This window comes from Vibrio tetraodonis (assembly GCF_003350295.1).
GTDB classification, from domain to species: Bacteria; Pseudomonadota; Gammaproteobacteria; order Enterobacterales; family Vibrionaceae; genus Vibrio; species Vibrio tetraodonis.
In genome coordinates, this window is the sequence record NZ_QLYY01000008.1 from 173,015 (window position 1) to 216,475 (window position 43,461).

Consider the following 43,461-nt stretch of genomic DNA (forward strand, 5'->3'; position numbering starts at 1 on the left):
GAGTTGAGCTAATGGCCCTAGAGCAATAAAAGAATCCACGCCATCGTAGTGCTCTTCAGGGATGTATACTAATAATTTATCAGATGTGCTCGCATGATTGCAGAACAACCCAAACTCAACCAAGGAGCCTGCGCTTTCAAGGCAGATAACAATCAGTGATGCAACATTTGCAATATCTTCTTCAAATTGTAGTAAGTTCGAATATTGACCTTTTTGAAAATAATCAGCAAAAGACTCAGCAACGACAGTATTCCTCTCAATTTCATCATGATGCTCATCGAGGTAAAGTAAAATTCTCTCTCTAAGGCTAGCTGGATATACAGAGGAACTAGATTCTATTGGGCCACCACAGATGAAAGTTATTCGAGGGGTAAAATGGACTGTAAATTTCCTAAAATCAAGATTCGTAAAGATACTAGAAAGTGCTAGCAAATAAGAATCTTGATTGGAAGGAGTAGAAGGCAACTGGCTGTCCTTTCTCAGTTGTTGTTATTGGACGTAAATTGTTAGTAATCGGAAATAACACAAGGCGAACGAGTCGCCTTGTGTTGCCTTTACCTAAAGGAAGCGCAAGCATCGCTTTGTGCGCTCCTGAGGAACGAAGGATCGTGCAAAGCGATGCTTGCGCAGCCCTAAATATCCTCAATAAACATTTGTCTGGCTGAGCGCCCGACAAGATTGAACAACGAATTCTCGTTTTTCAAATCCACGCGTAAAGGTGTAAGTACTATAACGGATATATGATTCCCCATCAAAGCTCTTTGTTTTAAATGAGCTAGATAATCGCAAAATTTTACTACTAAAAGAGTCCGTCATATCCCCCCCAGAGCAAGGCTCTCTTGCACTGCTCCGTATTGAGGTTTGTACTGCAAGCTAAAGACTAAACATATCCCATGTAGGTTTTCTGTTGCTTAAACACGTTTTGGGGCACTTCTGTGTTACGAAGTGCCAACTGTGAAGGTTCTAGACAAAAAGTGTTCCAGTTACTTCACTAGTTTAGCTTTTAACGGATAATTTTTTGTACGGCAAATTCGCTGAACAGATACTCTCGGACGATTTACTGAATATAAGAAAATGCAGTTTGATCAAGGCCTAGATAAAGCATGCTCTGAACGAAGCTTATCCTTGATTGCAACTAGCGCTACTTGAAGTATGCGAATGTTGATATCAACAGTACCACAGCTAAACAAAGAAATGCGTTCGACAAACCATTGTGCCGCCATGCATTTACCCACTTATGTATTTCTTTGTCGTGAGTTCTGTAATGAGCATTCTTCCAAGCAATACTGAAACTAAGAAAGGCCGCAATAACCAATAGCCAGCCTAATGTTCCTCCAGGAAGAACTACTGAGCGGATCAATGCTCCCAAAATAGCTAGAAATGATATTCCAAAAATGACCAATACCAAGTCTGGAAGTTGCTTTAACTGAAAGTTCTTAAATGGATTCATCACTAATCTTCCCTCTAGCTCATTCGACTAGCAAGTTCATCCAGAAATTTGCTTTGTCCGAAATACCTTCTGTCACCTCTACTAGTTAAAAAGAATTCAGACTTGTAAAAATGAACGTCATATTTAGCTCGTGTTAATGCAACGAAAAAAAGTCGCCTCCTTTCTTGCATCTCTCTATCATCTGGGTAGCACCACTGGTAAGTACTTTGATCCCACTTCAATTTAGGAAAAACACCATTATCTAGGCCTATAGCAATAACAATATCGTATTCACAACCTTTGCATGAATGATAAGTGATCAAATTTAACTTGTTCGACTTCTCTCTGTTATTACCCAACACTGGAAGGCTTACATTCCGCAATATACCTTCACTTGATAGTGCCTGAGTCATTTTTCCTACTTCTTTAAAATCATCTGACATGTGGGAGGGATGGACTGAAAAAGGAAAGCAAATACTGACTAGCTCGGTAACAAACTTATAAGCAGGGCTTTCTTCCACATTGCCTCTTACTGCCCATAGATAGGATACAAAGCCTTGAACTAATGCATCTATGTCATCAATGTCGCTTTTCACGAAACTAATCAATGTCGAGATTAACTCTGATAACAAGATTTTATTTGATGTTACTCTCCAGTCGTAGCTAACCCATGAGGCACAGTCTTCAATAAAGTTTGTAAGTGGGTTCTTTCTGTAAGGAGCATTGTTGTCTGTACGGTTATAAACAATACCTAGCCGTGAGGCTTGAGCTGCAACAAGATCTCCTGTTTTTGCATCGGGGTACAAAATCGCTATGTCACTAAGTGCTCTAGATGACGTTTCAGAAGCTATAGTCAAGGCCTGCGTTAAAGCTTGCTCAATTTGTTGCTCAAGACCATCTGGGCATAGATGACAAGTAATGCTTGCAACTCTATCTCGGTGATGGGCTATTACTCCCTTTGCTTGGCTGACAAACCCATCCGATAAGCTAACGATGTTTTGAGCCGATCTATAGTTAAGTTTCATCTCAACTTTTTCGAAATCATCACGTTCACTTAAATGTTCAAGGAGTTCTGGGTGAGCTCCTGTAAATCCATATATAGACTGGTCTATATCTCCAACAGCGATAATTCGTATGCCATGCTCGGCAAGAGCGATAACCATGTCATGTAAAGGCTTACCTAGATCCTGATACTCATCAATAACGATAACGGGGAATTTGGCTTTTATAATATCTCGAATCCAGCTGTGTTCAAGAATAAGGCATCTACTAATGAGTATTAAGTCATCAAAATCTACTAGACATCTCTCTCTCAAAAGCCCTTCATAGGCCTCTATCAAATTTGCGCAATTGGAATCAGTCGTGCTAAATGTTGGCCTTCTTTCTAGGTGCGTCATTCGATAGCTTGCCATAAAACTTTGGCTGTAATATCGAACTCTTTCTCCAACCAATTCTTTAGCTAAGTTAAAGGCTTCGTTTCTCTGATCTTCGGTAGCTACATTATAAGATGGAGGCAATGTTGAGTCAGTCAAGTGAGCTAATGGAGCAACTATTTGACTCAGACAAAAACTGTGTACGGTACCAATATACAAATTCTCACTAGAAGATAATCCGATTTTTTTAAAACGGTTGTGAAGCTCTTTGCAACACTGTCGACTATAAGTAATACAAGAAACTCTCTCATAATTTGAGATATCTTCATCTATGATTTTGGCAACCTTTAAGACAAGTGTTTTCGTCTTTCCACTACCTGGACCAGCTATAACTGCGCAATTTGCAGTCGAATCGAACACACCTCTTTGACCCAATGTGTTCAGTTCTTCTGCCTCTTCTTTGTATTTACTGGGGATATTATGTGCGTTCATAAATGTACTCGAAAGCAGCAGCTATGTATTCTGGACATTGCCCTTCAGGCAGTCGGTTACTCAAGCGCTTAGCGAATCTTCCTTTACCTATTTCACTGATGTATCGAAGCATAGCGTCCATATCTACAGATGAAGTGTTTTGCCTCCACGAAGTGATTATTGGGCCTACCTGCGGACGAGATCCATGATCCTCCAGTAAAACATCACAAACTATATTTTTCATGTTTTGTGAGCTTACCAATTCAGTTTCCAACGTTTGAGTATTGGTAAAGATTCCATTAACTCGCCCTTGAGCCAAGATTGTTGCTTCAGCACCGTTCAGTGTGTGATTTTGTAAGATGATATCCAGTAGCTTATCTATCCTAGTGACGCCTAATGGCACCTCTAGATCTAGTGGATCGCGATCGGTTATGACTACGAAAGGTGTGCCGATACTCAACAGGAACTTTACGTACGGATCAAAGTTTGTTCCTGCCACTGAGCATATAGATATTCCTTTTTTGTCCAACTCATACCCTAACTTTCTTGCTAGCTCAGGGAACAAAAATTCCTCAGCATCTCCTTCAACTAAAATTACACCACGCGCGAATAGAACCTCCCCCCGTGTGACGGTTAAGTATCTACTCATGTCCTCTATATCTTCAGGGGATAGTGCAGAGTTGACCAAAGAATGTCCTTTTGTTGAGAGCATAACCCCGTCCATTGACTCTTTTAGGAGTATCAGAGAATTAATTGGAGCTGAGCTTGCGATGTGTGGTGAGTGTGTTGTAACGAGTGTGTTTAAATTTGCCTCTGAGTTGTAGAAATACTCAAACAGTAATCTTTGAACATGGGGGTGAAGGTGGGCTTCAGGTTCTTCAATTGCTAAGAAAGTAAACTCTTGTTCACCAATATTCATTGAGTGCTGAAGCTCGAGTAGCTTTAACGTCAAAAATAGTATGTTGGAGCTACCAGTACTAGATTGATTGATTGCCCGAGTTCCTGCATCAACCAATAATTGGAGAGACTTAATTAGTTTATTGATGTCTTGAGGAGCTAGTTTCAACTGAACAGGAGATACGTGTCTGGTTCCAACCATTGTTTGGAGCATAGAGTTGATACTCTGTTCTATTTGTCCTAGGTCTGGAACACCAGAAAGTGCCATTTGCGTTTGTTCAAATCCAGCTAGGATTGAAGCCTTTTGTGTTTCAGTAAGGCTATCACCTACATGTTCTAAAAATGTTCTTAAAGGCGTTCTCTTACTGTTACTCAACTCCCTTTCACAATCGCGAAGTGCATGAAATAGTTCCATTTGTATGCAGCGCCGCAGGGAACGACTTATAGGAATATCTTCAGTATTCCCAAGGTATATATTGTACTCGTAATCATTAAGAGAGCTTATCATCACCCCGCTTTTAGGTTGATAAACATAGGTAATTTTCGCTGTATGGGTTGTTATGTCAATTAAGCCATCAGCCAAAGCGGCTAAGGTCGTTGGTGACTGGTCAATTCCGCTAATTTCTAAGGATATCTTTATGGTACTTCCTAACTTGTCTGCTCCTAACCCATCCCAAAAGTCATCTAAACTTAGGTATCGGTCTAGGTCAGATAAAGAGGGATCTAAAACAAGTCTGAGTGAGAAAAGGAAATTACTCTTGCCAACTTTATTTTCTCCTACAATCACCATGTTTCTATCTGTTTTGATTTCCAATTCACGGAAATTGCGGAAATTTTCAATTCTAACTTTTGAAATATGCACTTTGGGTATCCTAAGCATCCGGGCTGCTAGATCGCCATAGGCTTATTGGATAAAAGTAAATAAACACCATATCCCTAGACTTAGGGCAACCCAGCAATTAGTCAACTAAGCACATAATGATTCATTATAAAAACTGGGGCAAGTACGCTCTTCTGAAGGTGTGATTAGCATTAGCTCTAAATGATTTTGGGGCAAAACCTTGTTAGAACAAAAGCATTGAAAAGTTCTTTAATGTTTACACTAAAAACAAAAGTGGCGACATTTATACTGTCGCCACTTTATCGCCATTCGAACATAAAACGTTACTCTTAACTATTGAAAAATAACGATTTATTTTATACTTCAGACTTATTTAGTATAAGACTGGGCAATGTTGTCGATGCGCTCGTTAGCACGTTCAGCTTCTTCACGAGCTGACATTGACTCAGATTTAAGAGCCTGTACATCCTGGCTTAGCTGGCTAACCTGATTGCTTAGCTCGTCAATTTTAGCTGAAGATGCATCGCTTGGGCCTGAAGCACAACCTGCGAGAAAAAGCACAGAAGAGGCCGCAGCTGCGATCAACATTTTGTTCATAGAAGAACTCCTTGCATGTAAAGTATCAAAAATACGTCCTATACTTTTACTCTCATATAGTGACGGTTACAAAAGTGTAGACTCTATTTTGCCTCTCAAAAAGCAGGAAAAAGTCAAAAAAACCCAAGAATTTAAGCAATTATCGAATTAATTGATACATGTCTCACGGCTAGTGAGTGTAAATGTCAATGTGCTAACTATATTGAGCGTCAAAACCAGAATCACAGGGATAATTTTCTGTGATCTCTATCCACTCCGGCGCTTTCAGGGTATCATGTCGCGTTTTTTAAAATTTCCGTGTTTGGTTTGAGAATAGAACAAGGCGCAGACACACTTATAACTTGGAGAATACTTTGCACTTTAAAGAGTTAGGGCTAGACAACCGCTTATTAAAAAATCTTAAGCACTTTGACTTTAAGCAGGCGACAGACATTCAGCAGCAGGCGATTCCGGTATCGATTGCTGGCAAAGACTTACTGGCTTCCTCGAAAACGGGGTCAGGGAAGACGCTTGCTTTTGTGTTGCCTATGTTGCATAAATCTCTAAAGAACAAAGCATTTTCAGCCAAAGATCCTCGTGGAGTTATCTTAGCTCCGACCCGAGAATTGGCCAAACAAGTCTACGGCGAGCTACGCTCTATGCTGGGTGGTCTGTCTTATGAAGCTACCCTTATCGTTGGTGGTGAGAACTTCAACGATCAGGTGAAAGCCTTGCGTCGCTACCCTAAGTTTATTGTCGCGACACCGGGACGCTTAGCTGACCATCTTGAGCACCGTTCCTTGTACCTTGATGGGCTGGAAACTTTGGTGTTGGATGAAGCTGACCGCATGTTGGATTTGGGCTTTGCACCTGAGCTGCGCCGTATTCACAATGCTGCCAAGCATCGCCGTCGTCAAACGTTGATGTTCTCTGCAACACTCGATCACGCTGAAGTCAATGAAATCGCATTTGAAATGTTGAATGCACCAAAACGAATAGCGATTGGTGTATCGAATGAGCAGCATAAGGATATCACCCAAACATTCTACCTCTGTGATCACCTTGATCATAAAGAAGCGATTTTAGAGCGTATTCTTGATGATGCCCAATATAAGCAGCTGATTATATTCACGGCAACTCGAGTGGATACAGAGCGTCTAACTGAAAAGCTTAATGCGAAAAAACTCAAAGCCATCGCTTTAAGTGGCAACCTAAATCAGACTCAACGCAACACCATTATGAGTCAGTTTGAACGGGCGGTGTTTAAAATTCTAGTAACGACCGATGTTGCTTCTCGTGGTCTCGATATTGCCAATGTAACCCACGTGGTCAATTTTGACATGCCAAAGCATACTGAGGAATACGTACACCGTGTTGGCCGTACAGGTAGAGCTGGTAATAAAGGCGATGCCTTATCTTTAGTTGGCCCTAAGGATTGGGATAGCTTCAAGCGTGTTGAGGCTTATTTGCAACAAGACATTACTTTTTCTGAGTTAGAAGGTTTAAAAGGTAAGTTTAAAGGTATAAAACCAAAGAAAGCGGATTATCGCGGTAAGAAAAAAGTGGTCAAGAAGTCTAAGCCGGCAGCGAAAAAAGCCAACAAGAAGCCAGCACAACGTGATAAAGGTTTCTACCAAAATGTTGCTGTGGGTGATTCAGTGTTTATCCCCAAAAAGAAAGTAGCGCCTAAAGACGATGACTAACTTAGCGCATACTTTATAGCCAGCCCCTTCAATATAAACTTCTAAAAGCCATCGTTTCGGTGGCTTTTGTAGTATTTACAGTTCAAACAATCTTTTTGAAAATCAACAATATAAATGATAAATATTTCTATATTTATCATTAGCTTAGCGTGACTAAAAACTCTCATTTTATGGAAAATTACCCGCTTTTTTATTGGGTGATTTTCATACTACTGTTTGGATAATAACGAGTATTTTTATTGTTAACTCAAACTGCCTAATTATTCCTAGTCTTATAGATTTTTTTGATAGAAATAATGATTTCAAATATTGGTATCAATGTTTTAAACAAGTTCAAACTTTATGAATTTTATGCACTAAAAAGCGCTTTGTTATCACGTTTTATCGTTAAGTGTGTGAATTATTTTTCTTAATTTATTTATAACAAATATGAAACATTATTGGTTTAAATTTTAACCAGAAATTCAAATTGAGGAAGATAACATGAGTTTTAAGCTGTGGAATATTTTGCTCGCTTCGCTTGTCGTTATGCCAGTGATGGCCGATACCGATGTGTATCTAACTAATAACTCTGCCCAGCCATTAACTGTACAAGTCAGCCATGATGGCTCAGATTTACTTGAATACGGTGATGAATGGCAGCAGCACACCGAAACCATAGGCCCTTGGGAAACGAAAGCAGTGCTAAGCTTTAATCGTTGGGAGGGAGTGAAGTCAGGTCAAACATACAGATTTAACACAGTCATCTCGAACCCTTTGGGGGAAAGTGTCGAGCTAAACCAAGTGATGACTGGGCATTGGTATAATTCCTCAATCCAATATGGTTTATCTTCATCTGACGTAGATCTTTTCCTGCAAGATGATAGGGAGCTGCACCGCTTCACTACCACTGCATTCGGTCAGCGCTCCACTGAGCTGAGCTTTAAATCAGCCAATACCGCTCGATATGACGACCTTTATTATACGATTACTCCAGCGAAAGTAGGCGAGACAGTTGAACCGGATGAGAATATTCTCAAGGTCATGACCTATAACATATGGGCACTGCCTGTGATGGCCTCTCATATTGGTGACCGCTACGATATAATCCCCGAGCATGTGTCAGGCTATGATGTTTTGGCTTTGCAGGAAGTGTTTGCTAATGGCCGAGGTGCTTTTCTGCGCGAACTAGCAAAGGAATATCCTTATCACACAGAAATGTTAAATAAAAAAGGGGCCAACATACATGACGGTGGGGTGATTATTGTTAGTCGATATCCGATTGTGAATCAGGCGCAATATGTATTTCCTGACTGTGCTGGAACCGACTGTTTTGCCGATAAAGGTGTTAACTATGCCGAGATCATAAAAGGCGGTAAAGCTTATCATGTGTTTGCGACACACACGGCTTCTTCTGATACGGATAAAGCCAGAGATTATAGACAGCGCCAGTTTAAGCAGATGCGAGCATTGGCTCAGTCACTGGACATACCCAGTCATGAAACTGTGGTGTACAGCGGTGACTTTAATGTCAACAAATTGAAATTCCCAGATGACTACCAGAGCATGATGACCAACCTCAGTGTGCAAGAGCCAGATTACTCTGGATACACAGAATCAACCTTTGATCCGCGTATCAACGACTTTTCTGGTAAAGCACTCTCAGGCGGCGAGCATGTGGAATACTTGGATTATGTCATGGTCAGCGATGAGTACGGACAGAGCAGGCGTAATAACAATCGTGTTGACATCCCTCGTACCACAGACGAAAGGCTTTGGAAGCACTACAACCTTTCCGACCACTTTCCTGTGAGCGCAGTGATTGAGTAATGAACTACCGTGCTATTTTATTTGTGCTCGCTGTCGTGGCGAGCATCTACCTTTGGCCAGAGGAAGAAAGGTTGGTTGACTCTGCCAGTGAAAAACCGTCGCAAGAGGTTGGTAAAGCCCCTCAACGCCTAGTTAAGCCCATAGCAAGTCAAGAGTCTAACATAGAGGGCGCCCCAGTAAAGAACGCGGAAATTGATCGCTCAATAACGCAACTTAACCAAAGCCAAGGACGAGAACTGGTCAATGCGATAGAGCAATTTTGGGCAGATTGTCTCGGTAAAGGAGATTGCTTGTCTCAACTTGCCGCTCTCAAGTCGACACTATCGGTTTCTCGGTATCAATTGCTGGTCAACTATAACCATTTTAACCGTGAGTGGCAGAGTGTTTGGCAAGAGTCTGAGTTGAACCATTTTACGCTGCTTTCAGACAAAGTGACAGACTTTAAGCGGCTAGCGACCTTGGTTTGGGGAGAGCACGCCACATTAATCTTTGCCGATGAATTTGCCCTATACGATTTTAGCCTTGAACAAGATAGCCTATCAGAGTCTTTAGCAGCAGACTTTCTAAACGACTACCAAACTTTATTGATAAAATGGCGAGAAAAAGAGGCGGTGTTAACTCTAGAGGCCGATAGCGAAAAATACGAACAAGGTGTCAGCCTGATCCCCAGTTCCTATCCACCAGATAAAGTGCGAGAGATAAAACATCAGCTCGCGAGGCAATATTTAACTGAGAAAGAGATTGCTTCGATCGCATCGAGAGAGCAGCAAGTCGCCCAGCAAAATGCCCATATTGGTCAATACCAAGATGAGCTTGTCGCTCTAAACCAAATCTTAGAAGCTCAAAGGCAGTCTACCAGTTTGTCAGACAGTGAATGGCAAACTTATGTTGAGCAACAAGTCAGTCAATTTCGTAGAGATTATTTTTCATATCAATAGATTAAAATAAATTTACTACTGTTAAACACCTATTTCATTATGAATACTCATCCATACTTATGAACTTTTGTAAAGTTAGAGTATTTAATCTTCATTCATATCACTAGGAAAAGTCGCTGTAAAGCATGTAATAGGTGCTTTACATTCCGGTGATCTGAGTCACTAAGTTATTCTTTTAATTGATATTACTATCTCTTGCATATTGATTGACTTATTAATTTTAGAATTCCAAGCACTTTAAGGCTGAATTTTGAACAATTTGTTCATTAAGTGATCTTTATCGGAAAAATAGAACAAAAATCGATCGTTTTTGTTCCACTTATTGATGAAGCTGATAGGTTGGACCAGGTAGGGCAACGCTCTATTAGGGATAAAAATTCAAATAAGGATCATTTTTATGAGACCAAGCCTACCTATCAGCTTGATGCTTGCGACAACCATAGTTGGCTTTCCGTTGAACGCACAAACTGTAAACACAACAGATGCACAATCAATCTCAGAAGAAATAGCACAGCAAAAAAAAGCGCTTGCGATGCAAATCAGCGCTCGCTACTTTGATTTAGAAAAATCAATCAAGTCACAAATTACAGAGGAGAATCTGGCCACGGATTTGGACTCTGTGGAAAGCATTCAGCCATACTCAGCGTTTAAACAGCGTATGCAGCAGGCCGATTACCAATACCGTCAAACAAAAGGCATTGCTCAATATACTGATTCAGTGATGGAGCTTAGGATTGCGGATGCATCAATGGTCAAAGACTGGCAGGAAGGAGAAAGTCCACTGTTTGCATTTGAGCCTTCAGGTGATGACTCAAACTGGCAGTATGTAGAAGCTTATGATGTTTACGGCCAAGTGCATGAATTAGATGTTTACCAAATGCCAGATGTTCCAGTCCTCGTTGTTGACAGCAATAGCGCTAAAGAACTTCGTGCTGGTCTAATGGCAATGCGAACCGAGATGAATCGCTTGGGCCAAGATTCTAATTTGATCACCAATGACAGTCCTAAACTACCTTCAAAAACCAAGCAAGGTATTAAGCGTTCGGCACAGCTTAGTGATGTAGAGCCACTTAATACCACTCAGTTAACGAAAATTCGTCTTAGCGACGACGAAGAGCCATGGATTTCAGGTAAGGCGGAAGTCTACGCCATCATTACTGGTGTTGACCCAAGTCGTGTAGAACCTGAAATTGACCTTGTCGATATGCCTTATTTAGATTATGACGGCAAAGATTACTACCCAAGCCAAACCATGATTTTCTGGCCACGGTATCGTTGGGGTGCTGTCGATATGATTCTGATGGAGCAAGACGATGGAACGGACTACAAAGAGCTAGCGAAAATTTTGGTGAAAGCGGCGGAAGATATTTTGAAAATGATTCCAGATCCAGAAATTCAAGGTTATGCCATCATAGCTCAAATCACCAATAGAATTATCGATGTGATTCCAGATGGTGTGCTAACTAACGACGACGATTATCTCGACTCTTATTATACCATTATGCAAAATACCCCTTATGTCGAGCGTCCAGGAGCAGGAGGCAATGTTGTGGCAACCTTCAAACCAGTGACAATCTCTCCGACCGAATAACAGCAATAATCAAAAAAACAGCACATAGGATAATATGTGCTGCTTTTTTATTTTATGCAGCCGTATTACATTCGTATCGAGCAGAATCAGAAGCACATAGCTCTTTTAGCATGACCATCCATTAAGACTTCCTCTCTCTATAACCCTCTAAGCGCAATAATATGAAAAGTAGATTAAATCTTTAGGGTTATGATTAAAGTATTATTGATTGTTTGCATTTTAAATGGCGTTTAATACCCGAGATATCCCGTTAACTAAAAATTAGCGAACGTATTTAAAACCCGATCTGTGTCTAATTTTTAAAATAAATGACTCAAATATTTCTCTATCAGGAAAATGTCAAAATCAAATTCACTACCCATATGGTGAATTTGATCGGTCAATACTTCTTTTTTTAGAATAACAGCTGAAATATCACTGCTCAGTATTGCTCTTATATGGTTATTTTACCTTGTTGTCATTATTCAAACTGAAAATATAATTTTTGAACTTTTGGTCAACGTCAAGTCGGTATGATGCTGAGTTTTAACCCTTTTAAAAAGTCTCTTTTCATAATACTTACTCTACTCCTAATAAGTTCATGTGGCGGTGGCGGTGGTGGTGATTCTGCCCCTCGTTCCAGAACTCAAGGCACGATTACTGGTGTGGTTTTTGATGCACCTGTACTGGGCGCATCAGTAGAAGTCTATGAGTACAAAAATGGCTCTTTGGGGCGCAAGTTAGGTAGTGCGGTAACACCAGCATCTGGCCATTATTCGATTGATATTGAATCAGCCTCTATGCCGCTGTACATAGCTGCAAAAGGCGGAAGTTACAAAGACCCCGTGTCTGAACAAGTTGTGTCTGAAAACATCTATATGGCCAGTGTGACTAATTACACCGAAGGCAGCACCCAGAAGGTTATGGTGACACCATTAACTTATTTGGCTGCAGGATTGACTGAATATAGAATCAAGCAAGGCCAATCTGCAGCTAATGCCGTTTCGAGCGCACTACAAGACATAAAGGCGATATACAGCTTTGATGTCAATACGACACAGCCAATAGATATAACAAAGAAGTCGGTATCGAGTGGTACAAATGGGGATAAGTATGGTGCGATACTGACGGCGTATTCCTCTTTCGCCTATGACCTTTTAAAGCCAGATCCTGATGGTGGGAAAGACACCTATACCTCCATACACCTTGCAGAACTTAGTTATCAAGATATTGTTATTGATGGAAAGCTTGATGGGCAAAAGCAGACAGAGGGCGGTCAAAAAGGCGATTTTTTATTTGGTTCTGTAAAGATTGATTCAGACTTCTACACCCATTCGATTGCCGAGCATATAATGACAGTGGCCAGTGACCCTGATATTAATCGATCATCTGGTTATGACGATTTTGCAGAGTATTTTGCTTCTGGCAATTCTAGCTTCTCTGTATACAAAACGCTGGCCCAAGCTCTAAATATGTCGGGAACTCCGTCGGGAACTATGCCGGACACAGGCCCGATTCCTAAACGAAACCTTGTGAGCTTAGATGATACTCCGCCAACGGTTACTTATGCAAAACCGGAAGTTCTATCTGGCCAAGACACCATTAAATTGGATGTTGAAGACAATATCGGGGTAGCTTCGATCGAAGTGAAGCTTGAATATACAGAAAATAAGCAACTTTTCTCGTTGTCAACACTTGCATGTCCTTTTGGCGAAGGGGATGAAGATACAGTGTGTTGGGTTGATGATAGCAGCTTTACTGTGGGGGCTCGCAAGTCAAGTTTCACCGTGCACCTAAATACTGACGTGCTAGGAGGAGGCAATATCAATGGTGAGTCTGAAGCCAGACTCGTGGTTTATGCAGCCGATACCATTATGTATTCAGCCTCTCCACCTGAGAATCACGAGGTAAGTATTGACTTTGACTGGGACAATACCGCTCCCGTCATTATTTTTGATTCTCCATCTGCAGTACAGGGATGTACAGATGAAGAGAGAGATTGTGTATTTAAGTATACGTTAACCGGGTATGTTAAAGAAAAACCGGAATTATTGGATGGGAAGGGTGTCAAGATTTCCATTTCAAACTCTGAGGTTGATGCCGGATGTAAACCTGACTACGGGACACAGACATGGTGTTATTTTGAGCGAAATTATGACAACCTCATTGTTGGCCAAAGCATTGAATTCACCGTTAAAGCGACAGATTCAAATAAAAATCAGACGGAAGAAAAATATAGGGTATACACGGATAGTGGTCGGCCTGAAATAAAATTGGACTTTCCATCAGATCTTGATAATGGGATTGTTTATGAGTCCAAAAAAAGTGATGGAGAAATAAACGTTAATTTTATTTACAATTCAAATACTTATACAGTAAAGAATATCGAAACAGCAGATGAGTTTCTAATTATTCCCTTTGAATTTGCCAATCAAGGATTGATGGAGGTAAACGAAAATCGAGGAGAAAATGATAAGTTTGACCTTGATGCACTCAAAGTGGATAACCTCAAAGTCCTAGGTGTACCTTTTATCAGTGTTAACCTGTCTGATCCTCAAAAAGATTATAACGGTGAATCTACTTATGGTTTTTCTGCTAAAGACTTAGAGCTAAAGGTAGAGTACTACACAAAGAGGTTAGGTGAGGATAGCTTTGGTGATCCTGTAAAAACAATTATTAGTAATAAGCAATTCATACCCAAGGCTGACACAGATGATGATGCTGATTACATCTCTAGCATGACTTATTATCTCCCTTTTTCATCTGATCTATTCGGAACAGGGCTTCAAAGTATTGGGTCTGATACGATTCAAAAGTTGATTATTACTGCCAAAGATCCGGCGAAAAATACAAGTGGTGTGACAGAGGTTTATTTTAGAACCGCATTTAAAGTACCTGAAATTACCATTGTTTCGCCATTTATTGATGCGAAAGTACAGCTTGAAAGATTGAATGAAAAGGGAAAGTTTAGTGCCGTCAGTAATGCTTTTTGTATTACTAAGCTGGATGATAGTGAGGAGCTAGATTATGCGACATGCCGTCTTTTTGATGAAAAGCCATCTACGAGTTTTTATCATGTATACATGAAAAGTCTCAAGAATGATGATGGCGATGATAGCACTCATTACTACCAATGGAGTGATGACAAAGACAAAGAGAAGTATATATCGCTCGCTGAGAAAGATGGTATTGGTGCTTATTTTAACTCAGAAGCCAAAGTCACTTTATATCTGACAGAACTTTCAAGTTATCACACGGGCTTATTTGAGAGCCAATGGGAAAAACAACAAGACAGAACAGCAAGTAACGCTAAAAGAATACTATCGGATGTCACCAGTGCTTTGGAGAGTCAGGACAAAGCTATGCTTGGTTTTGACCCAGTCGGAACCTCATACGCGACCAACAAAGATTTAGCGCAGGGTATTCCAAACCGGGTGACCAAGAAATATATTCACCGCTTTCTTTTAGAAGGGCTAACCGATATAGCAACCGAACAAGGGACTACCAGTATAGAGTTTGCTAAAGCCTTCCACAAGGATCTCAGCTCCGATGGTAAAGCTGATGGTAAGGGTGCTGAAGGCCCCATCACAATAGGTGAAAGCGAATTCCCCTTAAGCTCGGATACTTACCGCAAAGACTTAGCTGCTGCCTACTATAAGGCCGCCACTGATAATGGTGTTGATTCTGGCTTAGCGCAATCTCAAGCAGAGAAGTTTGCGCACGCCAATCCTAAACTCGGAGAGGACAACATTTTTGATACTGAGGGGGAAAAGTTTGACACCGAGCCGCCTAGTATCAAATTGTATAACCAAGAAGGGTCGGTAGTTTGTGAAACTGGTGATTCTCGCGCTATAGAAAAGGGTCGTAGTGTCGAGGGGGAGTGCATATTTTCAGGTGAGATAGAACTTGAGCTCATCGTGCAAGATGACTTAACTCCTGTTGAGGTGACGGAAAAAAAAGTATCTTGGATAGACGGTCAAAATAAAGAACATGATGCAGAAATCAATTTTTTCCCAACTTCTGGTAACTCAGAGCAAATCAAGTCTTTTGAGCTGAAGATTAATTCCAAATTGGCAGATTACGATGGCGTAAAGAGTTTTAAAATAAAGGTAGCCGCTCAGGATATATACCAGACCTCCAAAGAGAAAACCTTTATCTATCATGTTGATAATCAAAAGCCTGAATTCGATAATGTAGATGCCGCACCTGAGTACCTCGTTGATGGGGAGAGTGCCAATCTCACCCTCACATTTTCAGAGCCAGTCAATAACATTCAAGCGAGACTTGGTGACATCAGCCTCAACTTCAATCGGTCAGAGAAATATCAAAACGAGTGGAAAATAAATGACGTTGGACCTATTGAGCTGCTAGCGCTGAAAGACAGCATCAGTTTAGTAATTGAGAGCTATTCAGATAATGTTAATAACCAGGGTAAAAAAGCAACGGTGTCAATTCCCGTTAAGCCTGTGATTACCATCGATACTGTGACTGAGGATAATTTCGTACATGGGGATGATGTAAGCAAGGTCTACATTACGGGCACAACCAAAGGTTTCAAACAGGCAGCGAATTTAACCGTTGACCTTGTCTCACTTAAGGAAGGTCGTGAAGGTACTGATAAAGTGTCTGGTTTGAAGGTAAATCTTGATGATAAGGGGCAATGGGACACCAAATCGATCAATATGTCTACATGGGAGTATTCTGAATTTACCGTCACTGTCAGCGGAAAGTACGCCGAAGGCGAGCGTAGTGTTGTAGCAACCAAAAAAGCTCTATATGACGACAAGATCAAACCCAAAGTGAGCAGTACCCTAATCTCATATGACGGAGAAGAATTTAAAAATGTCTTGGTTGATGAGAAAAGCGCAAAGGTTACGCTGACATTCAATGAACGCGTGACGATACCTACGGCATCTTTGAATGGGCAGGCTATTTCATTTGAAGAGACCGGTTTTTCTAAAGTGTGGGTAGGTACAACACAGCCGCTAATGCTGCCAAGTGGTAGTGCTACAGCCCCTCTCATAGTTGTTGAAAGAACTTACCAAGATACCCGCCCACAAGGCAATTTTGGTGAAGGATATACTACAGATATCCCATTAAAGCCTGTGATTACTCTCAACGACATGGGTGGTAGCATCAACGCTTCTGATGCGAAGGAGTTTATCGTCTCAGGTACTTCTAAAGGGTTTCAGACCGGAGCAGAGCTGACCGTAACGGTCAAAAATAAACCAACCTCAGACTCAGTAGACCAAAGCAACCTACCTCAATATAGTAAAAAAATCCCAGTCGGCGAGAATGGCCATTGGCAAACTGAAACACACGATATCTCGGATTGGCATCAAGGCACTATCATCATTACGGTGACGGGTGAAAATAGTGCAGGCCAGTCGGCAGAGCCTTTGGAGCAAACGGTGTCTTTTAGGGACAATATTGCTCCTACGGTTGCCAACATCGAAGTGAATGAAGGCAAACCAATTGTGCACAATCAGGAGGGGGTGCTCGTCAAGGTGAGTTTTAGTGAGCGGGTCGAAGAGGTTAGCGCGTTACTGGACGATGGAGGCTATCAAGTGACATCTTTCGATTCAACGGATGGGGGTGTGACTTGGTCAGGTGAGATTCGAGGTCCAGTGGCGCTTGCTCATGGTGAGCTAGCGAAGACGYTTACCGTGACGGCTTACAAAGATTTGTCCGATAACCCTGCTGAGCAACCGAACGCGAACGATACAGCGACAGTGAGTGTGAAGCCATTACTGCAGGTAGACACGGTGATGGTAGATAACGAGATTGATTCAACGGAAGTGAGGAGTGTGTCGGTAAGTGGGAGTAGTCTTGGTTTTACGACAACAGACGAAGACCATATTCAGGTGAAGTTAACCTCTGTGGTTGATAACAGGTTCAGTTGGCAATCCGATGTCGGTATTGGTGTGAATGGCCGTTGGTTCACGACGTCTCACAATATGTCTGATTGGCCTTTGGGTCAGGTTAAGTTGGAAGTRACAGGAAACAATGCCAAGCAGATTTCTGCGTCATCAGTGATTTTGACTGAGATAAAGATTATTGATACTCAAGCGCCTGAGGTTGTCAATATTGAAGTGAATGAGGGCAAGCCAATCGAGCACAATCATGAGGGGGTGCTCGTCAAGGTGAGCTTTAGTGAGCCAGTCAAAGAGGTTAGCGCGTTACTTGAAGGGGTCGATGACCGTTATACTATTGACTTTTCTGGTTCAGAGAGTGATGGCGCGGTATGGAATGGTGTGATTAATGGTCCCATTGTGCTTGCTCATGGTGAGCTAGCGAAGACGTTTACCGTGACGGCTTACAAAGATTTGTCCGATAACCCTGCTGAGCAACCGAACGCGAACGATACAGCGACAGTGAGTGTGAAGCCGTTTCTAACGCTAGATCAAGAGATAGTCGACAATCCTATTGATTCAAATGCGGTCGTCATTCACGGTAGTGCCCTTGGGGTTGCGTCGGGGGCGCTTTTGAAGCTTGAAGTGACACGAGATGAGATCTCAGAATATTCTCTAGATGTACAAGTGGATGACAAAGGTATTTGGACTACAGAGACCCTAGATTGGGGAGATTGGTTGCTAGGTACCTATACCGTTATCGTCTCAGGTCCTAATAATTCTGACTTACCTAGTGAGGTTAAAAACACCATCACCATTGAATAATTAGCAATGAATAAGGCTTGATGGACATGCAAAGTATGTCCATCAAGCCCTAATCCCCATTCTTTGTGACCTTACTTCTCGTTTTAGCACTTTGTAACTATGGAAGTGTAAAACACAACCTCTGTCACGGTTTTTAAATTTTTATTTTATAAACTCCACACCTGGTATTGAGATAGATAAGATCCTTAGGACTTTGTATGAACAAAACATTGATTTCGCTGTTACTCACTGGTGCATTGGCATTCGGTGCGTCAGCACCTGCAATCGCAGATTTAGAGCACGCTGTACAGGCTTCTGCCCAATACACGGATCTGGTCACAAAACGTGAGGTCGTCGATAAGCTGTTAAATGATGCGGTAAGTGCATTTAAGTCACCTGCGCGAGTCTCTCATGCTGGTTTTACGGCAAAAATGCCAAGTAATATGGAAATTGTGACTGACCGTCTTTTGCAAGCACATCAACTTGAACCTTATCGAACGGATCTGTTGATTTCGGCTGCGAATGCGCAGATTTATAACAAGAACGTTGATCGAGCTATCGAATTGTTTGAACAAGCTTTATCTGTCGCACCTGATGATATTGATTTGCACGCCTATCTCGCCGTGTGGCAAAAATTTAACGGTAACCAAGCAGAGTCTCAAAAGCATAGGCAGGCTCTGGCTCAACTCAATGCTGGAAAAGCGCAAGATTTAACCCGCATATTCCAAACCATTGATCGCGTGGTTGCTACTCCGCTAAAAGAGAAAGCAGATAAGGGCGCTCTTGGTGAAAATGGCGCGATTGTCACTCTGGGTTATGCGCTTAACCCTGATGGTTCTATGCACTCTATTTTAATCGAGCGGCTTGAGACAACGTTAAAGCTTGCGCAAGCGAACCCGAAAGCACTGATCGTACTGACAGGAGGCGTGCCGCAAAACCACAAAACGGAAGGCAAACTGATGGCCGATTGGTTAGTAGCCAAAGGAGTGAGCGCGGATCGCATTATTGAAGAGAACTACGCCACGAGTACGGTCGGTAATGCGTTGTTTAGTAGTTATGCTCTTGCAAGACACAAGGTACAACACGCGACAATCATCAGTTCTGCCAGCCATGTTCGTCGTGGGCAGGTACTGTTTGAAATCGCCAGTTGGCAAACGGGTCCTAGCGGCATTACTTTTGATACGCTAGCGTACCCAGACAAACCACTTAAGGAGTTAAAACAAATCAGCAAGGGTGAGCTGCTGGGTGTTTATCGTGATGCGCTGCGTACCTATGGTATGTGGAGCTATCGGTCTTACCCGCTTGAGTCAAGATAAACACTATAGGTGAGCGTAATTAATGACTCACCCTTGTCCGAAGAGACTTGGTTTGAGAACGAGCATTTTTGGACTTTAATCGCTTTTCATTTGCCGCCCTGCTTGGTTTTGTTGGGCGGCGTTTTTTCTGCACTTGGACTGCGCTACGTATTATCTGTGCCAGCCGCTCAAGAGCGTCCTCTTTGTTTTGTTCCTGAGTTCGAAATTGCTGCGCTTTTATTGTGAGAATGCCATGTTTCGAAATTCGAGAATCACTGAGCGCCATCAACCCCTGTTTGTAAATGTCTGGGAGTGACGAGTGAATGATGTCGAACTGCAGATGTATTGCTGAGGAAACCTTGTTCACGTTTTGCCCGCCAGCTCCCTGCGATCGTATTGCGGTGAGCGTAATTTCCCATGCCTGAAGTGTAACTGTATTTGAAATCTTAAGCATAATAGATAGGTGTGTCAGGTTTGCAACCAGAGTGTAAGTCAGAAGTCACTTAGATTCTATCAGTTTTGGTTGCTTGATCGTATTTATTAAAAATCTTGTTTCTTAACACTCGGCAAAAACTGTGCTATCTCACTACACTTTAACGAGCTGAGTTTAGAGAGAAATAAGTATGGTAAAGAAACACATAGATGCATTAACTGGTATCAGAGGCATCGCCGCATTATGGGTTTTATTACATCACTTGGTAACTCAATATCCACTTGAGGGAAAGCTGCCCCACTGGTTGACCAATATTGCTGAGAAGGGTTGGCTTGGTGTCGATTTATTCTTTCTTCTGAGTGGTTTTGTGATTGCTTATGTTCATCATAATGATTTTAGCGATCGGCTATCGTTTTCTTCTTGGCGTCGTTTTATGTGGCTGCGTATTGCGCGCATTTACCCGGTTCACCTTGTCACCACGCTTGCACTGGTGCCAATTTTTTTTATCGCCAGTACTCAATTTAATTATCACTCCCCAGCCGATGCCTTCTCACTACCTAAACTTTTGTTTAGTATGAGCTTAACAAATGGATTTGGTGTTGATAATTCAGTCGGCTGGAATGCTCCTTCATGGTCTGTAAGTAGTGAGTTTTTTGCCTATTTGTGTTTTCCATTTTTGGCGGCATTACTTTTTAGAGCCTCTCTATCTGTGTTGCAATGCTTTGCAATCATGGCAGCTGTATTTATTTTAACGATAAGCTTGGGCTGGGGATTAACCGATAGGCAAAGTTATTTTGCGGGTTGGCAGTTTGTTCTGCTACGAGTATTGAGTGAATTTCTGGTCGGCATGTTGATTTTTAGGCTTTACCAAATTACCAAAGTCCCGACTTTGCTACCAATGGCCGTCGTGGCACTGTTTATCATTGCGTTCATGGCTTTATTTAACACCCATAGCCGTTGGGATTGGGTAATGATTATGGCGTTTGGTTTGCTTTTATTTTCTTTAACCGATAACAGTCATTTTGCTAGTCGTTGGCTATCTGGCTCGGTAGCGGTTTACTTAGGCAAGATTTCATACTCGGTTTATTTATGTCATGGCGTCGTATTTATGGTGCTCAACAGTGCGTTTGGTCGACTTTTGCCTGATTGGTCAGGTGCCGCACTGTCCGTTCCTATTGCGGCGTATATTGGTGTATCGATACTCGCTGCTCATATCACCTACACATTCATTGAGGTGCCCGCACAAGCTTGGCTCAAACAGAGAATTAAAAGAGAATATCGAGCCGATGTAAAAACATAATAACTTAGAAATATTATTTATTTTAATGTGACTATTTGTATGTTTTATTTATTACATTAAATCTTATATTGCTCTATTTGTCTTTAATAATTGATTCTTAATAGATAATAATCACATAAAACTATTCTCACATTTATATATACTAATTAATTCTTGAAACTAATAATATAATAATTGATATTGCTGCTTGAAAAAGGAGCAATCAATGAATAAAAATAACCTACTAGCAATATTATTTCTTTCTGCGCCGTCTGTTGCTGATACACTCTCTATTGTGCCAGATATAAAAAGCGGCTTACCTGCTGTGATGAATGAGCCTGTTTTATACCAAGCGCCTCAGTTTGATTATTTCAATTTGGCGGATGGCTATCTTGAGCAGCGAGCCGAAGCTATTGCTAAGTTGCCAATGGCTTTGTCGGATATCGAGCGGGTCTGTATCCAAACTTCATACAGTGGTATCGATCCTTCTTCTTCAGATCAATCTGGTATTTTGGTTTATACCTATGCCGAAGATAACAGTAGAAATAAGATTCACAATACCACTATTGGTGATAGAGTTAATTTAGAAACAGTTTCAAAGCACTGTATCGATGAATCTAATTGGGTTTATGACAATTGGTTGACCGATAAAAGCATGACGTTTACTCCATATAGCTCATCATCGGCGCTAATAACCGATGTGCGCGTTATTATTGATGGGTCATTATCTTTATCTCAGGTGCCTGCAGAGTTTACTGAGCAATATTATGATTTTATAACCAAAGTAGGCTTTGACCAATCTGCGAATTTTTATCATCCTGATGATATCAGTGGCTTAAAAGATGTTCTGGTATCAGGTCTTGAACATAATGATTCAAGTATCAAGTTTATCAAAAATATGGCATTTGGTAACACTGTGTCCAAGGAAGATATTGTGTTAATGTCAGACCTTGATTTTATGAATCAGTTTCTTTCTATTTTAGGCCAGGTATCAGGTAGTAACAAGGCTAACTTAGAATCTTTTAAAGTCATTAATGTGTTTGATTATAATGATAAGAAATACGTTAATGTTGAAAAACAGGAAAGGCTATTTGGCAAGCTGATTACCAGAAATGAAGTCGTTGTCTTGAAAAAGTATGGTGATTGTTGGCTTCTAGAGCTACCGGAAAATTTAAAAGAAATTTTAGATAACTAATTTTTTAATAAGGTGATGAAGTAAGATTTCATCATCTTTAATTTATTTAAATAAATTGTTAATGTATTTATTTGTATTTGATGTATGTCTTAAGTTATTTTTTGAACTCACCTCTTTTCCTTTATTCTGACTTTGCTTATTAGTTTGATTGTTTTTTGAATATTTGATATTTGTATTGCTTTGCTTGCATTTATTCACAATAATTATATGAAAAAAACAATTATATCGACGCTAGTTTCGTCATTATTTTTCACGTCTTATTTGGCCCATCCAACTAATAGTAATGATATTAACTCATTAGATTCTGACTATTTATTAAGCTTGCCTATAGATCAAACTCAATACCAGAAAGGGTTTGATGAATTTCTTGGTACCATGCGCAAAACTAGAGACAACATTATCGCTAGCTCAACAAACCAACAGCTTATACAAAATATAAAGCAGGGCTTAGCCAGAGATGGCCACTGGACGATAAATACTCGGCAAAACTATATCTTGCTTAAAGAAAGAGTTCTTCGAAGCTTTTACTATGCCTACTCATCAGATAAACCAAAGGTATTACAGCCACTGACACAAGAGGAAAGCGAAAATGTATATCGTGTACTCAGCGATATAAATCGCTCTGCAGATAATTTTAGAATTAATGTCCAAGGTTTTAACGAGAGTTCAATCGCTAACGTAAACCAAAATGATTTTATACGTTACGCTACATCTGCCCGCTTCATCCCAGAGACTTTTTATACTGAGCCTGAAGTTGATACCTTGTTTACTTCAAGGTTAACGCTTAACTTTTCTAAGCAATACTTACCTCAAATCATCGATGCTTTCTCAAAACTATACTCTGGTGACGTTGCTGATGTAGTAAGACAAGCAAAAATTCTCGCACCTGCGAAATTTGGTTCATTAACAGACCAAGCGGTACTTTATCTCAATGGTGCGAGCATCGATAATGCTCAGAGAGTGGTTGCTTTTTTGGCACAACATGTTCCTCAGCAAGCATGGGTCGAGCATACTCCTCTTGGCATGGTGGCTTTGGCTAAAGGTCAAAATTACGCTGAGAGCTCGCGCATCGCTTTCCCAAGTCATGGTGGCTCAAGAGCAGTCGTTGCAACTGACGCTATTCTTGAAAATATTTTCAGCGGCGAATCATTGGGCGTTCTCTTACCTGAAACTCTAAGTAAACATGGCTATGATTCTGCTCGTATCCCTTTACTTGATCCTTCTTTCGAGTACAAATCAAAGCAGGCAGAGTTATCCGAAGCAATTCTTGATTTTACGCGTGATCCGCAGAGCTTTCTTAAAAGCTTTACCTTAGATGCGACGTCATTGATGTCACAACATGCGGCTTTGCAAGGCGAACCCATTATGCATATCGGAACCGATGGGTATCAGTTGAATATTAGTAAAGATGATGGCCTAGCTAGCAACAGGCTTCGAGTGCTTAGTGAACCTTTATTGGATAATATGCCGTCTTTTATTGATGTAAAGAAAACAGCCAAATATGGTGAGATAGTTGTTGCAGCAGCAAATAATGGAGGCACAGCGGTCGTCGTTGACCATGATCCGAGTCACTACAGAATTTACTTCGACAAACGGCCGCATGCTTATGCCTTGTATGACAATGTTGTGGCTCTTCGTGACCTCAGTTCTGGCTATCGTGTTGGAGAAAATATCAAGTTCGATAAAGGCTTAGATGTTACATTCTTTGTTTACAATGATAAAGGTTGGCAAAGCCTGGTACAAAAACAGTCTTTTAATAGCTTTAGCGATCTTGAAGTAAGACGCATTGGGTCGACAACGGCTGTTCCTTTTGCACCTGTTGGCGATAATTTGGAGCAAGCCTTTGTTGAAAATCGCACAGCGATTCAAGCACAATTAATTAGCTTAGCTGATCGCCTCGGCATCTCGACGGCCAATGTTACCGATTTGCCATACAACCCGGCCGAAATAAAGCAAGTAGACACACATTCGAGCCTTAAAATGTGGAATGATTTGAGAACTGCACTGAGCCGAAAAGTATCAGCGCAGCGACAATCTCTGGCGAGAAACCGAATACTTGAGTTGGCCAAATTGAAAATCCCCGGATACCCCAATAAGGCTTCAGTCAAACAAAAGCTCTCTTTATTGCGTGCTAGCCTGCTTGAATTAGATACCAATACGCAAGGCTTAATTGACCTTTCTCGGGATGCAGACCAGATGTGGCTTAATGTTAAGCAAAAACAAGAGCAAGGTACGGCTGGTCTTATTGTTGCTGACGAGAATTTGCGTGCAGGTAACTTTGATAAAACTCAGATTCATCATCAATTTTTAGTCAAAGAAAGGGCCATCCGAAATCTAACAGGTAGCAAGCGAACTGCTTTTGATGACGGTTACGAGAATTACCGTTCGATCGAGCTCCCTGACTTTGATGAGTCAATGTCTTTGAGCCAACGACAACTGCTACTTCTCGGTTCCACTGAAATGGATGCTCGTCAGCAAGGCGCTTTAATACGTTGGATCAATGAGCAAATGAATAAAGAACAGCTCTCTCAAGCGCTTGGACTAACGGCTAAATTTAACGAACAGATGAAGCGCTTAGGTGGAACCGTGGTGACCAGTATTCCTCAAGACTTTGTTTTAACCTTAATGGGCGACGGTAGCGGTCGTTGCTATCCACTCGTTAGGGCAATGTCGGTTGCTATGACCAAAGGGACCGAGTCGGTTCGCCATCTTTCCAACAAGCTTTTTATAGGTGCTGCAGATCCGAGCGCGGTAGAAAGTCAGTTCCTTCTCGATGCGCTTCACAATCTACACGCTAGTCATGAAGCGCGGCAAAGCAGTCAAACTGTGGGGAGTATGGATATTAATGGTATTGCGGCACTCTTAGATAGAAGCCTATCTTCAAAAGGGAGAGCCTCTTTTGCGGTCAATACTAGCGTTCATTCTGTTGGTCTCTCTGCCGTAAATGACATGGGCACCAAACGCTTTTATTTCTATGATCCTAACTTCTCAGTTGTTGAATTTAATTCGCTAAAGTCTCTAAGGAAAGGCCTTGAAGCGCACTTCATAATGAATGGCTGGGCGGATTACTACATGGCTGCAGGAACTCAAGCAAAACCCGAGTTTAATGTGATCAATATAGATACCGATAAAATGGCTCGGGTGAGAGTATTACCAGGCCGGCAAGTTATTGACTTAACAATAGAGTATCCCCTAAGTCCGGTAGGTGATGGTGACTCAATTGTGACTATTAGTGATGATGAGTCTATCGTGACAATTGATGACGATGAATCGAGCGTGTCTACGTCTGAATCTATCATGACCATTGATGACGATGAGTCAATCATGGTATTGGAAAGTTCTGAACAGCAGATAGAGCAAGATTTATCATTGCGCATGAGCTTAACAAAGGTAGCCGCATATGATCACGCGCGAAAGTTATCTAGCGCAATCAGTAAAGCACGCACTTTGTATAGTATCCCTGATGACTGGTTACCGGTTATTGGCAGTATTACCCAGCCAAAGGAAGGTTTTTCTGCCATCACTTTTATGTCACCCGATCAAACTGAAGAAAGTCGAGTTCAGCTACGAGGATTGGAATTAATTAAGGTAAGCGAGTATCTGCGCGAGCAGTTCTCAAAGATCAATACGCGTTTCGATCTTAGAACAGGTAGACCTGTCCAGTCTCTTGGATTTGAAGATGTGCAAGGGTTTGACGGCTTAAACGCAGGTTTTGCCGTACAGTCGGTCATCACTTGGTTTCAAAATGAACAGCGAAATCAGGTGGCTGATCAAAGCAGAGATTCCTTGCAGCGAGCGTTACAAATCCATAGTTATGTGATGGCAGGACAGATAGCTCATGGTTTACTCAACGATGCCAGTCATATGGTTGAGCTATTTCGAGTGGCAGCTGCCACCGATACTGAGCTGGTTAATGTGACCATGAATAGTATTTCAGGGATCGCCAATCAAGGCATCGGCCTTGCTTTTGGCGTGGTTAACGTCGGCTTAAGCTCTTATGAGCTTGCTCATGCTAAAAATGCTCAGCAAAAAGCAATTTTTGGTACTCAACTAGGATTTAATGCAGTCGGAACCGCTCTGGGAGGGGCGGCATTAGGTGCTGGTATTGCTGGCTCATCCACTGCGGCTATAGTACTTGGAGAAGCCGGAGCGATTGTCGGTGGACTTGCAGTCGGCTTTACCGCTTTGGCTGAAGCATTTGGTAATATTGCTCAAGATGCCCAGCAGGTCGGACACTATTTCTATCAAGTAGACCAAGCTTATCAAAATGGTGGATATCGCTACGATGCCGACAATGACATTCTTGTTCCTTTGCCGGGTGCCGTAGTAGACCGAATAGATTTATCTCGTGGGGAGATAGAACTGGGTAGCCAAGCGCTTTATTCCTCCAAACATGGTAAAACGGGTTCTGGTTGGTTGAACTATTTCTTCTGGGCTGGTGATTTACCTAAAGCGTTAAGAGATAAGAGTAAGGCTTTACCTATCAGAGAACGTTTGGGCTACGCGGCTAACTACCCTATCAACTCAAACAGTTCAAAGATTTTGTTACCAGCTACAGGTTTTTCATACATTGATTATGATTATGAAATTCTTCCAGGTTCCACAACCAGACATGATCAAGGCTTTGATGTATTGAGATCGTTAGAAACTCAACTTGATTTTGACTTCGACTTTTATGTCTTTCCGTCTGAATATGTTATTCGACACATGAAAGAGGAGTTTGTTGACCATACAGTCGAGGTCAACCTTGGTTCTGATGATCGAATTGTATTTGCTCCCAAATTAGCAAAATTTGGCCATCGTAAATTGCATTATCGCCTCAGTGCACAGGGAGGAAACCAAGAGCTAGTAGTTCAGCCGCAGGGACGTTATACATTGGTCGAAGAGCCCGGAGAAAGAGTCGATTGGATAATCGATGCTCGAGAGATAAAAGGTGCGGATATTCGACTCGAGGCTAACAAGCTTGTGATTGGCTCAGTGAGTTTTGACCTTGTCGCGCTACAGAACTCTACCTTGACTATTTATATTGATAATGGCGAAGTGTGGCAAGTCATAGACGATAGTTTGTCTTTGTTGCAGCTTGATGTAGATAAAGAAAATACCGCGGATGGGGTCCGTCATCATTTAGAGCAAATGGCTGCGCAGCATCAATTGCTCGGCGATTATGTCGTGGTTGAGAATTATCAAGAAGATCAGCAGTTATTCGGGCGAGCATATTATGATGTCAAACAAGACCGAATGATAGCGACTAAGAATGTATCGGCCGAGCTTTCGTATTCTGCTCAGCTCTTGACTGATTCTGGGGAAAGCGCTCTAGTTTTCAACGCTCACTATGGTCAGCTTTGGAAGACGGATATTGCTACTGGCAAGATGACCGAGTTTTACTCACTCCATCAGCCTAGTGAACAAGCGATATCGGCGGAATTTAACGCTTGGACTGAAGCAGAATCGGTATTGGTAGCAGCGACTTATCATATGCCAGACCAGTCTAAAATTAAGTATCTGTACCGTTTAACTTCATCAGGGCTGAAGTTAAACGATATCCATGGAGATGGTCAGCTATACCAATCATTAAGGGATTCGCTAAGTCAAGGTCATCGGCAGTTAATAGACTCATCTATGCGCTCTATGCCGCCACTGTTTATCGGCTTAGATCAAGGTAAACAAGTGCCTGCAGAACTATCAGACATTGTTGAGGTAGGTAAAGTGTCTCAAACACCTGTTTGGAGCATTTTATCGAAAGAACAAATTGTTAATGTTGGTTTAAGCCGCGCTGCGGAAGACTTAAAACTCTTGTTGGTCAATAAAGACACCTACTATTTCTACACTCAAGGCCAGCAAAGTATAGTAATACTCAATGAAACTGGGCTTACCAAGCTTTCTCTTTCTCAGGAAGATAAAGTGAGTGCTCATGATGGCGTCTATGTTGTCAAACCAAATGGAGAAATACATGTTGTCACCGACAAAGGCACGTTGAATATCGTTGCGTTTAATCGCCAATGGTTGGAAGAACATAGTCAAACCTGGCAAGATAAACTTGGCGCTAGGCTTAAAGGTATAGCGCACCAAGTCATGATTTTTGGTTTAACCGATTATGATAGTAAGCCTTTGAAAGCATGGTATTTGCCTTCGACAGAGCAGTTTATTCTTCTGTCAAAGCAGTGGCAGGATACCGCGTTAAAACTCGTTGGTGCAAGAGACAAGGAATCGGTTTGGCTGTTTGACCCTGCTACTGGCAAAGCTTATACACAGCAGACACTGAATAAGGAGCAGATGTATAACTTTACACCAGATTTTCGTTTTATCACTGATGGCTTGATCACTACGCCTGAAGAGATGGAGTTGACGCGGGAAGCTCTTGCAAACTTCTATGTCAGTCATGATGGTTACCGTGTTACAACCCTCTCTGGTTTAGAGTTTGAGATTAGCGCAAATACTTCTGTGAATCTTACTAAGATAACACAGAAATGGTTATATAATGGTCAAAATGATCTTGAGTCAATCTTAGATACCTACCCAACTAGGCCTTTGATTCAATTAGGTGATGAGGGACGATGGCTAGTTGCTCAAACAGGCCAGCAGATTCAATTGGCTCACCAAGGTGAGGCGATTTGGATAGGTTCCACTGACGATGTTGAGCCGAAACAGGTATTTTTTATCCCTGAAAATGGCGAGTTGGTTCGCTCCGATAGAGAGAGTGGAAGCGTTTCTCTAGGATTTTATGACGATGTGTTTAGGAATCAACATGTTTGGACTTTGGTACTTAAACCTACCCAATCAGGGATGACACAGGTTGTTAAATTGGCTGACGTCGATACCTTAGTACTGGCAACATCTGGACGCAGCAATAGCTATGCATTAAGCGATACTGTGGGTCAGTATAAGACGGTCATTATTCAAGATTCTGGTTACTTAACAGCGATTGATTTGTCTGATTTTGCTTATAGCCAAGTTGTGGCTCAACATGAGCAAGATAGGCTTAAGCTGGTTATTGATGGCAAAACACTGATTATGATGGATAGTGTGCTTAACTCATCAAAAAATAAGCTCTCCTTGAGGTTTTCAGGCGATAGCCAGCCAAGGAGAATTCTCTCAGTTCTTAATAAGCTTGATGCCTATTGTCTAGATGGTGTGAATAAGTTAAGTGATTTGCTGAACTAATATTTATTGCCAATGGCCCCTTTGATTAGGGGCTATTAGGATCTAGTGTACTAAATCCTGTTGAATATATTTATGATTTCACATATTTAGAAGTTTCCGTTTGTTAGTAATTGTATTTGATCAACTAACAAGGCATTAAAACATTGATATTGTTGATGTAAGGGAATACATATGCCGCTGTCTTATGATGATACTCAAAGACTTAGAGATTTATACAAAGTCTGTGTGGAGAGCCAGCATCAAATGCTTGGTTATCCTGTTGCGACAGATTACGACTATCGGGATTTATGGTCTTTTTTTCAGTTTTCCATAAATAACGTAGGTGACTGGGCAGAGCCTTCTAATTACCCGATGAATACCTTTGAGTTCGAGCAAGATGTGGTCGAATATTTTTGTCGCTTGTACCACACCACTTTGGATGAGGCGTGGGGTTACGTGACCAATGGTGGTACCGAAGGGAATATGTACGGTTGTTATCTTGCCAGAGAGAGATTTCCATCGGGAATGGTGTATTTTTCACAGGAAACTCATTACTCAGTGATGAAGATCGTTCGTTTTTTGAATATTGACTATCGGGTCGTGGCGTCAGACTCTCGGGGCGAAATGGATTACGATGCGCTGGAGTGTTTACTTAAAGAAAATATTGATAAATCACCAATCATATTTGCCAACATAGGCACCACTATGTTGGGTGCCATTGATGACTTACAGCAAATTCAGCGTCGTTTGGAAAAAGTGGGCTTTGACCGCGAACAATACTACATCCATGCGGATGCTGCATGTCATGGCATGATAGTTCCGTACGTTGATAACCCTCCTATGTTTTCATTTAAACATGGCATTGATTCTATCTCAGTGTCAGGTCATAAAATGTTGGGCTCACCTGTTCCTTGCGGTATGGTCTTAGCGTTAAAGAAACATACTGATAAAGTGAGTCACCAGATAGAATATATTGCTGCGCCAGATAAAACCTTATCAGGCTCAAGAAGTGGTTTAACGCCTTTGTTTCTATGGAAGTTTATTCGTAGCACTAGTGAGCAGAGCAAAAAACAGCGAGTAGCGGATTGTTTGCAGCTGGCTCAAGAGGTGGTTATCAAGTTGAATCAACATGGGATTTCAGCGTGGCGCCATGACAACTCACCAATTGTAGTGTTCCCTAAACCCTCGGAGGAGTTGTGGCGCAAGCACCATTTAGCGGTGGCCAAAAATACAGCGCATATCATCATTGCAGGTCAAGCCACAGCCAACCCTAATCGATTACATCAAGTGTTGGATGAACTGATCAAAGAGCATAGATCTTTAATGACAGAGAAGTGCGTTGGAGAACCGGTCATGGCCTAGAGACTATACGGTGAGTTGGTTTGGTAGAAAAACTTACTCCCAAGAGTAAGTTTTTCTTTTGTTGGGCTTACGCTTTTTTTCCATGTGGGTGATGCAAAGGTAATCTTCTCGAAAGCTACTGTCTTCTCGCATGAGTTTGGGGATAAATAAGCGAACTTTAGTTCCGGCAACAACAATGGTTTTAGTCCCCATCACCGCAATATCTCCACGATACAATTTCACACCTTTTACCGTTTTGTTCGAGTCGGTTGAGCTTATAGGGTAACCAAATATCGTAAAGGCTTTATCATTTAAGGTGACGGTTTCGTTGAAGGTAATTTCAACATACTCTTCTTCAGATTGAATAATATTTTCTAGCTCTCGTACTTTTTTCTCTACAGAGGTTGAAAACACCCACTGATTGAGAATCGGTTCCCACTTGCCGCCTAGTTTGAGACACTTTTTGTAGATGAAATGATTTTTTCGCCCACTACTTAGCATGCAAATATCGATGTTATCTTGCTCGCCTACGGGTAAGGTAAGTTTGAAAATCGCTTCGTTTGAATAGTATTTATACTTATTCGAGACCTCTTCGACATGCAGTGTTATTTCTCCAAGCGGTAGCTCACGGCTATAGTCATCGATAATGATTTTACAATGAGACTTGCCTATCGAGGCGAGAAAAAAATCTTTTTCTTTCTTTAAAATATTAAACGTTCTCATTGCCGCCGTTGGTTTCCCTTAGAATTTGCTCCATTAAAGCTTGCTGTTCGCGATCAATCTTATTTTTGTTGATAGCCTGTAGTGGTTGGTTACTTTCTTGATTTGTATTCCAACTCTGTTCGGTTTGAGAGGACTCACCATGGCGAAGTTTATCTATGCGCGAGAGAATATGACCCACATTCCCAGTCGGTTTGAGGCCTTGAGTCATTCGACGTTGTATTTCAAGGTCGGTTTGTGTGGGTTCAACTTTTAGAACATTTTGTTCTACATTTTTTTCCTTTTGATCCAATGTAAGATCAAGATTATTCTGCACTTCTTGATAAGCGTTTATGTAGAGTAGCTTAAATTCTTCAGCGAGATTTTTTTCAGATAGCGACCTTAGATAGCTCGTTTTACGGTTAAAAATGTACTTTTCTACTCGTGTAACAGGCTCTCTTTTGATCAAGATTCTATGTCTCGCCTCTAAAACCTCAGTATTGAGTGGTAAGTCTTTTAGCATGGAAAGTAAGGCAAGAGCAGGGGGCCACTCTTTACCAGCAAGTAATCGCTCACGTAAATGATGAACGATTCTCTCTACATCTTCTGTAGACAGTTGTGAAGCAAAGGCAGCAAATTCATCATCAGGCTCAGAGCCATACATATGAGTAAACTGGGTGGAGAAGTTTTCCTGCATTTTGCCGAAAAACGCCATAATATGTTTGCGCTGTTCTACCGTATACGGGCGCAGAACATCCTTAAGGCCTTGATTAAACTCTCCGGTTACCTGTGTCGACAATGAGCTGACAGGAGTTGCAGGGCTCGAAGGGAGCTTGGTTGAGCTGGTTTTTTTGATGGTAGTGTTATAAGCCTTAGCGGGCTTATTATGACCTTGTTTCTGCCAATCAGAAGCGATTTCATTGATGTTTTTCATTGCTTACCTAATCGTCAAAGTCGAAGTTGAAATTTGCCATCTTTTTCTTGAAGGCCTGATTGGGAGACATTTTGCTTGTATTGGGTTTGCTTTTGAACCCTTTATTTTGCCCATAGCTTTTTTCTGAGTGTAAATGAGCATGCAGGCGGCTGTTAATATCGTCTTGGTTCATTAACGGTTGGCCTAAAGCCTTAAGTTTATCAACGAAACTTGCCCATACGCTAGTTTGATTAGCAAAACCAGACCTAAACATGATCACTTCTGCCCAAGCTTCAATAACCTTGGGCGACAGATCCATTATGTTAATGGTTTTTGTGCCAGAATCTGAACCTTGTAATGGTTTAACTTGTGTTTTGTGGAATTGAGGGACTTTGGCAATCGGCTCTGATGTCGCGTATACGGGAATCGAATGTTGGCTACCGACATTGATTTTGCATTTGATGCTACCTTGTTTGCGAGTCTGGGCTTTGCTGAGTGAGATAATGGCTTGTTCAAGCGCTAATTTTCCAAGTACGTGATCAATACTGGATTCCGATCCATTCGTCATGGCTTGCAGTTCATCCATGGTAGTAATGACGGCACCACTGCGATCAGATAGCTCTGCTAGGGCGAGCAGAACAAGCTTTTCCTCCATGGTAACGCAGGAATGAGACCAAGCTCGTTCGATAAACTTTGAAGACATATGCACAATCCAGATACTACAGGCTAATAACCAAATTATACGATTTGCTATGGCGAACACCAACATTTGATTGCGATATTGATGATTATCTGCAGAGCAAGGTGAACCTTTGGCTAACTGGTACTCACTGTTTGAGCGTTGATTAGTTATTATAACTTCACATTTTTTGAACAAGTAGGTAGACAATGCAAGGTTAACTTTCTTACTAGTGGATATAAACTCTAGTAATTACAAAGGAGGGACTTTGTTATGAATTATCGAAGAGAGATTGTGAAAGTTATCGGCTCACGGCCAACTTCAGATGGAGATGGAGTAAAAATCAGTCGTGTTACTGGATTTGATAACCCACACTTTTCCCCATTCTTAATGCTAGATGAGCTTAAATCTGATAACCGTAATGACTATATTGGTGGTTTTCCACCTCACCCCCATCGTGGAATTGAAACCTTAACTTATATGATTAAAGGTCACTTCCAGCATAAAGATCATATGGGCAACACAGGTGAGCTGCGTGCTGGGGGAGCCCAGTGGATGGCATCTGGCAAAGGAGTGATTCATAGTGAAATGCCCATTATGGAAGAAGGCGATCTTCATGGTTTTCAAATTTGGATCAATCAACCAGCGGCAGATAAGGTAAAACCAGCACAATATAGAGATTTTCAGTCCAACACGATTACAGAATATGCTAGTAACGAACTGGGGCTTGTTCGAGTGCTCGCTGGTCAAGTCTCGGTAAACGATATTGCACTCAGTGGACCTCTGAACGAGACGGGTGTGCCTTTGTCTGTTACTGACTGGCAATCGAAGCCAAATCAAAGCTTAAAGATGACGACAACAGATACGTCCAATTTCGTTTTGTATGTTTATCGAGGTCAGATAAATGTGCATAATCAAGCCGTTCAGCAGGGTGAATTAGCGATATTGTCCCAAGGTCAGCTCATAGAATTATCTGCACAAACTGCGAGTGGCGTGCTAGTACTTCAAGGCGAGCCCATTGATGAACCCATAGTTCATTATGGTCCCTTTGTTATGAACAGTATGCAAGAAATCGAACAAGCCATCTCGGATTACAACAGTGGCGAGTTTGAAACCTATTGAGTGGCCTAGCTAAGTGGGTCGGTTTGACCTAGTCTTTGTATATTGGCACTGCTGTTTGGTGCTTAAAACGCAAAAAGAGAATAATCCACTGTCATTCACTTTTTGTTTTGCCATGTGTGAAGACACATGGTTTTTTTTGCTTGGTTACTCAGTCTTAGCTAGATACTTTACTCAGAGGTCACTTTGTGTTGGGCTGCTCAGCCTTGGCCTGTGATTGGCGTTTGGCGAGAAAGCGCTTGGCTGTACTCTCAAGTCGTTCAAGATGGTGTGCTTGGGAAGCATGAATATAGTGATAAACATTTTCTCTAGACACGATTGGGCTAGATATTTCTATTTCTGGGTAGGAGTTTTTGATTAACTGATAGCTAGGTAGCGGTGCAAGCCATAGATCCGCTCTTCCTTTTGTTAACATCAGTGCTGCCTGTTCCTCTGAATGAATCAGATGCAGTTTCTTATACTGTTTTAAAGCATCAACATAGCGAGCCCCGTGAAGAGCGACGACCGTTTCATCTTTAGCATCCTTTAAATTACTAATGTATCTATCACCTCTAGAAAGAAAGTAAACATCAAATGAACCTAGCGGGACATCGATTTTTATAATATTGGGATTTTTATCAAGCCCAGAAACTCTTAGGCCTAGTGCGTCGTATTGTCCCGAAACAACAGATTGAATAGCGCGCTCGTTGGGGAGATAGACGAATTTGAAATCGATATTAGCTTCCTTATAAATTCCGGAAATGGGCACTTCAACACCAAGCTTATAGTTTGGATTTCTAGCCAACGCTTTGTGGCCTTCACCAATCGCTATTTTAATAATATCTCCGCTTCCACTGGCAATATCAACCCACACTATTGGTATAAGCGCGCACAGTGCTTTAGACAAGAGTGGCGTTAATTTATGTACTGTCATTAAACAAACCTTCATCGGGTAGCTCGTTACAGTGTAGTTTTGATTTTGGCTGCTATTTGACCAAATTCATAAGTTTTCAGCATAATTTCAGCTTATGTCAGAGCGTGTTTTTTTATGTGCTCTCCTCTCTAAGAACATGAAAATAAGAAAGAAAAAACAAATTTTTTTATTTCACAATGATTCATTGGCTCTGTATTGAAACGCTACATAGCATATGTGCAAGGTTTAACTACTACCTGTTAAAAGGTTGTTTGAGAGGAAATACAATGCCGGATCTAATGATTGAGCAGATTCAACCGTCTGTATTGGAAGATACCTTCAATAATATTGGTGAAGGTTTTCAGGAGATTCTGGATAATCTTGACAAAATTAATGCTAATCAAGACGCGATTACTGTGCAAGATACGTTTGCATTGCAACAGTCAGTATTTCATTACAGTCTCTATCAGGAAACCGTAACAAAGATTGCATCTAAGTCAGCGAATGCAATAAATGAAGTGATGAAGGCTCAGTGATGAAGAAGTTTTACTTATTTCTATTGCTTGTTTTAGTGGGATGCGGTGATCAAGGTGCTAGCCAGGTTGCCAGTTTTGAATCGGCTGATGTTGCCAACAAAGTAATAGTTTTATTAGCGCAGCATCAAGTACCCGCTACTTTATCCACTGAAAAAGAAAATTATCATATTCACGTAGAAAAGTCTGATGAGGCAAAAGCGAGGGAGTTATTGACTCAGTTTAACTTCTACTTTCAACGTGAAGATCTGAACGATTTATTGGAATCTAAGTTTGCCAGTTTAAGCAAACTAGAAACGGTAAAAAGCAACTTGCTCGAAAGTCGAGAAATTTATAACAAACTCAGTGTTATACCTAATGTCTTACGAGCTAGCGTTGTCGTCACTGGTGAGAAGAGTAAGCGTATCTCAGTGTTAATCATGAGTTTGAATGAGTTTGATAGTACCAAAAAAGGTAATATCGAACGTTTTCTGAAAGGATTAGCCGCTGAATCTGACACATTGACAGTAAGTTACTTTGTTCAATTGGCTGGCAATGAAAACGCATAACAAACGACACCAAAAGCTACTTCATCACTGCTTAACCAAGCGTAAGCTAAGCCAAGATGCTTTTTTGGTCTTGACCTCTCTTACCGATGAAGAAGTCTGCTTGTGGCTGTCGAGTAGTGTGGGGCAAGTCAGAAAAATTGTAAGCACTCTGGGCTATTTAGTCGAGTACCAGCTTCATCGCAGTACTAGAAACAATAGTAGGGCTATTTTTGAGTTAAGAGCACAGTTGGAAAAGAGGCTGTGTCTTTGGTCCGATGCTGCAGGTCTTCAAAGCATTCCTGAAAATATGAACAGCTCGCAACTTGGGTTGTTGATGTTAGCGCAATATAACAAAAGACTTGCTACCTTGTGGTCTATTCGCTTGGGTCTAGATATCCCTTCCACGCCATTGATGACGTCGAGTCCATACCGATTATCTAATGTGGTTCATCAAGTATTGGCGCCAATACTCGTCAAATCTGATGCAATTTAATTGCAGTAATTTAAGGTGAAAGAATATGAAAAACCAAGCAATTAATTTTGGTAAGCCAGGAGATGAGTTCTTCTCTCTACTTGATGGTGATGAAATTTTAAAGGAAATCGCTCAGCAACGTGATTCCAACAAAATCACAACGACTCACTTAAAATCCATCTTTGATCTTGGGGTTGAGTTTTATAATCAGTTTCAGTTTAAAGAAGCAGAAATCGTGTTTGTCGCCTATTCATCCTTGAATCCATACGATCACAGAGGTCCTGGGTGTTTGGCGGCGATATACCTCGAGAAGGGGCTGTTTCAAAAGGCTTTGGATATGTTAAATCTTGTAAAAAACTATCCAACAAATGATCTCAATGAAACCATGCTCAATATTTCGCTGTGTCATTACAAACTCAAGGATCACATGCAAGCTGCGGTTCATTGGCTGATTGTTAAGCCTGAGAGCTTAAGTGAATTTTATATCAAACGTTACGAATTTTTAAAGCAGCAATTAGCACCTCATTTGTCTTAAGTAGTGAATGAGTTTAGGAGCAAAAAAGATGATTAATACTATCAATGGGCTGATACTGCGCGATGTTTCGAGTGATTATGAAACGATTGAAAAGTTAGCATAAATGGGCATGACGTCGCCGGGGACATGCCGCTCATACAAGAGAGTAGACAGTATGCCGGTTTGGCTGCTTATTCCCGGCCTAATACATGAAGGGAAAACGTAATGAGTACATTCATGAACACCGTCTCAGCAACGACATATGTCGTTCCTGTAGACGAGAGTACCAGCGAACAGCGTGGTACGGCTGAAAAAGCGGCAGCTGAACAAGCTTCGCCGAGTCAGCCACTTCCAGGTAGTTCAATATCACTTAGTGCTCTGTGGCGTTTGCTAGAAGACTGCAATAAAGAAGTTGCAGAAGCGCTTTCACAAACAGGTGCAGCAAACTCTGAAGCTAAGAAGTCACTTATTGATATACAAAGAGACTCGACAGTCGCTTCAATCAGAAAGCAATCAGAAGAACTACAAGAGCAACAGAAGGCCAATAAGAAACGTGGCATATTTGCCAAAATTGGTATGGCACTTGGTGTACTTGCGGCTGTGGTTTCGGCTGTGGTTACTTTTGGTGCCACTGCAGCAGCAGTAGCGGTTGCAGTTGTTGCGGTAACTTTGGCGGTTCTACCCGCTGTCGTTGACAAGGTGTTGGAAAAGTGTGGCGTTCCTGAAGAGAAACGTAGCAAGATAAGGATGGGACTAGAGATTGGTTGTGCTATTGCCGGACTATTGATTGCTTTCAATCCTGCTAAATTACTGAGTGGGCTTGGTACAGCAGCTAGTAAGGTATTACCTAAAGCAGTAACAAAGGCAGCAACTGAAGCAGCAGAATTTGCTGCTAAAGCGGCAAGCTCTGCAGCGAAAGCAGCAACTACCGCAGCAAGTAAAGCCGCTTCGACCGCAGCAGCTAAGGCCTCAAGTGTGATAAGTAAGCTAGAGTCTTTCAGCAGTAAAATGTCTGAAATGCTAACTATGTTGAAGTCATTCTCGAAAAACCCTTTGATTTCTAAAGCTAAGAACATGCTGGATGATGTACTTGAAAAAATCCAAGATCTCGCTAAGTCAGAAAAAATGGCGACCCGTGGAGCTCGTCTTGCTCAAGCGACAGAAGTAACATCTACCGCATCTGATATTGTCGGTGCAGGATTTGGCATTAAGTCATCTAAAATTGCCGCTGATATGGAAAAGGCACAGGCAGAGCAAGATGCACTGCAAACGGCTATTCAGCAAATTTTGCTTATGCTGTCTCAAGCTATGAGAGCAGTTACTCATGCGTTTGAAACCCTGTTTGATCTTAATAAAGCTCATCGTGATTTTAACGACAAAATGATTTCAATCCATATGTAAGGTTAAGAGTGATTTTATGACTATTGAAACTAATTTCGCATTATCGGCATCAAGTGCTGAGGGCGCATCCAGTGTAGTATCAACTCAGGTGTCACCAGAAGCGGCAAAAGCTGCTACTTTGAAAATGGCCCCTCTGCTGAGCATGCTCACTGACGGTAAAGTGACTCAAGTATCTGATTCTTTGAATGAGGCACTTGTTGCTCTATCTCAGAACCCGAGTAAAGAGAACCAGAATCTCGTTAACAGTATTGTTAAAGAATACGTGCCAGCATCGGTTAGTATTGAAAAGATGGCCGATATTTCTGCATCTTACGGCAAGTTGATGACCGATGTGTTGCTATCCAAGCTGCCCGGCTTCAAAAGCTTTGAACCAGTCACTGGCGAAGTAACTTATACCAACTCTAATGGTAGTTCTTCGACTGTATCAATTTCAGATCTTCTTGCAATGTTACTTGCGATCATTGAACAAGAAGGAAGAACACGTAACAGTGTTATGGCAAGCAATATTGATGTTGGTGTAGCCAATATGGACAATGCGAAAGTGCTTGCAGAAAAGATCTGTGATGACGCTATGCTGAAGCTAGGTATCGCTATTGGAATCATAGCGACCACTATGGTGTTCTCTACAGCTTTAATGGTGGATACTGCTAAGCCAAAAGTTATGAAAGACAAGCACTTAGCTAACACTTCTGGCGAGTACACATCAGTCAAACAGATGAAAGAAACACCAGAAGGCCGCAAGCTGTTTGATGAAAATTCAGCAGCATTGCAGCATGCTAAAATAGCTAAGAATAATTTCTTGCAACAAGCTAATCAGGCGACTGGCCAAGCGGGTAATCAGGGCACAGAAATGATGGCTGCTCAAGATAAGCAAGAGCAAGATGAAATCAAAGCTGGTAACGATTTGCAAATGAAACTTGCAGAGCAATTACCGGAGTTTATTAAAAGCTTAGGTGATTCTCTACGCAAATTGCTTGAGGTTCTCGAAGCTGTAGCTAAAGCAAGCTTGGCTACAAACCGTTAAGGAGCAGAGCGGGTTCGCCCGCTCTTTTTTAGACTATGCGTAGTGTTTCATTTTCAATGCCACAAAGAACTGAACGGGTTCATGACGTAACGCCGACCAAGCAAACTCGTGAAGAGAGTCAGACCAAGCGGGTCAGAGATGTCAAACAAGCAGAAAAAAGAACCAAAAAGAATCCTCGCTTGTTTCGTATTCGCCGTAAGCCGATGACCCCTCAACACCAGAGGCAGTTTGCGAAAATGCTGAATAGTTATCAGCTGCGGGCGCTGCGTGATTGGCATGGTTTTACTGAAGCTCTACCTGGTAAAAAGCAACTTAATGATGCACAGCTTTTCATATTGCAAGCGGCCAACCATTGTCAGCACCTTTACCCTGCCTCCTTAAGGAAGAAAATGAAGCAGTATCTTGAGTCACTAGGTGAACTCGGTGAAGGAATGGAAGCGGATAGTGAAGCATTGCAACAACTTGTCGCTTATGAGCACTACCTTGAAGGTTTACTATCAATGTTGGTGCTTTGTCGAAAGTACGATAAACGTGAGCGTAAGTATAAAAAACGCCTATCAAATACGTCAGAAGATTCTAATGAAGGGGAAAACGATGAGCAGCCATACTCGTATCGCCCACTGTGATTTAAGAGATCGACCTCTTGATCCCTATGAGATGATCAAGAATAAATCACAACGCTTAAGTTGGAACCAAATGTCGGATGCTGATGTATATATAGATAAGAAAGCTGTGATTGCTTGGTTTGAGCGTTTACGTGACTATTCGGAAGAGACTGTAAAATCGATTGTTATTGATGGAATAATTGAAAGTGAATTCCACAACATTACCTTTATCTTGCGCTTGGTTCAAGATGATGACTTTGAAGCGATGACTTCCAAAGAAACCTACCAACTAATTTATGACTTTGTCTGTGAAATCCCCCAAGGTATAAGAGACTGGGTTGATGAAAAAGACTATCTCATGAGCCGAGATGTGCTCGCATTGCTGTCTCGAAATCGGTGAATATTATGAAGTATGATGCGGTAAACCTTATCCCTCGTTGCACCATATCAAACAAAGTAGCAAAGAAAGTTAATTTTATTGCTGGGACGAGATTTGATAACCATTCAATTAAAATGGATTTTCACCGTTTAGAGTTAAACTCAGTGCAAAAACAAGATTTGATAGAAATCAATCTGGTTCATATGGGCATTGAAGCAAAAGGTTATTTGCAGGTTGTCGAAATTGAGCGTTTACTGGGCTTAGAGATTAAGCATCTTGATAAAGAATACGTTGCGTATCTAATTACCCAGAGTTTGGCCCCTCATGGCGTACATTATGTTGGCTTTATTGATCAAAAAGAGGGTCGAGATCTACCTCTGAGTATTACCACCGTTTTTGAATGTGAGGGTTTAGCGACTACTCTGTATCTTGATGTTGAGTCCATCCATATTGATACTGACTGTCTTGAGGCTAAGCCTCAAGCTTTGTCTGGTAATTTAAAGCTTACCGTAAGCTGGACACCCTTTGAAACCGCATTAACCACTCAAGAATTATCGGCTTTATCAACCGATGATGTGGTTTTAGTTTACCCGAAATAATATGCAGCCAGAGCTAGATAAAGTCGAAAGCTTTCTGCTTAAGATAGAGCAGAATGAAGAAACCGTATTTAGTCAACATCCCGACTATGTGCTTTATCCGGTTGTGCCTTTTTTTCAGCTTGTTCATTTACACAATATTGAACAAGTGATTGAAAACTTGCTCCGATTTGAGTCCACATTAGGGGGCTTTCTTATTCGTGTTGATGGTTACATTACACTGGCATGCCCTGAATCGAGAGTTTTAGAAGACGATCTTCGACGCTTGACGATACAACTATTAGAAGTAATGAGGTTCTAAAAATGAAAACTCCATCTCTGCATAGAAGCACGAGTATGCCTGAAATCTCACTCCGCACAGAGACTGATGGCACTAAACCTGGCGCGCTTCGACGTACACAGTCCATGCTAGTGGCAAGCCAAGCGGATGGTAGGAGTCTAAGCAACCCTCTTATTGATAGTATGTCTGCCAGTAACAGCCTCTTGGATAGTGAGTCTACTGAAATCGACACGGAAGGTAAAAAGGCGAGCACAACGGACAAGAAGAATCAGTCTAAGCATAAAGAGGTGGAGCGCACGACTAGCGGTAGATTTAGCCATAAGAAAAAAGCAAAAATTCATGCTTTGGGTGGAGGCATTTTACTGGTTGTTGGTCTCGGTGTTGGCGTCTTCTTTCCACCAGGAGGTGCTCTTATTGCATTTGGAGGCAATACTTTGCTTTCTTGTATGCATGGTGGCCGGACTTTTCAGATACCTCTAAAAAAAGAGGAACAGCCTAAAGAACCACCAAAAGAAAGCCCCAAAGAGCCCGAAGAAGCGAAAGAACCTGAAGAAAATACTCGGCCGTCTCAACCATTGAATCCGGAAAGTATTCCTGAGGACGAACCTACACCTGAAGATAGTTCCGATGGTCTTCCCGTTAAATCTGGGGATAAGATCATTATTAACGGTGTTCCCTACCGTGTTGGTGACATTATCGAGGTTAAGCCAGCTGAACCTAAAGAGGGCTCGACAGATCAAGAGATGCCTGAGCCAGTGAATGTTAACTCAACTGGTGGCAATACCTATATCACGAATAATTACAACTATGGTGATACAATTAACCATGGTGATACCATCAATCATGGTGATACCATTACAAATAATTATTATGGTGACATACCAGAGCAGGTTTCAAGTGCGGAAAAGCACCTATCCGATAAAGAGTTTTCAATTTTACGTTACTCACTGGAAGAAATAGGGAAAAAGACTAGCCGAGAGGTAGTAGATACACCGTCAAATAGTGAGATAAATCATTCACATAGAGCTAATACGAATCCGGGTGCTAACACCGACAACGATGCTCAAACGCCGAGTAACACTCAAGAAGGCAACAAACGAGACAAAAGCGCTGATGCATCGACCAATAAGGGTCCAGTACGCTTGACTGCGGGGGYCGTGAGTGGGTCTAACTATGAACCGGGTCCGAGGCACAATGTGGTCCCATCGGACTCGAAGCCAGCCTCAACCTTATTTGATCAGGTTTCTTCTAGTCAGGGTACACAAGGTCATCAGGAGCCTCAACAATCCAAGRCTACAACGGATAGTAAGCCATCCATTGCAGCTGATAGTGCAGATGATGGTGGTTTTATCGATGCGTCGACCTTGGTGGTAGAGGGTGAGGATGTTAGAAAGGCGGAGCGAATATCACGTCAACCTGATGCATCGACCAATAAGGGTCCAGTACGCTTGACTGCGGGGGGCGTGAGTGGGTCTAACTATGAACCAGGTCCGAGGCACAATGTGGTCCCATCGGACTCGAAGCCAGCCTCTACCTTATTTGATCAGGTTTCTTCTAGTCAGGGTACACAAGGTCATCAGGAGCCTCAACAATCCAAGRCTACAACGGATAGTAAGCCATCCATTGCAGCTGATAGTGCAGATGATGRTGGTTTTATCGATGCGTCGACCTTGGTGGTAGAGGGTGAGGATGTTAGAAAGGCGGAGCGAATATCACGTCAACCTGATGCATCGACCAATAAGGGTCCAGTACGCTTGACTGCGGGGGCCGTGAGTGGGTCTAACTATGAACCGGGTCCGAGGCACAATGTGGTCCCATCGGACTCGAAGCCAGCCTCAACCTTATTTGATCAGGTTTCTTCTAGTCAGGGTACACAAGGTCA

31 protein-coding genes and 1 pseudogene (1 of these 32 running past the window's edge) are annotated in these 43,461 nt (G+C 41.7%); 22 read left to right on the top strand and 10 right to left on the bottom strand.

Annotated features, from left to right (window positions below):
• From DPF90_RS05970 to DPF90_RS05990, 5 genes are all read right to left on the bottom strand, one after another.
• Window positions 1-465: the start of a retron St85 family effector protein gene (locus DPF90_RS05970; protein ID WP_114785414.1), read on the bottom strand. 528 nt of this gene lie to the left of the window's left edge; only the first 465 of its 993 coding nucleotides appear in the window; the start codon lies at window positions 463-465; its stop codon lies off the left edge, out of view.
• Between the two features lie 676 nt (window positions 466-1,141).
• Window positions 1,142-1,450 carry a hypothetical protein gene (locus DPF90_RS05975; protein WP_114785415.1) on the bottom strand — a complete coding sequence of 103 codons (309 nt, stop codon included), beginning with the start codon at window positions 1,448-1,450 and terminating at the stop codon, window positions 1,142-1,144.
• Between the two features lie 14 nt (window positions 1,451-1,464).
• Complete coding sequence (locus tag DPF90_RS05980) at window positions 1,465-3,294, bottom strand: UvrD-helicase domain-containing protein (protein ID WP_114785416.1); 1,830 nt, start codon at window positions 3,292-3,294, stop codon at window positions 1,465-1,467.
• Window positions 3,281-5,032 (bottom strand): ATP-dependent nuclease, encoded by a 1,752-nt coding sequence (locus tag DPF90_RS05985; protein ID WP_114785417.1) that lies wholly within the window; start codon window positions 5,030-5,032, stop codon window positions 3,281-3,283. The genes DPF90_RS05980 and DPF90_RS05985 overlap by 14 nt, the downstream gene beginning before the upstream one ends.
• Before the next feature lie 348 nt (window positions 5,033-5,380).
• Entirely contained in the window at window positions 5,381-5,608 is a 228-nt protein-coding gene (locus tag DPF90_RS05990) for an Lpp/OprI family alanine-zipper lipoprotein (RefSeq protein ID WP_114785418.1), read from the bottom strand.
• Between the two features lie 341 nt (window positions 5,609-5,949).
• Here DPF90_RS05990 and DPF90_RS05995 point away from each other — a divergent pair, with 341 nt between their 5' ends.
• The 6 genes from DPF90_RS05995 to DPF90_RS06020 all read left to right on the top strand — a co-directional run bounded on the left by DPF90_RS05995 (window position 5,950) and on the right by DPF90_RS06020 (window position 19,579).
• Window positions 5,950-7,290, top strand: coding sequence for a DEAD/DEAH box helicase (locus DPF90_RS05995; RefSeq protein WP_114785419.1), 1,341 nt, complete (start codon window positions 5,950-5,952; stop codon window positions 7,288-7,290).
• A 483-nt stretch (window positions 7,291-7,773) separates the two neighbouring features.
• Window positions 7,774-9,099: a sphingomyelin phosphodiesterase gene (locus DPF90_RS06000; RefSeq protein WP_114785420.1), complete on the top strand. Its 1,326-nt coding sequence runs from the start codon at window positions 7,774-7,776 to the stop codon at window positions 9,097-9,099.
• Window positions 9,099-10,037 carry a chromosome partitioning protein ParA gene (locus tag DPF90_RS06005; RefSeq protein ID WP_114785421.1) on the top strand — a complete coding sequence of 313 codons (939 nt, stop codon included), beginning with the start codon at window positions 9,099-9,101 and terminating at the stop codon, window positions 10,035-10,037. The genes DPF90_RS06000 and DPF90_RS06005 overlap by 1 nt, the downstream gene beginning before the upstream one ends.
• Window positions 10,038-10,434: 397 nt before the next feature.
• Window positions 10,435-11,628, top strand: a complete 1,194-nt coding sequence (locus DPF90_RS06010) for a DUF3103 domain-containing protein (RefSeq protein WP_114785422.1) — start codon at window positions 10,435-10,437, stop codon at window positions 11,626-11,628.
• A 512-nt stretch (window positions 11,629-12,140) separates the two neighbouring features.
• The gene (locus DPF90_RS06015) at window positions 12,141-18,284 is read left to right on the top strand and encodes a tandem large repeat (protein ID WP_114785423.1); all 6,144 of its coding nucleotides are present in this window, start codon (window positions 12,141-12,143) and stop codon (window positions 18,282-18,284) included.
• Between the two features lie 197 nt (window positions 18,285-18,481).
• Window positions 18,482-19,579, top strand: a complete 1,098-nt coding sequence (locus DPF90_RS06020; protein ID WP_114785424.1) for a YdcF family protein — start codon at window positions 18,482-18,484, stop codon at window positions 19,577-19,579.
• Window positions 19,580-19,598: 19 nt separating this feature from the next.
• Here the strand turns inward: DPF90_RS06020 and arfB are convergent, their stop codons facing one another.
• On the bottom strand, window positions 19,599-20,012 hold the full coding sequence (arfB, locus tag DPF90_RS06025; RefSeq protein ID WP_114785425.1) for an alternative ribosome rescue aminoacyl-tRNA hydrolase ArfB: 414 nt from the start codon (window positions 20,010-20,012) through the stop codon (window positions 19,599-19,601).
• A gap of 169 nt (window positions 20,013-20,181) precedes the next feature.
• On the opposite strand from arfB, the gene DPF90_RS06030 reads away from it, so the two are divergent.
• The 4 genes from DPF90_RS06030 (at window position 20,182) to DPF90_RS06045 (ending at window position 30,967) form a co-directional block, all read left to right on the top strand.
• On the top strand, window positions 20,182-21,291 hold the full coding sequence (locus DPF90_RS06030) for an acyltransferase family protein (protein WP_114785426.1): 1,110 nt from the start codon (window positions 20,182-20,184) through the stop codon (window positions 21,289-21,291).
• 205 nt (window positions 21,292-21,496) lie between these two features.
• On the top strand, window positions 21,497-22,465 hold the full coding sequence (locus DPF90_RS06035; protein ID WP_114785427.1) for a hypothetical protein: 969 nt from the start codon (window positions 21,497-21,499) through the stop codon (window positions 22,463-22,465).
• Window positions 22,466-22,672: 207 nt separating this feature from the next.
• Window positions 22,673-29,626: a TcdA/TcdB pore-forming domain-containing protein gene (locus DPF90_RS06040; protein ID WP_240314473.1), complete on the top strand. Its 6,954-nt coding sequence runs from the start codon at window positions 22,673-22,675 to the stop codon at window positions 29,624-29,626.
• Between the two features lie 171 nt (window positions 29,627-29,797).
• A complete protein-coding gene (locus tag DPF90_RS06045) occupies window positions 29,798-30,967 on the top strand; it encodes a histidine decarboxylase (RefSeq protein ID WP_114785428.1) in 1,170 nt (389 codons plus the stop codon).
• Between the two features lie 33 nt (window positions 30,968-31,000).
• On the opposite strand, the gene DPF90_RS06050 is transcribed toward DPF90_RS06045, so the two are convergent.
• Genes DPF90_RS06050 through DPF90_RS06060 form a run of 3 tightly spaced genes read right to left on the bottom strand, consistent with a single transcriptional unit; the run spans window position 31,001 to window position 33,261 of the window.
• Complete coding sequence (locus DPF90_RS06050; RefSeq protein ID WP_114785429.1) at window positions 31,001-31,669, bottom strand: hypothetical protein; 669 nt, start codon at window positions 31,667-31,669, stop codon at window positions 31,001-31,003.
• A complete protein-coding gene (locus DPF90_RS06055) occupies window positions 31,656-32,579 on the bottom strand; it encodes a hypothetical protein (RefSeq protein WP_114785430.1) in 924 nt (307 codons plus the stop codon). Before DPF90_RS06055 ends, DPF90_RS06050 begins: the two co-directional genes overlap by 14 nt.
• 7 nt (window positions 32,580-32,586) lie before the next feature.
• Window positions 32,587-33,261 (bottom strand): hypothetical protein, encoded by a 675-nt coding sequence (locus tag DPF90_RS06060; RefSeq protein ID WP_114785454.1) that lies wholly within the window; start codon window positions 33,259-33,261, stop codon window positions 32,587-32,589.
• Window positions 33,262-33,510: 249 nt separating this feature from the next.
• On the opposite strand from DPF90_RS06060, the gene DPF90_RS06065 reads away from it, so the two are divergent.
• Complete coding sequence (locus DPF90_RS06065; protein ID WP_114785431.1) at window positions 33,511-34,359, top strand: pirin family protein; 849 nt, start codon at window positions 33,511-33,513, stop codon at window positions 34,357-34,359.
• Between the two features lie 178 nt (window positions 34,360-34,537).
• Here DPF90_RS06065 and DPF90_RS06070 read toward each other — a convergent pair whose 3' ends face one another.
• Window positions 34,538-35,269 (bottom strand): substrate-binding periplasmic protein, encoded by a 732-nt coding sequence (locus DPF90_RS06070; protein WP_162813993.1) that lies wholly within the window; start codon window positions 35,267-35,269, stop codon window positions 34,538-34,540.
• Between the two features lie 266 nt (window positions 35,270-35,535).
• On the opposite strand from DPF90_RS06070, the gene DPF90_RS06075 reads away from it, so the two are divergent.
• From DPF90_RS06075 to DPF90_RS06125, 11 genes and pseudogenes are all read left to right on the top strand, one after another.
• Complete coding sequence (locus tag DPF90_RS06075; protein ID WP_114785433.1) at window positions 35,536-35,784, top strand: EscI/YscI/HrpB family type III secretion system inner rod protein; 249 nt, start codon at window positions 35,536-35,538, stop codon at window positions 35,782-35,784.
• Window positions 35,784-36,329, top strand: a complete 546-nt coding sequence (locus tag DPF90_RS06080; RefSeq protein ID WP_114785434.1) for a type III secretion protein — start codon at window positions 35,784-35,786, stop codon at window positions 36,327-36,329. Before DPF90_RS06075 ends, DPF90_RS06080 begins: the two co-directional genes overlap by 1 nt.
• The gene (locus tag DPF90_RS06085) at window positions 36,316-36,801 is read left to right on the top strand and encodes a hypothetical protein (RefSeq protein ID WP_114785435.1); all 486 of its coding nucleotides are present in this window, start codon (window positions 36,316-36,318) and stop codon (window positions 36,799-36,801) included. The genes DPF90_RS06080 and DPF90_RS06085 overlap by 14 nt, the downstream gene beginning before the upstream one ends.
• Before the next feature lie 25 nt (window positions 36,802-36,826).
• Complete coding sequence (locus DPF90_RS06090; RefSeq protein ID WP_114785436.1) at window positions 36,827-37,315, top strand: tetratricopeptide repeat protein; 489 nt, start codon at window positions 36,827-36,829, stop codon at window positions 37,313-37,315.
• Window positions 37,316-37,519: 204 nt separating this feature from the next.
• A complete protein-coding gene (gene sctE, locus DPF90_RS06095) occupies window positions 37,520-38,695 on the top strand; it encodes a type III secretion system translocon subunit SseC family protein (protein ID WP_114785437.1) in 1,176 nt (391 codons plus the stop codon).
• Between the two features lie 16 nt (window positions 38,696-38,711).
• Window positions 38,712-39,719, top strand: a complete 1,008-nt coding sequence (locus DPF90_RS06100) for a hypothetical protein (RefSeq protein WP_114785438.1) — start codon at window positions 38,712-38,714, stop codon at window positions 39,717-39,719.
• A 35-nt stretch (window positions 39,720-39,754) separates the two neighbouring features.
• Entirely contained in the window at window positions 39,755-40,345 is a 591-nt protein-coding gene (locus DPF90_RS06105; protein ID WP_114785439.1) for a hypothetical protein, read from the top strand.
• The gene (locus tag DPF90_RS06110; RefSeq protein WP_114785440.1) at window positions 40,314-40,724 is read left to right on the top strand and encodes a hypothetical protein; all 411 of its coding nucleotides are present in this window, start codon (window positions 40,314-40,316) and stop codon (window positions 40,722-40,724) included. Before DPF90_RS06105 ends, DPF90_RS06110 begins: the two co-directional genes overlap by 32 nt.
• Window positions 40,725-40,729: 5 nt before the next feature.
• Window positions 40,730-41,302 (top strand): hypothetical protein, encoded by a 573-nt coding sequence (locus tag DPF90_RS06115; RefSeq protein ID WP_114785441.1) that lies wholly within the window; start codon window positions 40,730-40,732, stop codon window positions 41,300-41,302.
• A 1-nt stretch (window position 41,303) separates the two neighbouring features.
• Complete coding sequence (locus tag DPF90_RS06120; protein WP_114785442.1) at window positions 41,304-41,600, top strand: hypothetical protein; 297 nt, start codon at window positions 41,304-41,306, stop codon at window positions 41,598-41,600.
• Between the two features lie 2 nt (window positions 41,601-41,602).
• Window positions 41,603-43,461 (top strand): annotated as a pseudogene (locus DPF90_RS06125) (hypothetical protein); the annotation flags it as partial.

Coding starts and splice junctions, on each gene's coding strand:
- arfB (WP_114785425.1), bottom strand. CDS start 20,012: ATGCTTAAGATTTCAAATACAGTTACACTTCAGGCATGGGAAATTACG.
- DPF90_RS06085 (WP_114785435.1), top strand. CDS start 36,316: ATGAAAACGCATAACAAACGACACCAAAAGCTACTTCATCACTGCTTA.
- DPF90_RS06110 (WP_114785440.1), top strand. CDS start 40,314: ATGAGCAGCCATACTCGTATCGCCCACTGTGATTTAAGAGATCGACCT.
- DPF90_RS06090 (WP_114785436.1), top strand. CDS start 36,827: ATGAAAAACCAAGCAATTAATTTTGGTAAGCCAGGAGATGAGTTCTTC.
- DPF90_RS06010 (WP_114785422.1), top strand. CDS start 10,435: ATGAGACCAAGCCTACCTATCAGCTTGATGCTTGCGACAACCATAGTT.
- DPF90_RS06045 (WP_114785428.1), top strand. CDS start 29,798: ATGCCGCTGTCTTATGATGATACTCAAAGACTTAGAGATTTATACAAA.
- DPF90_RS06115 (WP_114785441.1), top strand. CDS start 40,730: ATGAAGTATGATGCGGTAAACCTTATCCCTCGTTGCACCATATCAAAC.
- DPF90_RS06105 (WP_114785439.1), top strand. CDS start 39,755: ATGCGTAGTGTTTCATTTTCAATGCCACAAAGAACTGAACGGGTTCAT.
- DPF90_RS06000 (WP_114785420.1), top strand. CDS start 7,774: ATGAGTTTTAAGCTGTGGAATATTTTGCTCGCTTCGCTTGTCGTTATG.
- DPF90_RS06020 (WP_114785424.1), top strand. CDS start 18,482: ATGAACAAAACATTGATTTCGCTGTTACTCACTGGTGCATTGGCATTC.
- DPF90_RS06035 (WP_114785427.1), top strand. CDS start 21,497: ATGAATAAAAATAACCTACTAGCAATATTATTTCTTTCTGCGCCGTCT.
- DPF90_RS05980 (WP_114785416.1), bottom strand. CDS start 3,294: ATGAACGCACATAATATCCCCAGTAAATACAAAGAAGAGGCAGAAGAA.
- DPF90_RS05975 (WP_114785415.1), bottom strand. CDS start 1,450: ATGAATCCATTTAAGAACTTTCAGTTAAAGCAACTTCCAGACTTGGTA.
- DPF90_RS06065 (WP_114785431.1), top strand. CDS start 33,511: ATGAATTATCGAAGAGAGATTGTGAAAGTTATCGGCTCACGGCCAACT.
- DPF90_RS06070 (WP_162813993.1), bottom strand. CDS start 35,269: ATGACAGTACATAAATTAACGCCACTCTTGTCTAAAGCACTGTGCGCG.
- DPF90_RS06100 (WP_114785438.1), top strand. CDS start 38,712: ATGACTATTGAAACTAATTTCGCATTATCGGCATCAAGTGCTGAGGGC.
- DPF90_RS06075 (WP_114785433.1), top strand. CDS start 35,536: ATGCCGGATCTAATGATTGAGCAGATTCAACCGTCTGTATTGGAAGAT.
- DPF90_RS06040 (WP_240314473.1), top strand. CDS start 22,673: ATGAAAAAAACAATTATATCGACGCTAGTTTCGTCATTATTTTTCACG.
- DPF90_RS06030 (WP_114785426.1), top strand. CDS start 20,182: ATGGTAAAGAAACACATAGATGCATTAACTGGTATCAGAGGCATCGCC.
- DPF90_RS06055 (WP_114785430.1), bottom strand. CDS start 32,579: ATGAAAAACATCAATGAAATCGCTTCTGATTGGCAGAAACAAGGTCAT.
- DPF90_RS06005 (WP_114785421.1), top strand. CDS start 9,099: ATGAACTACCGTGCTATTTTATTTGTGCTCGCTGTCGTGGCGAGCATC.
- DPF90_RS05990 (WP_114785418.1), bottom strand. CDS start 5,608: ATGAACAAAATGTTGATCGCAGCTGCGGCCTCTTCTGTGCTTTTTCTC.
- sctE (WP_114785437.1), top strand. CDS start 37,520: ATGAGTACATTCATGAACACCGTCTCAGCAACGACATATGTCGTTCCT.
- DPF90_RS06080 (WP_114785434.1), top strand. CDS start 35,784: ATGAAGAAGTTTTACTTATTTCTATTGCTTGTTTTAGTGGGATGCGGT.
- DPF90_RS06060 (WP_114785454.1), bottom strand. CDS start 33,261: ATGTCTTCAAAGTTTATCGAACGAGCTTGGTCTCATTCCTGCGTTACC.
- DPF90_RS06120 (WP_114785442.1), top strand. CDS start 41,304: ATGCAGCCAGAGCTAGATAAAGTCGAAAGCTTTCTGCTTAAGATAGAG.
- DPF90_RS06050 (WP_114785429.1), bottom strand. CDS start 31,669: ATGAGAACGTTTAATATTTTAAAGAAAGAAAAAGATTTTTTTCTCGCC.